Annotated in this window: 41 protein-coding genes and 2 pseudogenes; 25 read left to right on the top strand and 18 right to left on the bottom strand. The window is 73.3% G+C overall.

The window, feature by feature from the left end; translation table 11 throughout:
- Positions 1-29: 29 nt before the first annotated feature.
- Positions 30-3,476, bottom strand: a complete 3,447-nt coding sequence (locus tag ACGFNF_RS25415) for a BTAD domain-containing putative transcriptional regulator (RefSeq protein WP_393171174.1) — start codon at positions 3,474-3,476, stop codon at positions 30-32.
- A gap of 385 nt (positions 3,477-3,861) precedes the next feature.
- Here ACGFNF_RS25415 and ACGFNF_RS25410 point away from each other — a divergent pair, with 385 nt between their 5' ends.
- Complete coding sequence (locus tag ACGFNF_RS25410; RefSeq protein ID WP_132238236.1) at positions 3,862-4,530, top strand: DUF899 domain-containing protein; 669 nt, start codon at positions 3,862-3,864, stop codon at positions 4,528-4,530.
- 30 nt (positions 4,531-4,560) lie between these two features.
- Positions 4,561-6,162 carry an MFS transporter gene (locus tag ACGFNF_RS25405; protein WP_357579286.1) on the top strand — a complete coding sequence of 534 codons (1,602 nt, stop codon included), beginning with the start codon at positions 4,561-4,563 and terminating at the stop codon, positions 6,160-6,162.
- Positions 6,163-6,348: 186 nt separating this feature from the next.
- Here ACGFNF_RS25405 and ACGFNF_RS25400 read toward each other — a convergent pair whose 3' ends face one another.
- The 9 genes from ACGFNF_RS25400 to ACGFNF_RS25360 all read right to left on the bottom strand — a co-directional run bounded on the left by ACGFNF_RS25400 (position 6,349) and on the right by ACGFNF_RS25360 (position 15,810).
- Positions 6,349-7,335, bottom strand: coding sequence for an NAD-dependent epimerase/dehydratase family protein (locus ACGFNF_RS25400; RefSeq protein WP_393171171.1), 987 nt, complete (start codon positions 7,333-7,335; stop codon positions 6,349-6,351).
- Positions 7,332-8,678 (bottom strand): nucleotide sugar dehydrogenase, encoded by a 1,347-nt coding sequence (locus ACGFNF_RS25395; protein WP_357580890.1) that lies wholly within the window; start codon positions 8,676-8,678, stop codon positions 7,332-7,334. Before ACGFNF_RS25395 ends, ACGFNF_RS25400 begins: the two co-directional genes overlap by 4 nt.
- A gap of 50 nt (positions 8,679-8,728) precedes the next feature.
- Positions 8,729-10,033, bottom strand: coding sequence for a lipopolysaccharide biosynthesis protein RfbH (rfbH, locus tag ACGFNF_RS25390; RefSeq protein WP_357580891.1), 1,305 nt, complete (start codon positions 10,031-10,033; stop codon positions 8,729-8,731).
- 58 nt (positions 10,034-10,091) lie between these two features.
- Positions 10,092-11,153, bottom strand: a complete 1,062-nt coding sequence (locus ACGFNF_RS25385) for a glucose-1-phosphate thymidylyltransferase (RefSeq protein WP_357580892.1) — start codon at positions 11,151-11,153, stop codon at positions 10,092-10,094.
- Entirely contained in the window at positions 11,150-12,364 is a 1,215-nt protein-coding gene (locus ACGFNF_RS25380) for a DegT/DnrJ/EryC1/StrS family aminotransferase (RefSeq protein ID WP_357580893.1), read from the bottom strand. Before ACGFNF_RS25380 ends, ACGFNF_RS25385 begins: the two co-directional genes overlap by 4 nt.
- A 181-nt stretch (positions 12,365-12,545) precedes the next feature.
- On the bottom strand, positions 12,546-13,889 hold the full coding sequence (locus tag ACGFNF_RS25375) for a nucleotide disphospho-sugar-binding domain-containing protein (RefSeq protein ID WP_357580894.1): 1,344 nt from the start codon (positions 13,887-13,889) through the stop codon (positions 12,546-12,548).
- 56 nt (positions 13,890-13,945) lie between these two features.
- Positions 13,946-14,746 carry an SAM-dependent methyltransferase gene (locus tag ACGFNF_RS25370; RefSeq protein WP_393171167.1) on the bottom strand — a complete coding sequence of 267 codons (801 nt, stop codon included), beginning with the start codon at positions 14,744-14,746 and terminating at the stop codon, positions 13,946-13,948.
- 73 nt (positions 14,747-14,819) lie between these two features.
- Complete coding sequence (locus ACGFNF_RS25365) at positions 14,820-15,305, bottom strand: SgcJ/EcaC family oxidoreductase (RefSeq protein ID WP_327028756.1); 486 nt, start codon at positions 15,303-15,305, stop codon at positions 14,820-14,822.
- Positions 15,306-15,342: 37 nt separating this feature from the next.
- Positions 15,343-15,810 carry an SgcJ/EcaC family oxidoreductase gene (locus ACGFNF_RS25360; RefSeq protein ID WP_132238216.1) on the bottom strand — a complete coding sequence of 156 codons (468 nt, stop codon included), beginning with the start codon at positions 15,808-15,810 and terminating at the stop codon, positions 15,343-15,345.
- A 444-nt stretch (positions 15,811-16,254) separates the two neighbouring features.
- On the opposite strand from ACGFNF_RS25360, the gene ACGFNF_RS25355 reads away from it, so the two are divergent.
- The 3 genes from ACGFNF_RS25355 (at position 16,255) to ACGFNF_RS25345 (ending at position 19,721) form a co-directional block, all read left to right on the top strand.
- Positions 16,255-17,436, top strand: coding sequence for an acyl-CoA dehydrogenase family protein (locus tag ACGFNF_RS25355; RefSeq protein ID WP_132238214.1), 1,182 nt, complete (start codon positions 16,255-16,257; stop codon positions 17,434-17,436).
- A 106-nt stretch (positions 17,437-17,542) separates the two neighbouring features.
- Positions 17,543-19,135, top strand: coding sequence for a GMC family oxidoreductase N-terminal domain-containing protein (locus ACGFNF_RS25350; RefSeq protein WP_357581004.1), 1,593 nt, complete (start codon positions 17,543-17,545; stop codon positions 19,133-19,135).
- 130 nt (positions 19,136-19,265) lie between these two features.
- The gene (locus tag ACGFNF_RS25345) at positions 19,266-19,721 is read left to right on the top strand and encodes an SgcJ/EcaC family oxidoreductase (RefSeq protein ID WP_357581003.1); all 456 of its coding nucleotides are present in this window, start codon (positions 19,266-19,268) and stop codon (positions 19,719-19,721) included.
- A 424-nt stretch (positions 19,722-20,145) separates the two neighbouring features.
- On the opposite strand, the gene ACGFNF_RS25340 is transcribed toward ACGFNF_RS25345, so the two are convergent.
- The 6 genes from ACGFNF_RS25340 to ACGFNF_RS25315 form a co-directional block, all read right to left on the bottom strand.
- Positions 20,146-20,940 (bottom strand): TIGR03084 family metal-binding protein, encoded by a 795-nt coding sequence (locus tag ACGFNF_RS25340; RefSeq protein ID WP_357580442.1) that lies wholly within the window; start codon positions 20,938-20,940, stop codon positions 20,146-20,148.
- 162 nt (positions 20,941-21,102) lie between these two features.
- Entirely contained in the window at positions 21,103-22,851 is a 1,749-nt protein-coding gene (locus ACGFNF_RS25335) for an MFS transporter (RefSeq protein WP_357580441.1), read from the bottom strand.
- Positions 22,835-23,923: a hypothetical protein gene (locus ACGFNF_RS25330; protein ID WP_357580443.1), complete on the bottom strand. Its 1,089-nt coding sequence runs from the start codon at positions 23,921-23,923 to the stop codon at positions 22,835-22,837. Before ACGFNF_RS25330 ends, ACGFNF_RS25335 begins: the two co-directional genes overlap by 17 nt.
- 266 nt (positions 23,924-24,189) lie before the next feature.
- Positions 24,190-25,824, bottom strand: coding sequence for a GMC family oxidoreductase (locus ACGFNF_RS25325; RefSeq protein ID WP_357580440.1), 1,635 nt, complete (start codon positions 25,822-25,824; stop codon positions 24,190-24,192).
- On the bottom strand, positions 25,821-26,390 hold the full coding sequence (locus tag ACGFNF_RS25320; protein WP_357580439.1) for a DUF5987 family protein: 570 nt from the start codon (positions 26,388-26,390) through the stop codon (positions 25,821-25,823). Before ACGFNF_RS25320 ends, ACGFNF_RS25325 begins: the two co-directional genes overlap by 4 nt.
- 345 nt (positions 26,391-26,735) lie before the next feature.
- Positions 26,736-27,767 carry an ISAs1 family transposase gene (locus ACGFNF_RS25315; protein ID WP_393171161.1) on the bottom strand — a complete coding sequence of 344 codons (1,032 nt, stop codon included), beginning with the start codon at positions 27,765-27,767 and terminating at the stop codon, positions 26,736-26,738.
- 292 nt (positions 27,768-28,059) lie between these two features.
- On the opposite strand from ACGFNF_RS25315, the pseudogene ACGFNF_RS25310 reads away from it, so the two are divergent.
- From ACGFNF_RS25310 to ACGFNF_RS25260, 11 genes and pseudogenes are all read left to right on the top strand, one after another.
- Positions 28,060-28,302 (top strand): annotated as a pseudogene (locus ACGFNF_RS25310) (transposase); the annotation flags it as partial.
- Positions 28,301-28,456: pseudogene (locus ACGFNF_RS25305) on the top strand (IS256 family transposase); the annotation flags it as partial. The pseudogenes ACGFNF_RS25310 and ACGFNF_RS25305, both read left to right, overlap by 2 nt.
- A 322-nt stretch (positions 28,457-28,778) precedes the next feature.
- Positions 28,779-30,005, top strand: coding sequence for an MFS transporter (locus ACGFNF_RS25300; protein ID WP_357580437.1), 1,227 nt, complete (start codon positions 28,779-28,781; stop codon positions 30,003-30,005).
- Positions 30,006-30,339: 334 nt separating this feature from the next.
- The gene (locus tag ACGFNF_RS25295; protein ID WP_357580436.1) at positions 30,340-34,050 is read left to right on the top strand and encodes an amino acid adenylation domain-containing protein; all 3,711 of its coding nucleotides are present in this window, start codon (positions 30,340-30,342) and stop codon (positions 34,048-34,050) included.
- A gap of 27 nt (positions 34,051-34,077) precedes the next feature.
- A complete protein-coding gene (locus tag ACGFNF_RS25290; RefSeq protein ID WP_357580435.1) occupies positions 34,078-35,337 on the top strand; it encodes an ATP-grasp domain-containing protein in 1,260 nt (419 codons plus the stop codon).
- Positions 35,334-36,293: a hypothetical protein gene (locus ACGFNF_RS25285; RefSeq protein ID WP_357580434.1), complete on the top strand. Its 960-nt coding sequence runs from the start codon at positions 35,334-35,336 to the stop codon at positions 36,291-36,293. The genes ACGFNF_RS25290 and ACGFNF_RS25285 overlap by 4 nt, the downstream gene beginning before the upstream one ends.
- 11 nt (positions 36,294-36,304) lie before the next feature.
- Entirely contained in the window at positions 36,305-38,110 is a 1,806-nt protein-coding gene (gene asnB / locus ACGFNF_RS25280; protein WP_357580433.1) for an asparagine synthase (glutamine-hydrolyzing), read from the top strand.
- 61 nt (positions 38,111-38,171) lie between these two features.
- Positions 38,172-39,005, top strand: coding sequence for a hypothetical protein (locus ACGFNF_RS25275; RefSeq protein WP_357580432.1), 834 nt, complete (start codon positions 38,172-38,174; stop codon positions 39,003-39,005).
- Positions 39,006-39,015: 10 nt separating this feature from the next.
- Entirely contained in the window at positions 39,016-39,930 is a 915-nt protein-coding gene (gene ilvE, locus ACGFNF_RS25270; protein WP_357580431.1) for a branched-chain-amino-acid transaminase, read from the top strand.
- Positions 39,931-39,934: 4 nt separating this feature from the next.
- Positions 39,935-41,002: an AEC family transporter gene (locus ACGFNF_RS25265; RefSeq protein WP_357580430.1), complete on the top strand. Its 1,068-nt coding sequence runs from the start codon at positions 39,935-39,937 to the stop codon at positions 41,000-41,002.
- 88 nt (positions 41,003-41,090) lie between these two features.
- Entirely contained in the window at positions 41,091-42,053 is a 963-nt protein-coding gene (locus ACGFNF_RS25260) for a TauD/TfdA family dioxygenase (protein WP_357580429.1), read from the top strand.
- A 193-nt stretch (positions 42,054-42,246) separates the two neighbouring features.
- Here the strand turns inward: ACGFNF_RS25260 and ACGFNF_RS25255 are convergent, their stop codons facing one another.
- Together ACGFNF_RS25255 and ACGFNF_RS25250 are read right to left on the bottom strand one after the other, a co-directional pair.
- Positions 42,247-43,182: a hypothetical protein gene (locus ACGFNF_RS25255; RefSeq protein WP_357580707.1), complete on the bottom strand. Its 936-nt coding sequence runs from the start codon at positions 43,180-43,182 to the stop codon at positions 42,247-42,249.
- Between the two features lie 150 nt (positions 43,183-43,332).
- Complete coding sequence (locus ACGFNF_RS25250; protein ID WP_357580706.1) at positions 43,333-44,394, bottom strand: SDR family NAD(P)-dependent oxidoreductase; 1,062 nt, start codon at positions 44,392-44,394, stop codon at positions 43,333-43,335.
- Positions 44,395-44,588: 194 nt separating this feature from the next.
- Between ACGFNF_RS25250 and ACGFNF_RS25245 the strand changes: the two genes are divergently transcribed.
- The 9 genes from ACGFNF_RS25245 (at position 44,589) to ACGFNF_RS25205 (ending at position 57,483) form a co-directional block, all read left to right on the top strand.
- Positions 44,589-45,662, top strand: coding sequence for a carboxymuconolactone decarboxylase family protein (locus tag ACGFNF_RS25245; RefSeq protein WP_357580705.1), 1,074 nt, complete (start codon positions 44,589-44,591; stop codon positions 45,660-45,662).
- A gap of 113 nt (positions 45,663-45,775) precedes the next feature.
- Positions 45,776-46,354, top strand: a complete 579-nt coding sequence (locus tag ACGFNF_RS25240; RefSeq protein ID WP_225852009.1) for a hypothetical protein — start codon at positions 45,776-45,778, stop codon at positions 46,352-46,354.
- Positions 46,351-46,956: a copper resistance protein CopC gene (locus ACGFNF_RS25235; RefSeq protein WP_357580704.1), complete on the top strand. Its 606-nt coding sequence runs from the start codon at positions 46,351-46,353 to the stop codon at positions 46,954-46,956. The genes ACGFNF_RS25240 and ACGFNF_RS25235 overlap by 4 nt, the downstream gene beginning before the upstream one ends.
- 135 nt (positions 46,957-47,091) lie before the next feature.
- Positions 47,092-48,087, top strand: a complete 996-nt coding sequence (locus tag ACGFNF_RS25230) for a DUF1702 family protein (protein WP_357580703.1) — start codon at positions 47,092-47,094, stop codon at positions 48,085-48,087.
- A 184-nt stretch (positions 48,088-48,271) separates the two neighbouring features.
- A complete protein-coding gene (locus ACGFNF_RS25225) occupies positions 48,272-49,234 on the top strand; it encodes a DUF1702 family protein (protein WP_151453272.1) in 963 nt (320 codons plus the stop codon).
- A 73-nt stretch (positions 49,235-49,307) separates the two neighbouring features.
- On the top strand, positions 49,308-55,127 hold the full coding sequence (locus ACGFNF_RS25220) for a type I polyketide synthase (protein WP_357580702.1): 5,820 nt from the start codon (positions 49,308-49,310) through the stop codon (positions 55,125-55,127).
- 3 nt (positions 55,128-55,130) lie between these two features.
- Positions 55,131-55,571 carry a thioesterase family protein gene (locus ACGFNF_RS25215; RefSeq protein ID WP_132238187.1) on the top strand — a complete coding sequence of 147 codons (441 nt, stop codon included), beginning with the start codon at positions 55,131-55,133 and terminating at the stop codon, positions 55,569-55,571.
- A gap of 20 nt (positions 55,572-55,591) precedes the next feature.
- Positions 55,592-56,125, top strand: coding sequence for a flavin reductase family protein (locus ACGFNF_RS25210; RefSeq protein WP_151453270.1), 534 nt, complete (start codon positions 55,592-55,594; stop codon positions 56,123-56,125).
- A complete protein-coding gene (locus ACGFNF_RS25205; RefSeq protein WP_357580701.1) occupies positions 56,122-57,483 on the top strand; it encodes a cytochrome P450 in 1,362 nt (453 codons plus the stop codon). The genes ACGFNF_RS25210 and ACGFNF_RS25205 overlap by 4 nt, the downstream gene beginning before the upstream one ends.
- Positions 57,484-57,671: the final 188 nt, after the last annotated feature.

The following is a 57,671-nucleotide window of genomic DNA, read 5'->3' as shown; positions in this document are numbered from 1 at the left end:
GACCGCCGCCCGGGCTGAGCCCCGCCCGCTCAGGCGGGGCGGGGGAGGCCGGCCACCAGCGAGCGGTAGGCCTCGGCGGGGGTCAGCACGGTGCCCCGGTCGAACTCCTCCGTGAACGCGGTCGGGCCGAGCGCGTCGCGCGCGGCCTGAGTGATCCGGTCGACGTCGCCCCGTTCCCCGGCCGGCAGCGGCGCGCCCACCGAGGCCCGCGCCATGGCCGCCGCGCCGAGCAGCCGGGCGGCGTCGCCGTGCCGGCCGTCGAGCGTCGCCGTGCCGGCGAGCCCCTCCAGCGCGAGCGCCTGCGCCCGGGGATCGCCGATGGCGGTGGCGACCTCGAACGCCTCGGCGTGCAACTCGTGCGCGTCGCGGGCGGCGCCGCGCTGCTCCGCGACGAAGCCCAGCTCGGCCAGGAGCAGCGCCCGCACCACGTCGGCGTCCAGGCCCGGCTGGCGGGTCCACGCCAGGACGCCGCGCAGCAGCTCCTCGGCGGCGTCCAGCCGGCCCTCGCGGCGGGCCCCGAGCCCGAGGCCGATTTGCGCGTACAGCTCCCCGGGCTTGAAGTTCTGTTCGGCGGCCAGCCGCAGCGCCCGCTCGTGGAACTCCCGGGCCCGGTCGTAGTCGCCGCTGAGCAGCGCGATGCGGCCCAGGCCGGAGAGCCGGTCGGAGGCCTCCAGCCACAGCCCGAGTTCCTCGGCCATCCGCAGGCCCTCCCGGTGCAGCCTGGCCGCCTCCGGGTAGTCGCCGGTCGCCTCCGCCCGCGTGGTCAGCGCGAAGGACGCCTGGAGCTGGCCCCACCGGTCGCCCAACTCGCGGAAGAGCGCCACGCTGCGCGCGCTGTCCCGGCTGGCCGCCTCCAGGTCGCCCCGGGACTGCGCGTGCCCGGCCCGCAGGCTCAGCGCCGTCGCCACCCCCCACCGGTCGCCGAGCTTCTCGAACTGCGCCAGCGCGTCGTCGACCAGCTCCTGGCTGGTCGTGACGTCCCCCGTGTTGAGCAGCGCGAGGCCGAGGAAGCAGGTGGCCCGGGCCCGCCCCGCCGGGTCCTCGTCCGGCGGCCAGCCCGCCAACGCCGGGGCCACCAGCGGGGCGTGGTCGCCACCGGCCTCCAGCAGGGCGAGCCCGGCCCGCCAACAGGTGGCCGCCGCCCGTACGGAGGCCGGCACCGAACCGGGCACGGCGAGCGCCGCCTCGATCGACCGGCGCGCCTCGCGCAGCCGGCCGCGCAGGTACCGGTACCAGGCCAGCGCGGTCGCCAGCTCCAGCGCGCCGGCCGCGTCGTCGTCGGCCAGCGCGCCGTCGAGCGCGCGGCGCAGGTTGGCCGTCTCCTGGTCCAGCCGCGCCAGCCAGCGCCGCTGCGCCGACCCACGCAGTTCGTCGTCGGCCCGCCGCGCCAGCTCGAGGTAGTGGCGCCGGTGCCGGCGGCGCACCACCGCCACCTCGTCGGCCTCGCGCAGCCGCGCCAGGCAGTACTCGGCGACCGACTCGAGCAGCCGGTAGCGCGGCTCACCGGCGCCCTCGGTCATCACCACCAGCGAGCGGTCGACCAGCCGGACGAGCAGCCCGAGCACCTCGTCGGCGGGCAGGTCCGGGTCGGCGCAGACCGCCTCCGCGGCCTCCAGGGTGCAGCCGTCGGCGTGCGCGGCGATCCGCCGCAGCACCACCCGCTCCGGGTCGGAGAGCAGCTCCCAGCTCCAGTCGATCATCGCGCGCAGGGTCTGCTGGCGCGGCGGGGCGCCCCGGTGGCCGCCGGAGAGCAGCCGGAACCGGTCGTCCAGCCGGGTGACCAGCCCGTGCACGCCCAGCGCGCGTACCCGGGTGGCGGCCAGCTCCAGCGCGAGCGGCACCGCGTCGAGGCGGCGGCACAGCTCGGCGACGTCGCGGGCGTTGGCCGCGTCGAGGGCGAATCCGGGGGCGGCGGCGGTTGCCCGGGCGACGAAGAGCTGCACCGCGCTGGAACGGGCGAGCACCTCGGGCTCGGTGACCTCCGGGTCGGGCAGCTCCAACGGGGGGACCGGCCAGACCCGCTCACCCGCCACGCCGAGCGGGTCCTGGCTGGTGGCCAGCAGGCGTACGCCCGGGGCGTGGGGCAGCATCCGCTGGGCCAGCTCGGCGACCGGCTCCACGACGTGCTCGCAGTTGTCCAGGACCAGCAGCAGGGACCGGCCGCGCAGCACGTCGACGAGGCGGTCGGCGGGGGTGGCCGGGGCGCCCGTCGGCCCGCGGTCGGCCCCGGTGGCCTCGCGGATGCCGAGCACCGCCAACAGCGACCCGGCCAGCGCGGCGGGGTCGTCCGGGCGCAGCGAGGCCAGCTCGACCAGCCACACCCCGTCCGGGTACGCCTCGACGAGCTGGTGCGCCGCCTCGACCGCCAGCCGGGTCTTGCCCACTCCGCCCGGCCCGACGAGGGTGAGCAGCCGTTCGACGCGCAGCAGTTCGTGGACGTGCCGCACGGCCTCCGCGCGCCCGACCAGCGGGGTCAGCGGGGCGGGCATGTTGGTCCTCGGCATCACCCGTCCCGCACCCGCCGGGCGCGGCGGGGCCAGCGGATCGTCCGCGCCGCTCGGCTCGGCGCCGCTCGGATCCCCCGGGCCGCTCCTGCCGCTCCCGTCGCTCCCGCCGCTTCTGCCGCTCCCGCCGCTCGGGCCGCCCTGGTCGCTTGCACCGCTCGGGCCGCCCTGGTCGCTCCCGCCGCTCGGGCCGCTCCGGTCGCCCGAGCCGAGCTGGTCGGCGAGCAGCGCCGGGTCGTGCGCCAGGATCGCCCGGTGCAGCGCCACCAGCTCCGGGCCCGGGTCCAGGCCCAGCTCCTCGGCGAGCTGCCGGCGGAAGCGGGCGTAGCTCTCCAGCGCCTCGCCCTGTCGTCCGGCCCGGTAGAGGGCACGCAGCTGGAGGGCGCGGGCCCGTTCCCGAAACGGGTGCCGCGCCACCAGGTCGGCGAGCTCCCCGACCAGCAGTTGGTGCTCGCCCAGAAGCAGTCGGGCCTCGGCCCGCTCCTCGACGGCCACCAGGCGCTGCTCCTCGAGCCGGGCGGCCAGCGGGCGGGTGAACGGCTCGTCGGCGAAGTCGGCCAGCACCGGGCCACGCCACAGGGCCAGTGCCTCGTCCAGCAGCGCGACCCGGGCGGGTGGGGCGGCCGTGCCGGTGGCCCGCTCGACCAGCGCGCCGAACCGGTCGGCGTCGGTCTGCCCGGGTGCGGTGCGCAGCAGATATCCGGGCGGTCGGGACACCACCGCGTCCCTGCCGCCGGCCTCCGCGTCGTTCAACGCCCGCCGCAGCTGCCAGACCTTGGTCTGTAGTGCCCCGCTGGGATTGGCCGGCCGGCGTTCGCCCCACAGGTCCTCGACCAGCCGGTCGACGGGGACGGGGCGGCCCTGGTGCGCCAGCAGGTCGGCGAGCAGGACACGAACCTTCAGATCGGGCACGGTGACCGGTGCGCCGTCCGTCGTCCAGACCGCCAACGGACCGAGGAGCCCGAAACGCATGGCGTCACCGTAGCGCAGCGCACCGACGACGGGCGGTCACGGCACGGCGCGGCGGCGCGGCGACCGGGAGCGCACCGGGAGAAGACCGGGAGTGGACCGGGAGCCGTGGGCGGCAGAGTGGGACCGGCGACGGATCCGGCCCGGCGAGGCGAGGGAGGCACACCGGGTGTCGCGACGCGACGGCATGCGCGCCCCGGTCGGCCGGTCACGGTCGACCGCCGTGAGGCGGCCGGAAGGGCTGGCGACGCGGGCGCGGGAGCGTGCCCAGGGCGCCGGTCGGCGTCCGTGCCGACGGCCCGCGTCACCTCGGTACGCCGGAACGCCCGCGCCCGTCGCCACCGCTCCCGGACAGGGGAGCGTCCGTGACCACGAATGGAGAGACAGCATGAACCTGCCGACGATCGTGTCGCAGTCGGAATGGGACACCGCCCGGGAGCGGCTGCTCGCCAAGGAGAAGGAGGCGACCCGGGCCCGGGACGCGCTGGCCGCGGAGCGCCGCAGGCAGCCCATGACACGGATCCACAAGGAATACGTCTTCGAGGGCCCGGGCGGCAAGGCCAACCTGGCCGACATCTTCGACGGCCGGCGTCAGCTGATCGTCTACCACTTCATGCTCAGGCCGGGCGAGTCGCACTACTGCGAGGGGTGCTCGATGTTCGTCGACAACCTCGGCCACCCCGCCCACCTGAACGCCCGGGACACCACCCTGGCGCTCATCTCGCGGGCGCCGCTGGCGGAGATCACCCCGCTCAAGGAGCGGATGGGCTGGACGCTGCCCTGGTACTCGTCCCACGGCACCGACTTCAACACCGACCTCGGGCTCACCACGAAGGCGGGGGAGGCGTTCGGGCTGAGCGTCTTCCTGCGCGACGGCGACGAGGTGTACCGCACCTACTTCACCTCGGAGCGGGGCGTCGAGGCGCTCGGCAGCAACTGGTCGCTGCTCGACCTCACCCCGCTCGGCCGCCAGGAGACCTGGGAGGACACCCCGGACGGACGCCCGCAGGAGGAGCCGTACGGCTGGTGGCGGCTGCACGACGAGTACGACAACTAGGCGCCGCACCGACACGGAGGAAGGACCACGATGGATGTGAACGCGAGCGAGGCGGAACCGAGAGCGGGCCGGCGCGAGTGGATCGGCCTGGCCGTGCTCACGCTGCCCACCCTGCTGCTGTCGCTGGATCTCAACGTTCTCTACCTGGCGCTACCGCAGCTGAGCGCCGACCTGGCGCCGGACGCCGCCCAGCTGCTCTGGATCATGGACATCTACGGCTTCATGATCGCCGGATTCCTGGTGACCATGGGGACCCTCGGTGACCGGATCGGCCGCCGCCGGCTGCTCATGATCGGCGCGGCGGCCTTCGGCGTGGCGTCGGTGATCGCCGCCTACTCGAGCAGCGCCGAGATGTTGATCGCCACCCGGGCGCTGCTGGGCGTGGCCGGGGCGACCCTGATGCCCTCCACGCTGTCGCTGATCAGCAACATGTTCCGCAACCCGCAGCAGCGCACCATGGCCATCGGCCTCTGGATGAGCTGCTTCATGATCGGCGCGATCATCGGACCGCTGGTCGGCGGCGTGCTGCTCGAGTCGTTCTGGTGGGGCGGGGTCTTCCTGCTGGGCGTACCGGTGATGGTCGTGCTGCTGGTGGCCGCGCCGCTGCTGCTGCCCGAGTACCGCAACCCGGAGGCCGGGCGGCTCGACCTGTTCAGCGTGGTGCTGTCGCTGGCCACCATCCTGCCCTTCGTCTACGGTCTCAAGGAGCTGGCGAAGGACGGCTTCGGCGTCCGGCCGGTCCTGGCGATGGTCGCCGGTGTGGTGATGGGCGTGATCTTCGTGGCGCGGCAGCGCCGCCTCACCAGCCCGCTGCTCGAGGTGCGGCTGTTCGCCAACCGGACCTTCAGCGCGGCCCTGGGCATCATGCTGCTCGGTGGGTCGACCATCGGCGGCATCGCGCTGCTCTTCGCCCAGTACGCCCAGCTGGTCGAGGGCCTCTCCCCGCTGCGGGCCGGGCTCTGGATGCTGCCGTACGCGGTGTCCATGCTTGTCGGTTCGATGCTCGCGCCGATGATCGCGCAGAAGTTCGCCCCGGGCTACGTGGTCGCCGGCGGCATGGCGATCGCCGCGGTCGGCTTCGCGCTGCTGAGCCAGGTGGGCACCGCCGGTGGGCTCGGCCTCGCGGTGACCGGTCTGGTGATCGTCTATCTCGGCTTCGGTCCCGGTGCCGTGCTGGGCACGGACCTGATCATCGGGGCGGCGCCGCCCGAACGGGCCGGCTCGGCGTCGTCGATGTCGGAGACGAGCACCGAGCTGGGGGTGGCGCTCGGCGTCGCCGTACTGGGCAGCGTCGGCACCGCCGTCTACCGCAGCGAGATCGCCCCGGCCCTCTCCGCCGACCTGCCCGCGCAGGTCAGGGAGACGGCCGGCGATTCGCTGGCCGGCGCGAGCGCGGTGACCGGGCAGCTCTCGGAGCAGACCGGCAGCGCCCTGCTGGAGGCCGCCAGGGCGGCGTTCACCAGCGGGTTCAACATGGCCGGGTTGGTCAGCGCGGTGATCGCGGTGAGCCTGGCCGTGGCCTCGGCGCTGCTGCTGCGCCGAGTGCGCCCGGCGGCCGAGGAACCGGTCGTCGATGCCCCGGCGGTCCCGGCCGGTGGCACCGACGAGACGCCCGCGTCGGCCCGGCGCTGACGGGTCGGTCGCGGCGCGACCGTGCGGCCGGGGTGGAGCACTGCACCCCGGCCGCACGCCCCCCGGCGCGGGCGCGGGTCGCCTGGCGGGACCCGCGTCCCCCGTCGGCGGCGCCGGCGGACCGGGTGCACGCACGACGGCGCCGCCCGACCCCGGTGGGTCGGGCGGCGCCTCGGTGTCGGGACGTCAGTTCGCGCCGGTGTCGGGCAGGGCCAGCCACCACGGGTTCTCCCGGGCCCAGTGCACCGTCCGCTCCAGGCCGGTACGCAACGGCACCTCGCACTTCCAGCCCAGCACGGTGCGCGCCTTCGTGGTGTCCGGGATCCGCCGGGCCAGGTCCTCGTAGGCACTGCCCAGCGCCCGGCTGGTGTCCACGTCGGTCACCGCGGCGGTGCCGGTGAGCGTGCCGATCAGCTCCGCCACCTCGCCGATGGTGTTCTCCACCATGCTGCCGATGTTGAACGACTCGCCGAGCGCCGCCGGGCTGGTGGCGGCGGCGAGCGTACCGGCGACGGCGTCGTCGACGAAGGTGAAGCAGCGGGTCTGCCGCCCCTGGTCGTAGACCACCACCGGGCGCCCGTTCAACGCCCGGTGCACGGAGCGGCTGACCAGGTACGCCGGGCGCTGCCGGGGACCGTAGACGTTGAAGTAGCGGACGATGGTGGCCGCCAGCCCGTGCTGCCGGGCGAAGGCGTACGTCAGGTGCTCGGTGAGGGCCTTGCTCGACGAGTACGTCCAGCGGTCGGCGGACGTCGCGCCGAGCACCCGGTCGTCCTCCTCCGCCCACGGCACCGCCGGGTTCTTGCCGAAGACCTCGCTGGTGCTGGCCAGCACCACGCGGGCGCCGGCCCGGCAGGCCAGGTCCAGCACGTTGCGGGTACCGGTGAAGTTGATGTCGACGACGTCCAGCGGGCGGGACAGGTACTGGTCGACGCCCACCACGGCGGCCAGGTGGTAGACGACGTCGACGCCGGAGGTGATGGCCTCGGCCAACCCCTCCGGGTCGCGCACGTCGCCCTCCACCAGCCGGGCGTGCGCCGCGGCCGGCGAGCGTCCCACCGGCGGCGCCGGGCCGTCGAAGACGGTGACGTCGTCGCCGCGCTCCAGCAGCCGGTCCACCAGGTGACCGCCGATGAAGCCGTGCCCGCCGGTCACCACCACCCGCGCGCTCACCGGCCGATCCCCCGGTAGTGGTACCCGGCGGCCCGCAGCCCGGCGATCCTGTCCTTCGGGAAGTACGCGCGCCCGTCGAGCACCAGGCACGGCCGGGCCACCGGCAGCGCGGCGTAGTCGATCTCGGTGAACCGCCGGTGGTGGGCCAGGACGGCCAGGCAGTCCGCGCCCCGCACCGCCTCGTCGAGGTCGGCGACCGGCCGCAGCCCGAAGAGCTTCTCCGCCTCGTCCGGGTCGACCAGGGGATCGTGCAGGCGGACCTCGCAGCCGGCCTCGCGCAGGGCCGCGACGGCCGGCAGCGTCGGGGTGGCCCGCAGGTCGCCGGTGTCGTTCTTGAACGCCAGCCCCAGCACGGTCACCGTCGCCGTCTCCGCCGGCCTGCCGAGAGCGGCGAGCTCGTCCATGACCAGGCGCGCCGTGTAACCCGGCATCCCCGCGTTCACCTGTCGGCCGGCCGGCGCGGTGAGGATCTCCAGTCCCCGCTCCCGCGCCGAGTGCCAGACCATCCAGGGGTCCTTGGTCAGGCAGGAGCCGCCCACCCCGACGCTGGGCAGCAGGATGTTGATGTTGCTCTTGCCCTTCGGGATGCTGTTGGCGGCGGCGATCACGTCCAGCACGTCGACGTCGAACAGCGCGCTGAACTTGGCCAGCTCGTTGGCGAGCGCGATGTTGAGGTCGATCCACCAGTTGTCGGCGAGCTTGACGATCTCCGCCGCCTCCAGCGAGTCCACCGGGATCACGTCCACCCCCAGCGCCCGCTGCCAGAAATCGCCGGCCGCCCGGGTGCTGTCGGCGTCCAGGCCGCCGGCGACGATCGGGAACGTCCGCAGCTCCCGCAGCGCGGTGCCCTCGGCGAGCCGCTCCGGGGTGAAGGCGATCCCGAAGTCCTTCCCGCCGCTCAGCCCGCCGCGCTCCAGCAGCGGCAGGACGAAGTCCCGGGTGGTGCCCGGCGGGACCGTGCTCTTGATCACGACCAGTTGGCCGGGTCGCAGGTGGCGGGCCAGCTCGACGCAGGCGCCGCGGAGCTGCTCGTCGGCGAGCGAGCCGTCGCGGCGCACCGGCGTGCCAACGGTGACGAGGACGACGTCGGTCTCCGCCAGCGCCGCGTAGTCGGTGGACACCCGCAGCCGGCCGCCCTCGATGCCGGCGCGGACCAGCTCCGGCAGGCCGGGCTCCTCGAACCGGCAGTGCCCGGCGCGCAGCTCGTCGACCAGGTGCGGGTCGACGTCCACACCCACCACGTCCAGGCCCCGTTCGGCCAGGACCGCGGCGATGCAGGACCCGACGTAGCCGAGCCCGACGACCGCCACCCGAGGATCTCGTCGGTCGGACAGAACGCCCATCTGTGCTCCAATCAGGGAAGCTGACGGGTCCCAGGCCGGGATCCCGCCGGTCAGCCGTAGGTCTTGACGAACTCCCGGATGGACGAGACGACGTAGTCGATCATCTCGTCGGTGAGCCCGGGGAAGACCCCGACGTGGAAGGTCTGGCTGGTCACGATGTCGCTGTTGGTCAGCTCGCCGACCACCCGGTACTGCTGGTCGGCGTACGCGGGGTGGCGGGTCAGGTTGCCCGCGAACAGCCGCCGCGTGCCGATCTTGCGGTCCTCCAGGAAGCCCACCAGCTCAGGCACGTCGAACGGCGCCCCCGGCTCCACGGTGATCACGAAGCCGTACCAGCTCGGGTCGCTGCGCGGCGTGGCTTCGGGCAGCAGCAGGTGCGGCACCCCGTCCAGGCCCTCGCGCAGGCGCCGCCAGTTGTGCCGCCGGGCGGCGCAGAACTCGTCGACCCGGGCCAGCTGGGCCAACCCCAGGGCGGCCTGCAGGTCGGTGGTCTTCAGGTTGTACCCGACGTGCGAGTAGATGTACTTGTGGTCGTAGCCCTCCGGGAGGGTGCCCAGCTGGTGCTCGAACCGCTTCATGCAGGTGTTGCTCTTGCCCGGGTCGCACCAGCAGTCCCGGCCCCAGTCGCGCAGCGACTCCACGATCCGGGCCAGGGCCAGGTTGTTGGTGACCACGCAGCCGCCCTCGCCCATCGTCATGTGGTGGGCCGGGTAGAAGCTCGCCGAGGCCAGGTCGCCGAAGCTGCCGGTGGGCCGCCCGTCGTAGAAGGAACCGACCGCGTCGCAGTTGTCCTCGATGAGGAACAGGTCGTGCTCCTTGGCGAGCTGCGCCATCTCGGCGACCGCGAACGGGTTGCCCACCGCGTGGGCCAGGATGATGGCCCGGGTCTTCGGGCCGATCGCGGCGGCCACCCGCTCGACGGTGGCGTTGTAGGTGCCCAGCTCGATGTCGACGAAGACCGGCACCAGCCCGTTCTGCAGGATCGGGTTGACCGTGGTGGGGAACCCGGCAGCCACCGTGATCACCTCGTCGCCCCGGCGCAGCCGCCGGTCGCCGAGCTGGGCGGAGGTGAGCGCCGAGACCGCCAGCAGGTTGGCCGAGGAGCCGGAGTTGCACAGGTGCGCCTTGCGGACCCGCAGCTTGCGGGCGAAGGCCGACTCGAACCGGCGGGCGTTCTGCCCGGACGCGATGCGCAGGTCCAGCGCGGCCTCGACCAGCGCCACCCGCTCCTCGGCGCCCAGCACCGCACCCGAGGGCCAGATCTCGGTCTCGCCCGGGACGAACGGCCGCTCCTCCTGGACCTCCTGGTGGTACTTGCGGACGCTGTCCAGCAGCAGTGCCTTGGGGTCGCTCATCCCATCTTCCTCTCGGATCGTGCCCGGCAGCGGGCGTCGGTCGGCGGCCGTACGGGCGTCATGCGGCGAACTCGATCCGGCTGTGGTCGCCGACCACCAGCCGGCTCCCGGCCGCCGGGTTGAGGCTGACCGTGGCGGAGCGGCCGATCAGGCAGCCGCGCAGCCCACGGACGGCGGTGATCGAGGCGTCCGCCAGCACGATCGAGTCGGCCACCTCGGCGTCGACGAGCCGGCAGCCGGGCCCGATCGCGGTGTGCGGGCCGATCCGGCAGCCCTCGACCACGGCGCCCGCGCCGATGACCACCGGCCCCTCGACGCGGCTGGCGACGATGCGGGCGCCCGGCTCCACGACCACGGCGCCGGTCAGCTCGCTGGCCGGATCGACGCTGCCGGCGACCGCGCGCGGCTGGGCGTCGAGCAGGTGCCGGTTGCAGGCCAGCAGGTCCGCCACCTGGCCGGTGTCGCGCCAGTACCCGTCGTACTCGCTGGCGCGCACCTCGGCGCCGTTGGTGACCAGCCACTGCACCGCGTCGGTGATCTCCAGCTCGCCGCGCGCGCTGGGCGTGATGGCGTCGACGCCGGCGTGGATGGCCGGGGTGAAGAAGTAGACGCCGACCAGGGCGAGGTCCCCGCGCGGCTGCCGGGGCTTCTCCACCAGGCGGCGTACCGTGCCGTCGGGGTCGAGCTCGACGATGCCGAAGGCACGCGGATCGTCCACCTTGTGCACGAGCACCTGGGCCGCCGGTCGGTGGCGGCGGAACTGGTCGGCGTACCGGGCCACGCCGTCGGGCAGCATGACGTCGCCGAGGTACATGACGAAGTCGTCGTCGCCGAGGAACGGCCGGGCCAGCCGGACGCAGTCGGCCAGCCCGCGGGGCCGGTCCTGACGCAGGTAGGTCAGCCGCACCCCGAGGCGGGAGCCGTCGGAGAGGACCTCGTTGATCTGGTCGGCCCAGGCGCCCACGATCACGCCGATCTCGGTCACACCGGCGTCGCGGACGTTTTCCAGCACGTGCTCCAGGACCGGCTTGTTCGCCACCGGGACGAGCTGCTTGGGCATCGAGTGGCTCAGCGGGCGCAGCCGGGTGCCGGCGCCCCCGGAGAGCACCAGGGCCTTCATCGCGTACCCCCGGCGCCCCGCCGCCCGGGTGGGCCGGCCACCGGGCGCGCCGTCCGGTCAGTCACGGGTGCGCCCTGCCGCTGCTCGACGGACTTGCGCAGGCCGTCGACGACCGTTCGTACGTCTGCATCGTCCAGTCCCTGGTGGAGCGGTAGGAGGAGGGTGGTCCGCGCCGCCTCGTCGGCGCCGGGCAGGTGCCAACCGGCGCCGTACGCGGGCACCTTGTGCAGCGGCGCGTAGCGGAACGTGGTGTAGATGCCGATGTCGAGCAGGTCGGCGGCCACCTGGTCGCGGATCTCCGGGTCGAGCTGCACCCAGTAGAAGTAGTGCGAGCTGCGCTGCCCGGCGGGCAACGGCGGGGGGAGCCGGACGCCCTCGACGTCGGCGAGCAGGCGGTCGTACTCCGCGGCGATCTCCCGCCGGCGCGCGACGAACCCGGGCAGGCGGCGGAGCTGGACCAGGCCGATCGCCGCGGTGAGGTCGTTGCCGACCACCCGGCGGCCGAACTCGCGCACGTCCAGCTCCCACCAGCGGTGCGGCACCCCCTTGCCGGCGGCGGAGAAGCCGCTGGCGTGCTCCAGGCCGTGGTACGCCAGGCGGTGGGCCCGCCGGGCCAGTTCCGCGTCGCGTACGTGCAGCATCCCGCCGTCGCCGGTGACCAGGATCTTCATCGCGTCGAAGCTCCACATGGCGATGTCGCCGAAGCTGCCGCAGGGACGCCCGTCGACGGTCGACGCGACGGCGCACGCCGCGTCCTCCACCAGGGCGACCCCGCGCCGGCGGCACAGCTCGGCGATCTCGGCCACCTCGCCGGGAACGCCGCCGTAGTGCAGCAGGATGACCGCCTTCGTGGTGGGGGTCAGGGCCCGTTCCACGTCGGCGACGGAGGGGTTGAGCGTGCGCGGGTCGACGTCGCAGAAGACCGGCCGGGCGCCGGCCGAGGCGATGGCGTTGGCGGCGCCGACGAAGCTGATCGAGGGCAGCACCACCTCGTCACCGGGCCCGAGCGCCAGCAGCTCCACGGCGAGGAAGAGCCCGGCCGTGGCCGAGTTGATGAAGATGGTCCGCTCGGGCACCAGCCCGGCGTGCGCGGCGAACTCCTGCTCGAACTCCCTGGTACGCGGCCCGTGCCCCAGCCAGCTGCTGTCGAAGACGGCGCGCACGGCGTCGAGCTCCTCGGCGCCGAGGGTCGGCTGGAAGACGTTGATCATCGCTTCTCCTGTCGTCGAGGGCGCCCGTGCACCGGCGGCGACGCGGGGCCGGCGGCGGGCAGCCGGCAGCGGGGCGGCGCGGGGCGCCACCCGGGTGGGCCGCGGGCGGGCGGTGCGGGAGCGGACGGTGCCGGCGGGCGCGCGCAGGGGCCCGCCCGCCGGCGGTGACGGCGGTGCCGGGTCAGGCCCGGTACCGCCGGGTGAGCTTCTCCAGCACCGGGACGGTCTCGGTCGGGCTGGGCGTGGCGAGCAGGTCGTCGTAGAGGGAGTCGGCCCCCTGCCGGAACGCCGGCTCGTCCAGCACGCGGACGAGCTGCTTGCGCATCGCGTCCACGGAGAGGTTCTTGATGTCGAGGACCAGTCCCGCGCCGCGTTCGGCGACGCAGCGGGCGGTCACCGACGACTCGATGTGCTTCGTGGCCATCGACCACTCCAGGCCGTCGGCCTCAATGGTGATCATGCCGTTGTCGTCGTCGGAGTCGGTGATCAGCTGCGGCACCCGCAGCGCCACCGCGCTGGCGAAGGTGCCCATGCCGCCGTGGTGCACCATCGCCGAACAGGACGGCAGCAGCTGGGTCAGGGGCAGGTAGTCCACCGCGCGGACGTTCTTCGGCAGGGCGGGCATGCCGGCCAGCTGATCGGCGTTGAGCGTCGCCACCACCTCGACGTCCAGGTCGGAGACCATCTCCAGCAGGCCGGGCACGTGGTCCCAGCCGCCCTTGAAGTACATCCGCTGGGACAGCCCGAGGGAGAGCGCGACGCGCGGCCGCTCCGGCCGGTGGTGCAGCCACCGGGGGAGCACCGTCTGCCCCGAGTAGGGCACCCAGCGCGTCGGCACGGTCCGGACGCTGGTGGGCAGGCGTACGCCGGGGGGAGTGGGGTCGACGGTCCACTGGCCCAGCAGCAGCTCGTCGTCGATCTCCAGCCCGTACCGCTCGGCGGCCGGCCGCATGGTCTCGACCAGCGGGTTCTCCTCCGGGCCCGGGCCCGGTCGGGCGGCGGCCTCGGCGAAGCGGTCCATGGTCGAGGCGAAGTAGTCCAGCCCCCAGAGCAGCCGCGCCTGCGCCGCACCGGCGACGCGCGCCGCCACCGCGCCGGCCGGGAAGCACGGGTCCCAGAGGACCAGGTCGGGCTGCCAGTCGCGGGCGAAGGCGACCAGGTCGTCGAGGACCGGGTGCGGGTCGCGGGCGGTGGACCCGACCGGGTGGAAGTCCCACATGGACGGCAGCATGAACTGGTAGAAGACGTCCCAGACCTCCTTGTCCGCCGGGGTCAGCTCCAGCGCCTCGGTGATCCGGTCGAGCCGCTGCTTGACGCTGCGCGGCTGCGGCCGACCGGGACCCATCGGCATGATCTCCGGGTCGCCGACCGCGACCGGGGTCAGCCCGACCGCCAGCGTGCTCTCCGCCAGGACGGGGTGGGACGCGACGCGGACCTCGTGGCCGGCGCTCTGCAACGCCCACGCGAGCGGAACCAGCGGGTACAGGTGGGCCGGGTTGGGCCACAGGGCGAACACGACGCGCATGTCTCTCCTCGGTTGTGCGGTCCTGGTGGGTGCGGTGCGGCGGTCGGCGGAACGGGTCAGAGCTTGCGGGCCACCCCGGCGTACATCCGGTCGGTGGAGGTGGCGTCGGGGTCGTCCTGCCGCCAGCGGCCGGTCGGCACGAGCCCGGGCGCGACGAGTTCGAAGCCCTCGAAGAGGTCGGCGATCTGCGCGGCGGTCCGGTAGACCATCGGCGCGGTGGCGTTGCGGTAGCTGTCCTCCATCATCCGGCGCTCCTCGTCCGGCCCGCCCTCCACGCAGAGGTGGGACAGGGCCATGTAGGAGCCGGGCGCCATCCGGTCGCGGAACGCCCGGATGATGCCCTTCGGGTCCTCGCTGTCCCGGACGAAGTGGAAGACCGCGATGAACAGCACCCCGACGGGCTGGGAGAAGTCGATCAGGGACTTGGTGTCCGGGTGGTCGAGGATCGAGCCGGGGTCGCGCAGGTCGGCGGTGAAGATCCCGGTGTTGGCCCGCTCGTCCTCGGTGAGCAGGCGCTTGCCGTGCTCGGCGACCGCCGGGTCGTTGTCCACGTAGATCACCCGGGGCTGGGCGACGGCCCGCCGCGCCACGTGGTGGGTGTTCTCCTGGCTCGGCAGGCCCGCCCCGACGTCGATGAACTGCCGGATCCCGCAATCCTCGGCGAGGTGCCGGACGGCGCGGCCCAGGAACCGGCGGTTCTCCCACACCACGTCGCGGGTGAGCGTCTGTCCGACCCGCCCGATCACGGCCTCCGCCGCGGCCCGGTCCACCGGGTAGTTGTTCGTGCCGTGGAGGAAGTAGTCGTACATCCGCGCCGGCGACGGCCGCTCCACGGACTGGGCAGGTTCTGTCGACATCGGTCTCTCTCCTCGTACGTCGCTGGTTGGGAGTGCGGGTGGGGGCCGGCCCCGTCGGGGCCGGCCCCCGGGGTCAGCCGGTGACGGGGCTGCTCTGGTGCGAGAGCAGCAGCGGGCGGCCGTCGTCCTGGCGGACGATGATCCAGGTGGCCCGGATGTGCCGCTCGGGGGCGACCTCGCTCTCGCCGGCGAGGATGATGCCGCCGCCGGTGACCACCATGGCGACGTCCGGGTGCAGGAAGTTCACCGACACCGGGTAGCCCTTGACGTAGGCGCCCCGGTACGGGCCCGCGAACCCCTTGGTCATGAAGGCGCGGATCTCGTCGCGGCTGGTCAGCTGCTCGTCGCCCATGAGCAGGCTGCCGTTCTCCGCGAAGAGGTCGGCGAAGAAGTCCGGGTCGTTGGCCTTCCACGCGGCCTGGATCAGCTGCGGTACGGCCAGGACGGCCTTCTCGTCGTCGCTGACGAATTCCCGGTAGTAGGAGTGGTCCTCCGCGACGCGGGCGGCCTCGAGGATCTCCGTCGCGTCGCCCCACCGCGACGCTGCCTTGGTGGTCATGGGTGCTCCTTGCCGATCGTCACGGGGGGATGGACGGTCACCAGCGCAGCGTCGCGCCGGCGCCGCGCGGGCTGTTCTGGTAGCCGGCGAGCTTCCACTCGCCGTCGCGCTTGACGACGATCCACGTGGAGCGGACGGCGAGCTCCGGGGCGATCTCGGTCTCGCCGGGGGCGAGGATGCCGCCGTGGGTGCGCAGCAGGGCGACCTCGTCGTTGACGAACCGCACGTCGACGGGGTTGCCGGTGACGCCGGTGCCCTTGAACGGGCCGGCGTACGCGGCGGCCATGAACGAGTAGATCTCGTCGCGGCCCTTCTTGTAGACGTCGCCGGGGAGAATGAGGATGCCGTCCTCGGTGAAGCTGTCGGCGACGCCGGCGGCGTCGTTGCGGCTCCAGGCGGCGACCAGCCGCAGCGGAACGCCGAGGGCCTCCTTCTCCTTCTCACTGGTGAAGGGGCCGTAGTAGGCGTCGAGGTCGGGTCGGTTGGCCTGGGTGGTCGTGGTCATGGGGGTGCTCCTTCGTCGGTTCGGGCGGCGGGATGCGCCGACGCCGGGTACCGGTCGTGATCGCTACCCCGAATCGTTGCCGGGGGCCGTCACCGACTGCATCTCTCTGATTGCGCTGCCGGGGCAGGCCGGGGTGGGCCGTCGCGCCGGCCTGGGGCACGCCGTCGCGCCGGGCGGTCGGGGCGGGGGCGGGGGCGGGCGGGCGGCGAATCCCGCGACACCGCACTTGCGGAGATGCGTCGACCTCCGGCGGGAGCAGACGATGCCAGGGCCACCCCAGGCGGGGCGCGCCCCGAGCGACCGCGCCGCCCGCCGCCGGTGACGGCTGGCCGGACCGGACGCGACCGGGGCGGATGCCCCCGCTGGCCCGGTCCCGTGCCGTGCGTCCGGCGGTCACGCGGCGGTGGTGTAACCGCCGAACCGACGATTATCGAGGAGGTCAGGGTGGACGTCACCCAGACGGTGCCCGGCACGGAACTGGTGCGTCGCGCGACGGAGCTGGTGCCCCTGTTGCAGAAGCACGCGAGCTGGTCCGAGGAGAACCGCCGCATGCACGACGAGGTGGTCGAGGCGATGGCCGACGCCGGCCTGTTCCGGATGCGGATCCCGAAGCGGTACGGGGGGTACGAGTCGGACACCCGGACGCTGACCGACGTGACGGCCCAGCTGGCCCGGGGTGACGGCTCCGTCGCCTGGACCGCCTCGGTGTGGTGCATTCCGGGCTGGATGGTCGGGATGTTCCCCGACGAGGTGCAGGACGAGGTCTTCGGCACGCCCGACGTGCGGGTCTGCGGCACGCTGAGCCCGACCGGCAACGCGCAGCCCCGGCCGGGGGGTGTGCTGCTCAACGGCCAGTGGGGCTTCATCAGCGGTGCCCTGCACAGCCAGTGGCAGGAGATCATCGCGATGGGGGCGGCGCCGGACGGCACCCCGATGCCCCTCATGATGCTGGTGCCCATGTCGGACCTGGAGGTCGTCGACGACTGGCACACCGCGGGGATGCGGGGCTCGGGCAGCGTCACCACCGTCGCCCGGGACGTCTTCGTGCCGCAGGAGCGGGTGCTGCCGCTGCCGGCCGTGCTCCAGGGCCAGTACGCCTCGAAGCTCAACGCCGAGTCGCCGATGTACCGGGCGCCCCTGCTCGGCGTCGCCGCCGCGTCCTCGGTCGGCACCGTGATCGGGCTGGCCCGGGCCGCCCGGGAGGTGTTCTTCGAGCGGCTGCCCGGCCGGAAGATCACCTACACCGACTACGGCAGCCAGGCCGAGGCGCCGGTGACCCACCTCCAGGTGGCCGAGGCGACGCTGAAGGCCGACCAGGCCGAGTTCCACGGCTACCGGGTCGCGGACCTGACCGACAGCAAGGGCCGCTCGGGCGAGCCGTGGACGCTCGAGGAGCGGGTCCGCTCCCGCGCCGACGTGGGCGCGGTCTGCCAGCTGGGCCGCGAGGCGGTGGAGGTGCTGGCCCTGGCCAGCGGCGGTTCCTCGGTCTACAGCTCGGTGCCGATCCAGCGGATCGCCCGGGACGTGCACACGGTCAACCTGCACGCCCTGATGACCCCGCAGACCAACTTCGAGCTCTACGGCCGGGTGCTCTGCGGCCTGGAGCCGAACAGCTTCTACATCTGACACCGGGCCCGGGCGGCGGCACCCGGCGACGCCGGGTGCCGCCCCGGATCCGTACCAGCTGCGCTGATGTCACGCCTGCGGGCGGGCACGCGACGAGGAGGGGTGGATGTACGACTATGTAATCGTCGGGGCGGGATCGGCGGGCTGCGTGCTGGCCGCGCGACTGAGCGAGGATCCCGACGTCCGGGTCTGCCTCGTCGAGGCCGGCCCGGCGGACACGGCGCAGAACGTGCACGTACCGGTGGCGTTCGGCCAGCTGTTCCGCACCCAGCTCGACTGGGACTACGACACGCACGACGAGCCGCACCTGGACCGCCGCCGGATCTACCTGCCCCGCGGCCGGGTGCTGGGCGGCACCAGCTCGATCAACACGATGATCTACGTCCGGGGCCACCGGTCGGACTTCGACGGGTGGAACCAGCCCGGCTGGAGCTTCGACGAGCTGCTGCCGTACTTCCGGCGCTCGGAGGACAACGAGCGGGGCGAGTCGGCCTACCACGGCGTCGGCGGCCCGCTGCGGGTCTCCGACGGGCGGGCCCGCAACCCGATGGCCGCCGCGTTCGTCGAGGCGGGACGGCAGGCCGGTCACGGCGCCAACGACGACTTCAACGGCGCCGAGCAGGACGGCTTCGGGCTGTTCCAGCTCACCCAGCGCGACGGCCGGCGGGCCAGCACCGCCACCGCCTTCCTGCACCCCGTGGCCGACCGGCCCAACCTGACCGTCGAGGTGAACCTCCAGGTGCACCGGGTGCTTGTCGAGAACGGCCGGGCGGTGGGCGTGGTGGGCCAGCGGCTCGGCGAGGACATCGAGATCCGGGCCGAGCGGGAGGTGGTGCTCTGCGGCGGGGCGTACAACAGCCCGCAGCTGCTCATGCTCTCCGGCATCGGGCCGGCGCCGCTGCTCGGCGCGCTCGGGGTGCCGGTCGTGCTGGACCAGCCGCAGGTCGGGCAGAACCTCCAGGACCACCTCCTGGTGCCGCTGATCTATGCCCACTCGCACCCGATCAGCCTGCTCGCCGCCGGCACGCCGGAGAACCTGGAGCTGTTCATGTCCGAGGGGCGCGGGCCGATGACCGCGAACGGCCCGGAGGCCGGCGGGTTCGTCCGGACCAGCGACGCCCTGGCCGCGCCCGACGTGGAGTTCCTGGCCGCGCCGGTGATGTTCGCCGACAACGGCCTCGGGACGCCCACCGACCACGCGCTGTCCTACGGCCCGTCCATGTTGGCGCCCCGCAGCCGGGGTTCGGTGCAGCTCGCCCTGGCCGACCCCACCGCCAAGCCGAAGATCGTGCACAACTACCTCGCCGAGGAGTCCGACCTGGACGACGCGGTGGCGGCCCTGCGGATCGGGCTGGACATCGCCCGGCAGCCGGCCCTCACGCCGTACGTGGAGCGGCCGTACCGGCCGCCGGCGTCGGAGTCCGACGCCGACCTGCGCGACTACGTCCGCCAGTACGCGCACTCCATCTACCACCCGGCCGGCACCTGCGCGATGGGCGCCGTGGTCGACGCGGAGCTGCGCGTCCTCGGCGTCGACGGGCTGCGGGTCGCGGACGCGTCCGTGATGCCCCGCCTGGTCAGCGGCAACCCGAACGCCGCGACCATCGCCATCGGCGAGAAGGCCGCGGACCTGATCAAGGGGGTGGCCGCGGCCACCGAGCCCGCGCTGGCCGCCGGTGCGGCGGGCCCGACGCGGTAGCGCGTCGGGCGGGGCCGCGGCCGGCGACGCGACCGGCCGTGGCCCGAGGCGGCGACCACCAGCGGTACGCGCCGACGCGACCGGAGCGCCGGCGACCACTCACATCCGACACCCGGCAGAGGAGCACACCATGACCAACAAGGCAGCGTCGCTCGTCGAGCAGTCCAAGCAGTGGGCGAAGCACTACGGGGCGTACAGCAACGGGGAGGAGGGCCACGCCTTCACCGCGCCGCTGCGCGTGCGGGCCAACTGGGACGCCAACGACGCCGACGCCATCGCCGAGATGTTCACCGACAACGGCAGCATGCTGATGGGCGACGACCAGCTGAAGAGCCGGGACGAGATCCGCGCCTGGCTGACCGACGCGTTCGCAGGCCCGTACAAGGGGGCCCGGATGACCTTCGAGCCCGTCGAGATCAGCATGCTGCACCGGGACTCGGCCCTGGTCGTCGCCGAGGGCGGCATCCTGCTGGCCGGCGAGACCGAGGTCGCCCCCGAGCGGAGCAGCCGCATCGTCTTCGTCACCGTCCGCGTCGACGACGACTGGCGGGTCCTGTCCTACCAGTCGAGCCCGGTCAAGGGCTGACCCGGCCCACCCCGTCGACCCGGGCCCGGGCGCGGGAGGCGACGACCGGCTTCGGCCGGTCGTCGCGTCCCGCGCCCGGGCCCGGGTCGCGTCGTACCCCGCGTCCGCCGCCGGCCCGCCGGCGGCGGTTCGTCGTACGTCCCGCGGCCCGGCCGCCCTCGGTCGCCTCCCGGGACGAGGCCCGCCGGGTCCGATGGTTGGTGTGCTCGCGGCGCCCCGGCCCCCGGCCCCGGCCCTGCCCCGGCCCCGGCCCTTGCCCCGGTCCTGGTCCGCCGTCGTGCCGCGTCGGGCCCTGGTGCCGACCCCGGTCCGCCGCAGGCGCTACGCGATGGTGGGGCCGGGCACACGGAAGCGACCACGGCGCTCGGCCGTGGTCGCGGGGTGTCCCGTGCGCCCCGGCGGCCCGGCCGGGGCGCACGGGACGTCAGGAGGCGGCGAACTGTCCCGGCCGCCGCCCCGGGCCGGCCGGGCCCCGGTACGCCTGGGCGATGTCCAGCCAGTGGTGGGCCTCGGCGCCGACGGCCTTCAGCGACAGGTCGTCACGGTGCCGGCGCCGGGTCACCAGGAGGCAGAAGTCCTCGGCGGTGCCGTTGACGATCTGCTCGGCGTCCGGCGGCCCGAAGTGCCAGACCGCGCCCGACGGGGCGGTGATGACGAAGCGGAACGTGCTGCTCGGCACCTCCAGCCCCCGTGCCAGGTAGCCGAAGTCCCAGGTGCGGACCGCGAACTCGACGAGCGGCCGGAGCCGGTCGGTGCGGCGGCGGCGTACGCCGAGGGCGTCGGCGATGTCCTGGCCGTGCCCGAACAGCTCCATCATTCCCGCCGCGGCGAGCACCGGCGCCGGGAGCGGCCGGACGAGCCAGGGCACCGGCTGTCCCACCGGGACGGCGGCGAGGGCCTTTTCGGCGAGGGTCCGCTCCTCGCGCCACCGGGCCAGCAGCGCCGGCGGCGCCTCGGCCAGGTACGGGGCCATCGCCGCGTTCACGTTCGCGTCGAAGTCGCCGCTCATGCGCGACATGAGGGCCTGGAAGCCGTCCGGGTCGGCGGCGGCCAGGCCGGCCATCCGGAAGGTGGCGGTCAGGTGGGCGATCTGGTGCGCGACCGTCCAGCCCTCGGCGGGGGTGGCGGTCCGCCACCCGGCGTCGTCCAGCTCGGCGACCATGCGGTCGACGTCGTCGCCCTCGGCCTCCAGGGCGGCGAACACGTCCTGTTCTGCCACGCGCTCATCCTCTCGATGCGGTGCCGCCCCACCCGGACGGACGATGCGGACCCCGGGCGTCGTCGCGGGGGGTGACCTCGACCGGTGCGGTGGCGCACGTCGCCGGCGCCGTACGGCCGGCGGTTGACGGGGGAGCCGGCCGATCGGGTCGGTGCCGGCGCATCAATCATCGGCGGGTGGCGTGGCGGGTGTCTTCTCCCACTGTGCGGAGCGCGACCGGCGGCCACGTTCCGATCCGACCGTCTCCGTGGCCCCGTGACCCGGGCCGCCGTCGAGCGGCGGATCCGCCTCGTCGTCGGCCGGGCGCCCGCGCAGCCGGAGCGCGAACAGCCCGCCGAGCAGCAGGACGCCCACCACCACCCACAGGGCCGGCCGGACGGCGGGCAGGAACGCGTCGGCGAACGCGCCGGCGGCCACGTCGCGGTACCGGTCGGCGAGCTCCGGCGGGGTACCGGGCGGCACGACGAACCCGCCGGCCTGGCCGGCACCGAGCTTGACGCCCTCCCCGGCGGCCGCGCCGAAGCCGTGCAGGAAGTCCGTCCGGGCCTCGGGAGGCAGCTGCGCCGCCCCCGCGCGGGCGGCCTCGGGCAGGGTGTCGGCGAGCCGGTGTTGCAGGACGGCGCCGACGACGGCCGCGCCGAGCGCGCCGCCGACCTGTCGTGCGGTGTTGAGCACGCCCGCGGCGGCGCCGGCGAGTTGCGCGGGGACGTGGCGCATCGCCTCGGTGGTGGTCGGCGCGATGGACGCCCCCATGCCGATGCCGACGGCGACCAGCGGCAGGACGAAGGTGCCGGCCGTGGAGTGCGGCGTGACCAGCAGCGCCATGCCCAGCACGCCGAGCGCGTACACGGTGAGCCCGCCCGCGAGCAGGCGCCGGCCGCCGAGCCGGTCGGTGAGCCGCCCGGCGACCGGCGCGACGGCGCTGAGCACCACCGTCCAGGGCAGCGCGGCGAGGCCCGACTCCAGCGGACTCATGCCGAGCAGCGCCTGCGTCTCGATCACGAAGACCAGCAGGAAGCCGTACAGCCCGAAGGAGCTGACGAGCGTGATCAGGGTCGCCGGGCCGAAGTTGCCGAGGCGGAACAGCCCGGGCGGGACGAGCGGCTCCCGCTGCCGCTGTTGGCGCAGCGTGAAGACCAACCCGCACAGCGCCGCGGCGGCCAGGATCGCCGGGATGCTGACGGGCCCGCGTACCGTGCCCCAGTCGTGCCGTTCGCCCTCGATGAGGGCGTACATGAGGCCCACCAGCGCGGCGGTGGCCAGGAGCACGCCGACCACGTCGAGGTGGCGCGGCCGGCGGGTGCGCAGGTCGGGGACGAGCCACCAGGCGAGGGCGACGCCCGCCACGCTGAGCGGTACGTTCAGGTAGAAGATCCACTCCCAGCCGAGCCGGGTGATCACGAGACCGCCGAGGGTGGGGCCGCTGACGGCGGCCACGCCCGCGACGGCGGTGAAGATCCCGAAGGCGGCGCCCCGCCGCGCGGCCGGGAAGATGCCGGAGATGAGGACCAGCGCCTGCGGCAGCAGCGCCGCGGCGCCCACGCCCTGCACCACCCGCGCGGCGATGAGCTGCCCCGGGGACTGGGCCGCCCCGCAGAGCACCGAGGCCACCGCGAACACCGCCATGCCGGCCATGAAGACGGTACGCGGGCCGAACAGGTCGCCGAGGCGCCCGGCGACGATCAGCAGCGACGCCAGCGCCAGCAGGTAGCCGTTCAGCACCCAGAGCATGCTGTCGATCCCGGTGTCCAGGGACCGCATCATGTCCGGCACGGCGGTGTTGACGATGCTCGTGTCGAGCAGGATGAGGAAGTTGCCGAGGCACAGCACCAGCAGGGCCGCCCACGGGTTGACCGGTCGCGGCGTCGTCACCGCCTCGGCGCCCCGCTCCGGGTCACGGTTGCTCCGCACGCGACGCCTCCTGCTCGGCGTCGGCGTCGGTCACGCCGAGCGGGGCGGGCCGCAGGCCGTCCCCGTACAGGGTCGCGCCGATCCGGCGGGCCGTGGTGAGGCTCGCCCAGGCCGTGACCGTGACCAGCGCGGCGTCGTCGGCGCCGCCGTCGCGGCAGGCGGCGACGTCGGCGTCGGTCACCCGGTACGGCGTGAGCGCGGTCAGCAGCGCCAGCCGGGCGACGGGTCGCTCGGCCGGCGCCAGTTCGGCGACGGCGGCGTCGAACCACCGGCCGCCGCCCGGCTCCGGGGGCGGCGGGCCGGCCAGGCAGGCCAGGATCCGCCGCCGGACGTGCTCCGGCAGGGCGGCCTGCCCGGCGTGGTGGACCGCCTGGCCGGCCCGGGCGAAGGCGGCGGCCACGTGCGGCTGGCCGACGGCCCAGGCCAGGTCGGCCTCCGGCGGCGCGGGCGGCAGCAGCTCCAGGGAACGGCCGGGCGGCCGTCCGGCGCGCGCCAGCGCCCCCATGATGCGGGCGGCGGTCCGCCGGACCCCGGCGCGGATCCCGGCCGGCGCCGGCGGCAACGGGGAGTCCTGGAGGAAGACGCTCACCATCCGGTTCAGGTAGTGGAAGGCCACCGCCACGCCGATCAGTTCCGGCCCGTGCGCGGCGGGGAACGGCGGGGGACGGCGGCGCGCCGCGCTGGCGTCCCCGCTGTGCCGGGCCCACTCGGCCAGGGCCCGCAGCCGGGGGTCGCCGATCCCGCCGACCCCGGTGCCCGGCCACCCGCCCGGGTCGCCCAGCAGCCCGGCGGCCGTGGCGCCGTGCACCTCCACGCAGTACGGGCACCGGTTGCTCTCGGAGACGGCGGCGGCGACCACCTCCTTCGCCTCACGACCCACCAGCCCTTCGGCGAGCAGCGTCTCGCGCAGCATCAGCCAGCAGGCCCGCAGCACGTCGGGGGCGGGGGAGTGCAGCAGCACCGGGGGCGCGAGGACGCCGAAGTCGTCGGCCATCTGCCGGTAGACCCGCGCGACGGGCCCGTCGGCGGCCTCCGGGGCGACCGGCGTCACGTGCCGGACGTGGGTCAGCATGGTGCGGCTCGTCACCCGAGCCAGTCGCCTGCCCATCGGTTTCCTTCCTGGTCGGGCGGGCCGGGGCCGGGGGCGGGGCGCGCCCCCGGCCCGTCGTGGTCATAGGGCGTGTGTCGAAGTCCCTGGCCGGCCTGCGGCGGGCCCAGGCAGCGCCCGGCGGCGTTGGAGATCGGTCCGGACACGACACCGGTATCCGGACCGATCTCCGCCTTGCCGGACGCCGCCTGGACTCCGCCTCGGCTCGACCGAGGACTTCGACACACGCCCTAGCTGGGCACGACCTGGGGCACCGCGGTGACCGTGCCGTCGGGCAGCGAGCCGTGGTAGGTGACGTCGATGCCCCGCTGCTGCGCCGCGCGGACGATGCCGGGCACGGCGCGTTCGGCCAGCGCGGCGATGGTGAGGGCCGGGTTGACGGTGAGCGCGCCCGGCACCGCCGAGCCGTCGGTGACGAAGATGCCGGGGTGCTGCCGCAGCTCGTGCCGGTCGTCGAGGGCCGACGTCGCCGGGTCGTCGCCGATCCGGCAGGACGACAGCGGGTGCACCGTGTACGCGCCGACCACGTCGTTGGTCCACGGCATCACCCGGGCCAGCCCGTCGCGCTCCAGGATGTCCCGGGCGTCCGCGTCGGCGGCGGCCCAGCCCCGCAGCGTGTTGGCGGTGGGCCGGTAGCGCAACGGGCCCCGGCCGAGCATCTGCTGGGAGATGCGGTCGGCGTTCCCGGTCGCCGGCGGCGGCCCGAAGACGCCCTCGTTGTCGTCCTCCGACATCGTGAAGAGCGTCAGCCACGACTGCCAGCGGCGCAGCATCTCCTTTTTCTCCAGGCCGAACCAGCTCGGGCCCTGCGCGTCGGGCACCTGGGCGAGGATCGTGCCCAGCCCCAGCGGGAAGAAGAGCTGCTCCAGCGAGTACCGCTCGTACTCGGGCAGGTCGGGGTCGAGCCGGTCCCAGGTCGCCACCGTCGGCCCGCGGCCGATCTGGTTGGCGTCGTAGCCCTTTCCGTTGGGGCGGCTGAGCCCGAGCACCTCCCGGACCCGGTCGTCGTCGAAGACGGCCGTGTTGAGCCGCTCGCCGTTGCCGGAGAAGTACCTGCCGACGGCGGGGGGCATCGTGCCCAGGGTGGGCTCCGAGCGTTGCAGGATCACCGGGGTGGCCCCGGCCCCGGCCGCCACGATGACGATCTTGGCGTCGATCGTCCCGCTGTCGTGCAGGATCCGGTAGTCCTCCGCGTCGACGATGCGGTAGTGCACCCGGTACCCGCCGTCCTCGGTGCGGGTGAGGTGCTGCACCTCGTGCAACGGCCGGATCTCGGCGCCGTGCGCCAGGGCGGCCGGCAGGTAGTTGAGCAGCAGGGAGCGCTTCGCGTCGAAGCGGCACCCGGCCATCATCCAGTTGCAGTTGGTGCACTTGTCGACGTCCACGGCCGACGGCACCGGGTTGGCGGTGCGTCCGGCGTGCGCGCAGGCCGCCGCGAAGAGGCCGCCGGCGTACGGCACCTTGTCCCAGCTCTGCATCGTCACCGGCAGCGACTCGCAGACCCGGTCGTACCAGGGGTCGAGCGTGGCGCGGGTGATGGCCGCCGGCCACATCCGGCGGCCGATGCTGCCCTGCCGCTCGAAGACGAACTGCGGCGCGCGCGGCATGGTGGCGAAGTAGACGACGCTGCCGCCGCCGACGCAGTTGCCGCCGAGCACGCTCATCCCGTCGCCGACGGTGAAGTCGAAGATCCGGGTGTACGACGAGCCGAGCTTGAAGTCGTGGTCGAACTCCTCGCTGGACAGCCACGGTCCGCGCTCCAGGACCACCACCCGCGCCCCGCCCGCGGCCAGGTGGTACGCCGGGATCGCGCCGCCGAAGCCGCTGCCGATCACCACGACGTCGGTGCTTGCGCTACTGGTCATGCCGGGCTCCCTGTGGGGGTGGTGTGTGGGTGCAGTCGCGACAGCGGGCGTCCGTACGAGTACTCGGGGAAACGCCACAGCCCGTCGTCGTCGGGCTTGGTGATGCCGATCGCCAGCAGCCCCGGGTGCCCGGCGGCGAGCGCGTCGAGCGTGTTCATGTGTGCGGCGCTGTCGTAGGCCATGTTGCTGAACAGGGCGAGCCCCACCCACATCTCCTTCTCCGGGTTGTCCGGGGCGAGCAGGTGGCTCAGCAGCGCGGTGCGGTGGTCGAACGCGAGCGCGACGAAGGGCGGCACCGCTGGGTCGAGGGTCAGGCCGTTCGCCTCGGCGTACCCGGTCGCGTGCGCGTTGAGGGCCTCACTGAGCGTCCCCAGCATCAGCGACAACCCGCCGGCCGGGTCCTCCATCAGGGCCAGCGCCCCGCACTCGACGGCGCCGCCGTCGGTCGAGACGCCGGCGATCGCCCGGTCGTCGGCGGACCGCTTCGCCCCGGGGATGATGGTGTCGGCGAACGCTTCCAGCGTCAGCACGCGTGCCTGCTGCTCCTCGGGTGTTTCCGGTTGCACGGCGGCTACCTCCTTCTGGGGCGGGCGCGTCGGTTACCGGTCCCGCCGGGACGTTTTTCGGGCAGCCTTGACCACCGCCCGCTAGGGCGACGGAAGCAAGGGATGAATTGGTGGTCGCCCGGAATGCTTTCCGTGCGGCGTGGACGGTGCGCGAAGTTCTGCATCATCGTGGCTACCGACGCAGGTGGGACGCATCTTCTGTTTTGCTGAGGCCGATGTCCCGACGGCCGGGACGATTGGCGCGGAAATTGCGGACGGCGGCGGGCGTGCCATTTCCGCGCCACGTTCCACGCGGACGGCGCTGGCCGCTCCGGGCGGCGGACCCCCAGGGCCCCGGCAAAGTCCTCAGGTGATGCCGAGCAGGGCGAGTGGTCGGTTGCTGTCGCGGGCGTGGTGTCGGTTGGCGGCGGCGATGTTGGTGACGCCGGTCAGGCGTAGTGCGCCGATGGCGGCGTTGCGGAGGGTGGCCATGACCTGGGGTCCGGTGCCGGTGCGGATCTGGGATCGGTCTTCGTCGTAGGTGACGTCGCGGACCCAGTGGACTGTGTTCTCGATCGACCAGTGACCGCGGATCCAGGCGGCGAGTTGCGCCGGTTTGGCTTGGTGAACGAGCAGGTCGGTGATCGCGTAGACGGTCTCGGTCGTGAAGCGTTTCGGCTGGTCGAGTCGGCGTCGGCGGCGTCGGATCTGGATGGCTTGGGCGGCGTTCGGAAAGTCGATCCCGGTGGAGACGGACAGGATTTTCAGGGTGCGGATCTCTCGGCGGCCGTGGCCGCGGCAGGTGCCGCGGTCTGCGTCGGGGACTGCCCGCCAGGGCAGGGCGGCCAGCTGGGTGCGCAGGTTGGGCTGGTTGCCCTTCACGGTAAGAATCCAGTGGGCGCCACGTTCGGCGAGGTAGGCGACGTGGTCGCGTTGACAGGGCAGGGCGTCGGCGGTCACCATGACCTCGCCGAGGTCGCCGAGGTCGCCGAGCTGGTCGAGCAGGGGTGCGAAGCGGGTGATCTCGTTGGTCTTGCCGTCGACGTCGGTGCTGGCCAGCACGACGCCCGTGGCCTGGTCGGCGGCGGCGAGGACGTGCCGGGCGACAGTGTCGCCGGTCCGGGAGCCGCGTAGCGTCTTGCCGTCCACGGCGATCACCCGGCGTGTTCCCGCCGACGGCGCGGGCAGCTGCGTGGCGAGCCAGGCTCCGATCACCATGGCCAGCCGGTCGGCGTCCAGGGCCTGCAACAGCCTGCGGATCATGGCCTCTGACGGCCGCCGGTCCACGTCGATCCCGAGCACAGCCGCGGTATCAGCAGGTAGATCAGCGACCCACTCAGCGATCGCCGCGTACGAGCGGTAACCGGCGACGACCGCGCACACCGCCGCCGCGACCACGGTTATCCAGAGCATGCCGGACCCCACGCCGGGCACGCGGATCGGGCAGGCAACCCAACGCCGCGAGTAGGCCGGCAGCCGAGGCCACGGCAGATGACCCGGGCGGTGCGGTCGACAACGATGAGATCAGCGATGATGGCAGCGCGGGCATGGCTCACTTCAGATAGATCAACAGGCCTCGAGAACCTTGATGATCTTCTGGAACGGCCATGCCCGCCCCGCTACCCACACCTAGGGCGCGTCCACACCAACCACCTCAAGCCGGACACCCCTCACGACTTTGCCGGGCCCTGGGGTCGATCACCAGCAGTTGCAGCAGTTCCTGACCTCGTCCACCTGGGACGTCGCCGGCGTGCGACGGCGGCTGGCGACGGCCGCGGTCGACGTGGTGGCGCCTCAGGTGTGGGTGGTCGATGACACCGGGTTTCCCAAGGACGGCAAAGCCTCGGCGTGCGTGGCCCGGCAGTATTCCGGCACCCTCGGCAAGGTCGCCAACTGCCAGATCGCCGTCAGTGTCCACGCGGCGACCGAAACGACTCGTCGGCGCCGTCCTGGCCGAGCAAACCGACGAATGGACCGAAGGCCGCCGCTACATGGGCCTGGACCTACTCGACAAAGCCCGCATGGTCACGATCAACACCGATCAACACGACACCAACCAGACAGAACCCGCCCCGATCGCCGCCTAACATCAGACCGGATCCCGCGATGGCCGTCTCCTACACCACTCGCGCGGACATGACCCGCATCCAACCTGGGTTCAAGCTATCAATGTGAGATAAGCCACTGTCGTCCTGTATGGACTTTCCCGTATGCCGAGACTTCCATTGGTCGGGATCCGCGCGGCGGTCCGTTCGAAGCGACCGTCACGTCGCGGCATGTCCGCTAGCAATGACGCTATGCAGGAGGCACGGGGGCTATGAGAACAACGGTGACCGAGCGACAACCAAGCCCGCCAGACGGCCGTAACGTCGTCGCGCCCAACCTTCGGCGCGGTGAAGCTGCGGTCCTGTGGTGCTGAGCCGCCTGCTCCCACCTGCCGGTTCCAGCCGCACCCTCACCGTCATCACCCTGGTACACACCCTCGGGCAGGGGCTGTGGATGGCCATCAGCGCCATCTTCGCCACCTCCGTGGTGGGCCTGTCGGTCGGTGAGTTCAGCAGCGGCCTGGTCGTGGCTGCCCTCGTCGCGCTGGCGCTGAGCACCCCCACCGGGCACCTCGCCGACCGCATCGGCCCACGCGTGGTGCAGATCTGGTCGTTCGTCCTGCTCGGACCGCTGACTGCGGCACTGCTGTTCGTCCACGACGTAGCCGCCTACATCGCCGTCCTGTCTCTGCAGGCTGTCGCCTACAGCGCCAGCCGCAGCGCCCGGATGGCGATGATCGCCGGCCTGATCCCGCCGGCCGATCGGGTGCGCGTACGGGCTTACCTGCGGGCCACCAGCAACGTCAGCGTCTCCGTCGGCGCGCTCATCGCCGGCGTGCTGCTGACCGTCGACACCCCGACGGCGTACCGCAGCGCGGTGCTGGTCAACGCCGTCGCCTACACCGTCGCCGGGCTGCTCACGGTCCTGCTGCCGGCGGTGGCACCCCAGCCGCCCAGGCCCGGCCCGAAGCTGGAGGTGCTGCGTGACCGCCCGTACCTCAGCTTCGTGGTGCTGGACGGCCTGCTGAGCATGCACTACCTGCTGCTCGACGTGGTCCTGCCGCTGTGGGTGGTGCGCCACACGCAGGCGCCGCGCTGGATGGTCGCCGCGATCCTGTTGATCAACACCGTCGGTGTGGTGCTGTTCCAGGTACGGGCGGCGCGCGGCACCGACGAACCGGTCGCTGCGGCGCGAGCGGTGCGCTTCGGTGCGCTGTTCCTCGCCGTCGCCTGCGTCGTCTTCGCCTCCAGCGCACACGTCTCGGCGCTGTTCGCCTCCCTGCTGCTGGTGGTCGGCGCGTTGGCACACGTCATGGGGGAGATCCGGCAGGCTGCCGGCAGTTGGGGGATCTCCTTCGGCCTCGCCCCCGAGCACGCCCAGGGGCAGTACCAGGGCACCTATGCGATGGGCACCGACCTCGGGAAGATGATCGCCCCGGCGGTGCTGGCCTGGCTGGCGATCCAGCACGGGACGGCCGGGTGGCTGGCCATCGCGGTCGGCTTCGCGGCGATCGGCTCGGCCGTGCCGTTCGTGGTGGCGTGGGCGAACCGGCACCGGCCGGCGCCGCAGCTCGCATCAGTGACCAGTTGAGGACCCGGACGGTTCACGGATCGCCCGCACCGTGAGGTCGGCTCCCCGGCGCGGAGCCTGAGCCCTCCACCCGCACCTGCCCCCGGCCGGTGCCGGCCACCACGATCGACGAGACAGAAGTCCGCACACGTGTGCCCTCGGCACCTGCATGCGCAGTGACACGCCGCGAACAGGGGAGACCATGACAGGCGAACAACCGCGAGCCACCACCACACCGCAGCCCGGGGCCGGGCCGACGGAGGCGCTGCAGCTTCCCGTAACCCGAACGGATGCCGCCGGCAGAGTCTGCGAAGGACCGTCGTGGACCGTTGACTCCGCCACCGCGATCGCGCAGGTGCCCCCCGGCACCGGGGCAGACGTACTGTTCGCCGCCTTCGCGCTGCTGGTCCACGGGTACAGCGGGCAGGACGACATCCAGCTCGGCCGGGTCGCCGGGTCCGCCCCGGACGGTACGCCCGACCGCCGACGGGTCCGCTCGACGCTCGCCGCCGACACCTCGTTCGCCTCCCTGGTGTCGCAGTTCGCCGCCCCCGCCGGCCCGCCCCCGCCGGCCACCGAGGGGTTGCGCGTCACGTTCGTCTACACGAGAGTTGCCGGCCCGGGGGCGGGTGAGGCACCGGATCCGGCCGGGGACGCCCTGCGCCTGCAGGTGGTGGGCAGCGGCGCCGAAACGCGGTTCACCCTGCACCACGACACCGGCCTGTTCACCCGGGAGTTCGCCGACCGGATGGCGGCCAACTACCGCACACTGCTCGCCGACGCCTGCCGGCGGCCCACCGTGCCGATCCACGAGCTGGCCATGGTCTCCTTGCCGGAGGCCCACCACCTGCTGCACGAGCTCAACGACACCGCGCGGCCGTTCCCGCACGACGCGACCGTGCACGGGCTGGTCGAGGCGCAGGTGCAGCGCACCCCGGAGGCACCTGCCGTCGAGTGGCAGGGCGCAGTCCTGAGCTACCGGGACCTCAACGCAGCCGCCAACCGACTGGCCCGGGCGCTGCGCGCTGCCGGAGTCGCCCCGGGCGGGCGGGTCGGCGTGTGCGTCGGCCGCTCCGCGCACACCGTCAGCCTGCTGCTGGCCGTACACAAGCTGGGCTGCGCCTACGTCCCGCTGGACCCGGCGTACCCGGCGGAGCGGCTGGCCGCGATCGCGGCCACCGCCGACATGGCCGCGGTCGTGTTCGACGCCCCCGAGACGCCCGGCTGGCTCACCGCCCTCGCCGCCCTGCCGCTGGCCGCCGAAGATTTGGTCAAGCAGGCCGCCGAGCAGCCTGCCGACAACCTCGACCTCGTCATCGCCTCGACCGACCCGACCCACCTGATCTACACGTCCGGCTCGACCGGGCTGCCCAAGGGCGTGGTGGTCAGCCACCGCAACGTCGCCGCCCTGCTCGCCTGGGCGTGGCGCACCTACTCGGCCGACGACGTGTCCCGGGTGCTCTTCGGCACCTCACTCAACTTCGACCTGTCCGTGTTCGAGATGTGGTGCCCGCTCACCCTCGGCGGCTGCGTCGTGGTGGTCGACAACGTCCTCGCCCTGACCGAGCCGAACGCGCTGCGCCCGTCGTTGATCAACACCGTGCCGAGCGCGCTGAACGTACTGCTGCAGCGCCACGCCGTACCACGCAGCACGGTCGTGCTCAACGTCGCCGGCGAGCCGCTCGCCCGGGAGCTGGTCAACGCCGCCTTCGCCGACACGCGCGTACGGCGGCTGTACAACCTGTACGGGCCGAGCGAGGACACCACGTACTCGACCTGGAAGTGCTTCACCGGCCCCACCGAGGACCCCCCGACGATCGGGGTACCGGTCGACAACACCGTCGCGTACCTGCTCGACGCAGCCGGACGGCTGGTACCCCTGGGCGTACCCGGTGAACTGTACCTGGGCGGCGCCGGAGTGGCCGGCGGATACATCAACGACCCGCAGCGTACGGCGGCCGTGTTCGTCGAGGCGCCGACCGGGCTGGGCCTGCCCGCCGGTACCCGGCTCTACCGCACCGGCGACCTGGCCCGTTGGACGGCCGACGGGGAACTCGACTTCCTCGGCCGCCGCGACAACCAGGTGAAGGTACGCGGCTACCGCATCGAGCTCGGCGAGATCGAGGCGGCCCTGCGTGAGGTGGTCGGTCTGCGCGACGTCGCCGCGCTGGCCGTGCGTCACCACGGCGACGCCCGCCTGGTCTGCTGGCTCGGCGTCGACGAGGCCGACGGCGTGAGCGTGGAGCAGGTCGCCGCGCACCTGCGGGCCACGCTGCCCTACTACATGCAGCCGGCCCGCATCGTCCTCGACGCGCAGCTTCCGCTGTTGCCCAACGGCAAGGTCGACCGCCGGGCCCTCGCCGCTCGGGAGATCGACTGGAGCGCCGTCGCCGGCGCGGCCCCGGGCACCGACGACGGGACGTCGGGGGAGCCCGGCCCGGCCGACGCCGCAACCGCGCAGTTCGACGAGCACGGCCAAACCGTCGCCGGGGTCTGGACCGACCTGCTCGGCCTGGCCGAGGTACGTCCGGACCTGGACTTCTTCTCCGTCGGCGGGCACTCGCTCCTGGCCAACCTGTTGGCCGCACGCCTGGCCGAGCGCTCCGGCACGGTGGTGCGGGTCTCCGACATCTACGAGAACCGCACGCTCGCCGAGCAGATCACAATGATTCGGCGCAGCCGCGCCCAGGCGCCCGCCACGGCCGGCGCCGACGACGTGGACCAGCGCCTGGCCGCCCTGGCCGAGACCCTGCACCGCTCCGCGACCGGGCACGGCGTGCCGGGGGCGGCGATCGCCGCGTACGTGGACGGTCGGCTGGAGTTCGCCTACCACGGTTTCGACGACGTCGAGGCCGGCCGGCCGCGTACCGCCGAGTCCCGGCAGCGGATGACCTGCATCACCAAGGTACTCGTCGCCTACGTCGCGCTGATGCTGGTCGACCGGGGACTGGTCGGGCTCGACGAGTCGCTGGCCGAACGGCTGCCGTTGGCGTTCCGGCGCAACGGCGTGGATGGCACCGTCGAGGTGACGCTCCGTCAGCTGCTGTCCCACACCAGCGGCGTCGACGACTCCTTCGAGGTCTGGAACGACGTGGATGCCCCGGATCTGGTCAGCTACGTCGGCAACTTCCGGCACTACGGCCAGCTCTTCGAGCCCGGACTGGTCTACGCCTACTCGGCGTGCGGCACCGCGATCGTGGCCCTGCTCATCGAGGAACTGCTCGGCAAGCCGTGGCGCTGGGCCGTGAACGAGCTGCTGCTCACCCCGCTCGGTATCCGGGAGATCCCGCCCGACAACGAGCCCGGCGACCACTACGGCGACACCGTGGCCACCGGTTACCTGTGGAGCCCGGCGCAGCAGCGGTTCCTGCGCCACACCCCGCCCCGGCAGACCATTGCCGACGACTCGACCTCGTCGTTCCAGGTCTGCTTCACCATCGGAGAGCTCGCCACCATCGCCGTGTTCGCGCTGCAGGACGGCGTCGCCCCGGACGGTACCCGGCTGCTCTCGGCGCAGCTGGCCGAGCAGATGCGTACCCCGCAGGTCGACATCCCCGGCCACCACTTCATGCACGCGTGGGGGCTGGGCTGGCTGATGTTCGGGCCGACCGCGTTCGGCTTCAACTCCAACGGCAGCGGCCAGCACAACTTCATCCAGATCTTCCCCGAGCGCCGGACCTTCCTGCTGCTGCTGGCCAACGCGTACCCGGTCTTCGGCCTGTACGAGGATCTGCTGCAGACCTTCGCCGGGCAGCAGCTGATCCGCACCGGCCGCCCGTTCGACCTCGACCTCGACGACTGCGTCGGCCGCTACGTCTCCGACGGCTACCAGCTGCACGTCTTCCGCGGCCCGGAGCACCTGCGCTACGAGTACCACGAACGGAGCCGCGACGGGCGGTGGTGCCAGACCGACGAGGGTGACCTGGTCTCCTCCGGGGCCGGCGGCTTCACCTCCATGTCCCCGAAGAACATCCTGGCCGGATCGATCTCCTTCATCCCCACCCCCGGCACCCGGGTGCCGGGGTTCGTCCGGCTGGGCCAGCGCCTGACCCGGCGCGCCGGCTGACCCCGCGCAACGAACGGAAAGAAGCCCATGTCCAAGCACGTTGTCTTCGTGACCTGGAAGACCGGTAACGCGCCCGCGTTCGAGGCGGCGCACCGGCTCGGGCACGAGGTGACCCTCATCCGCTCGCTGGAGATGGAGCGGACCCAGAACATCGACCTCGAGTCCACGCCCTACGGCCGGTTCATCGACACGGTGCACGTCCTCGACGACGCCACCGACGTCGACACCCTGCGCGCCTGCGTACTCGCCGTTCACCGCCGCCGCCCGATCGACGGGTTCGTGGCCACGGTGGACGCCTTGGTGGTGCCGGTGGCCCGGATCGCCGAGGAACTAGGCGTGCCGTTCACCAGCGCGCACGGCGCCGAGACGGCGAAGCTGAAGTCGCGCTGCCGGGAGGTGCTCGCCGCGGCCGGCGTCGACCCGACCCGGCACGCCGTCGTCGCCAACCTGCGCGAGGCGCTGGCCTTCACCGCCGAGGTCGGCTACCCGGTGGTGGTCAAGCCGGCGCGCGGCTCGGCCAGCGAAGGCGCCCACGTCGTGGCCGACGAGGCCGTGCTGCGCGAGGTCTTCGGGCAGCTCGGCGACGACGACCGGACGTACGCGGCCGGCATCCTGGTCGAGCAGTACCTCACCGGCCGGTTCGTCTCCGCCGAGATCGGCCTGTCGCACGGACGGTTCCTGCGCCTGGCGATCAGCGAACGCAAGACCTGGGCGCGCCATGAGCCGCTGGAGGTCGGCGTCACCATCCCGGCGGTGATCACGCCGGCCGAGTACGAGACGGTGATGGCGTTCGCCGAACGCGTCGTCGACGCCGTCGACCTGCGGCTGGGCGTCTTCCACGTGGAGGTCATGCTCGGCCCGGACGGCCAGGCCCGGCTGATCGAGCTCAACCCCCGCCTCATGGGCTCCTGCCTGCCCAACCTGTTCCGGATGGCCGGCGGTGGCGACATCTTCGAGCTGCTGGTGCGCATCCACCTCGACGAGCCGGTCGACCCCGCCGAGATCAGCTTCACCCACTACGCGACCGTGCGCTGGTTCGGCGCCGCCGACCCGCGGCCCCGCCCGGCACAACCGCCGGACCTGAGCTGGGCGAGCGGGTACGGCGACGTGCTGCGCTCCTTCACCGTCCGCTACCCCGACATCCCGGTACTGCCCGCCTGTCGAGGCAACCTCGGAAATTTCGGCGAGGTGCAGGTCGTGCACGCCGACCACGACGAATCCGTCCGTATCGCGGAGGAGATCGTCGGTCGGGTCGCCGACCAACTCGGCATGGAACTGACGAGGTGACCTACGCGATGACGACCTTCTTCACCGACACCCGTGCCCAGCTGAGCAGGCTCGGCCTGCCCGACGGCGACGACACCGCCGCATCCGAGTCCCGACGCACCTTCTCCGACGGCTGCCACTTCCGTATCGAGGTGCCGACCGTCAACTCCGCCCACGCGGCCGAGGTGCTGCTGGCCGGCGCCCGATGCCGCGGCTTCACCATCAACCGGATCACCGAGACCCGCGGCATGTACCGGCACACCTCCGCCGAACTGCGCGAGTACGTGGCGCTCGGGCACGAGTACGGCGCCGAGATCCTCATGTCGGTGGGGCCCCGCGCCAGCTACGACATCGGCGGCGGTGTGCAGACCCCGGAGGGCGTACGCATCGGTTACCGGCTGCGCGGCCAGGAGCAGGTGGTCCGCGCCGTCGAGGACGTCAAACGCGGCGTGGAACTGGGCGTGCGCGGCTTCGTCGTGTACGACGAGGGCCTGCTGTGGGTGCTCAACCGGCTGCGCGCCGCCGGTGACCTGCCGGCCGACATCCACCTGAAGGTCTCGGCCCACTGTGGACACGGCAACCCCGCCTCCGCGCAGCTGCTGGAGATGCTCGGCGCCGACAGCTTCAACCCGGTGCGTGACCTGACCGTCGCGATGATCGCGGCGATCCGTCGGGCGGTGTCCATCCCGCTGGACTGCCACGTGGACAACCCGAAGATGTCCGGCGGGTTCGTGCGCACCTACGAGGCGCCACAGTTCGTCCAGGTCGCCGCGCCGGTCTACCTCAAGACCGGCAACAGCGCGCTGGAGGGGCACGGGGTCAGCCCGACGCCGACGCAGCTCGACGACATCCTGCGCCAGGTCGAGATTGTGACCGAGTTCGTCGCCCGCCACCATCCGCAGGCCCGCCAGTCGCCGGCCGGCGGCCCCGCCCACCGGGCCGGGCCCACCGCCGACCTGCTCGCCACCACACGCTAAGGGACCCAGACATGTGCCGTATCTACGGCTACTTCGGCGGGGAACCCGTCGACCGCGACGTGCTCGACCGGGTGGCGCTCGGCCTGCTGCACGGCGGCCCGGACGAGCAGACGCGCCACGTCGACGACCTCGGGGCGCTCGGCACCGACCGGCTGGCCGTCCAGGGCATCGCCGACGGGCACCAGCCGTTCCACCGCCCCGGCCTGACCTGCGTGTTCAACGGCGAGATCTACAACCACCGGGCGCTGCGCGCCGAGCTGACCGCCGCCGGGTACACCTTCGACGGCGACTGCGACGGCAACGTCCTGCTGCCGCTCTACGAACGCTATGGTGACGCCTTCGTCGAGCGGCTCGAGGGCATGTTCGCCATTGCCGTGGTCGACCGACGCGCCGAGCCGTGCCTGAGGCTGTACGTCGACCACGCCGGCATGAAGTCGCTGTACTGGTACCTGTCCGCCGACCGGCGCCGGCTCTGCTTCGCCTCGGAGCTGCAGGCGCTCTCGCGCATGCCGGACTTCCCGCGCCGGCTCGACCCGCTGGCCGTCGACCGCTACCTGGGTGGCCGCGCCGTGTGGGGCCCCGGCACCGTCTACGCCGACGTGCGGACCCTGGTACCCGGCGGCATGGTGCGCTTCGACCTGTCCGGGCGGCTCACGCAGGCGCGCACGCCGCCCGCGCCCGCGCCCGAGCCGGCCTGGCCCGGCGGCGTCCCCGACCTGGACACCGCCGCTGAGCTGCTCGACGCGATGCTGCGCGACGAGCTCACCCGAATGCTCGACGCGGACGTGCCGGTCTGCGTGATCACCAGCGGCGGCCTGGACTCCAGCTACCTCACCGCGCTGGCCGCCGGCCTGCAGCCCGACCTGGCCTCGTTCAACATCGCCTACCACGGCGACTGGCCAGCCGACGAGCGGCACTTCGCCGAGGAGGTGGCCCGCCACTGCGGTACCCGCCACCACCAGGTCCTGCTCGACCCGGCGGACTTCCCGGGCATCATCGACCGGTTCATCCGCCACCTCGACCAGCCCAACAACGCCGCGCACAGCCTCAGCACGTACGCGCTGTTCGAGGCGGTCCACGACGCAGGCTTCAAGGTCGCGCTGACCGGCGACGGCGCCGACGAGCTGTTCGGCGGGTATGCCCGCTACGTCAAAGCGGCCCGGGACGGCTCGCTCACCTGGCACCGGGCCTACCAGGAGACGATGACCTCGATCGGGACGCCCACCCTGACCGGGCTGTATAGTCCGGCGTTCCGCGACGAGGTGGCGCGCGGCGGCGGCTTCTTCGCCGACCGCAGCGGCGACGACCTGGCTGCCCGGGTCGCGCACGGCCCCCACGACAAGCTGGAGACGCTGCTGCGCTACGACCAGTTCGAGCGCTTCCCCTACTACATCCTGCGCCGCGTCGACCACCTGAGCATGGCCCACTCGGTGGAGGCCCGGATCCCGTTCCTACAGCCGGCGGTGATGCGCTTCGCCCACGCCCTGCCCACCTCGCTGAAGGTGGTCGGCGACCAGGTGAAGGCCCCGGTGGCGCAGGCCGCCCGGCGCTGGGTGCCGGCCAGCGTGATCAACCGCCCCAAGCAGCCGTTCACCCTGCCCATCGCCGCGATGATCCGGCCCGGCGAGGCCCTCTACGACCTCATCGGCGACGTGCTGCTCGGCCCGGACCCACGCTGCGGCGGCCTGCTGCGTCGGGAGGCCGTCGCCGACCTGCTGCGGATGCAGACCGAGAACCCGGGGGCACACAGCGCCGACTGCCTGTGGTCGCTGCTGATGCTCGAACTGTGGCTGTCCAGCCGCAATCTCACCCTGTGACGCCCCACCACCGACCAGGCGGCGTGCCGGGGCCCGCCGACCACCAACCGAGGAGACACCAGTGGAACAACCCGTGGAGCAGAGTGTGAAGATCACCTCGATCCTGGCCAACGTCACCAAGGACGACATCCGCCGCGACCCGTTCCCGCACATCGTCGTCGAGAACGCCCTGCCGGAAGACCTCTACCAGGCGCTGTCGACCACCATGCCCACCGCCGAGCACATCGCGGAGCACATCGGCAAGCCGATCACCTCCAACGAGCGCTACAACTACATGTCGCAGCACATGTTCACCGACGACTCGGTCTCGCAGGTGTGGAAGGACTTCGCCCGCTACCACTGCTCGGCGGAGTTCTACCACCAGGTACTCGACCTGTTCTACCAGGACATCATCGCGGCGAACCCGGACGCGGAGAAGCGCATCGGCGCCTCGCTGCACGAGCTGCGGGTCGGGCGCCGCAATGCCGACACCTTCGAAACCCACGACATCCTGATGGACTGCACCGCGGTGATCAACTCGGCCGTGACCGGCCGCCCGTCGGCCTACCGGGGTCCGCACGTGGACAAGCCCTACAAGCTCTTCGGCGGCCTGTTCTACATGCGCCTGCCCGAGGACGACGCCGATGGCGGCGACCTGCTCCTCTACCGCTACCGCAGCGAGGACCACAAGTTCCACACCAGCCGCTCCGAGTACGGCGACAACCGATTCGACATCGACCCCAGCTTCGTCGAGGAGGTCGCCACCATCCCCTACCGCAGCAACACGCTGCTCATGTTCCCGATCAACCGGCTGGCCCTGCACGGCGTCTCCGTGCGCAGCGTCACCAACCACCAGCGCCGCTTCACCGCCCTCGTCGGTGACCTGCAGCACCACCTGTTCGACCTGGCGCTCTGAGGGGACCGGCATGCAACCGTTCGACCAACGCGAGGGCCACATCTGGCTCGACGGTCGGCTCGTCGACTGGGCCGACGCCAGGCTGCACGTGCTCACCCACGGGCTGCACTATGCCAGCAGCATCTTCGAGGGGGTACGCGTCTACGGCGGCACGCCGTTCATGCTGCGCGAGCACATCTCGCGGCTGGGGGGCTCGGCCCGCATCCTCGACTTCGAACTGCCCCACGACGAGCAGACCCTGTACCAGGCGACGCTGGACGTGGTCGCCAAGGCCGGCATCACCGACGGGTACATCCGGATGAACGCCTGGCGCGGCTCCGAGGTCATCCAGACCGCGGCGCTGAAGACGTCGGTGCACACCTCCGTCGCAGCCTGGGAACTGCCGGCCGGGTACTACGCTGCCGAGGACGCCCTGGAGACCGGCATCTCGCTGTGCACCGGCGAGTACCGCCGCCCCGCACCCGACACCGCACCGGTGAAGAGCAAGGCCGCCGGCAACTACATGATCGGTACGATCAGCAAGAACCGGGCACTGCGCGCCGGCTTCGACGACGCGCTGCTGCTCGACCACGCGGGCTTCATCGCCGAGATCACCGGGGCGCACATCTTCTTCACCCGCGACGGTGTCCTCCACACGCCGACCACCCGGTGCGTCATCGACGGCATCACCCGTGAGTGCGTGCTACACCTGGCCAGGCACGCCGGCATCTCCATCGTCGAGGCCGATCTGGCACCGGAGTTCGTGGCGCAGGCCGACGGTGCGTTCGTCTGCGGTACCGCCTGTGAGATCCTACCGGTGGCCCGAATCGACGGGCAGGGCTACGACCTGTCCGGCAACGCGGTGATCCGGACGCTGATCGACGGCTACCGCGAGATGACGGCCGGGCGCAGCCCGGTCACCGTGCCGAACAGGTGGGGGCGTTAGGCGCATGGGGGCACTGCTCGCATTCGAGAAGCTGGTGCCGGTGGCGCTGGCCTTCGGCTGCGGCGTGTTCTTCGCCCGGCGCCGGATCGGGGGCGCGGACGCGTCCAAGGGGTTCGCCGACTTCGCGTTCCTGTTCGCGGTGCCGTGCTACCTGTTCGTCAACATCTACCGCAGCGACCTGGCGGCGCTGTTCAACTGGCGGGCCATCCTCGGCTACGCATTGACCGCGATGGTGGGCATGGCTGTGGTCGGGCTGGCCACCTGGCTCACCGTGTCCCGCGAGCCGCGCGACATCGCGCTGCGGATCATGGCCGGCATCCAGGTGAACACCGCGTACTTCGCGGTGCCGGTGTTCATCATGCTGTTCGGCGACGCTGCACCGATCTTCCCGGTGCTGCTGTTCCAGGTGTGCGTGCTGACCCTGGTCGTCATCTCGATCATGGAACTGGGCGGGCCACCGGTGGGCCCGGCGCCGGTATCGGCCTCCGTGCCGGTACCGGCGCAGGCGACCACCGCGGATCGAGCGGTCACCGCGGTGGCCGTACCGGATCCGACGGTCGCCGCCCCCGCGCCCGCGCCGCGCCGGGGGGCCGCAGGCAAGCTGCTGCGGGCAGTGTGGGCCTCGCTCAACACCCCGGTGGTACTCGCCTGCAACCTCGGCATCGTCGCCAACCTGATCGGGGTCGGGGTGCCCGCCCCGCTGATGGACGGGTTCGCATTCGTCGGGGACGCCGCCTCCCCGGTGGCGCTGTTCGCCCTCGGGCTGCACCTCGGCGGCACGGGCCTGAGCATCCGAGGGACCACCTGGGAGGAGATCTGGCTGATCGCCGTCAAGTGCGTCGCGTTCCCGCTGGCCATGTGGCTCGCCTGCGGGTACCTGTTCGACGTGCGTGGCGACTGGCTGAAATACCTCGTCCTCATCGCGGCGATGCCGGCGCCGCAGAACCTGTTCATCTTCGCGCAGCGTTACGGGGTCGGCGTGGACATGTCGGCGTCCCTGGTGGTGAAGAGCTCGGTGGCGGCCCTGCTGCTGCTGCCGCTGTGGATCCACTGGGCGCACGTCGTCGGCTGACCGTCTCCGTACCCCTTGAGTCCGGACCGCCCGCACTTCGACGAAGGTCCGTCCACCACCGTCACTTCCAGCGGTAGAGAGGTAGTTCATGACGCAGGTACTGTCACCCACGGGGGTCGTCATCCGCCAGGTCGCCGGAAGGATCGGTGCCGAGATCTCCGGGGTGGACCTGCGGGAGGAGCTCGACGACGCGACGGTCGCCGCCATCTGGCAGGCCGTGCTCACCCACCGGGTGGTCTTCTTCCGCAACCAGGACATCAGTCACGCTCAGCACGTCGCGTTCGGTCGCCGCTTCGGGGCGCTGACCCGCCGTGCGGGCAAGAAGCACGGGGTGCACCCGGAGGGCTTCCCGGAGATCCTGACCGTCGACCCGAAGGCGGACGTCGCCCGGTACGGCAAGAACTTCGAGGAGTACTACCACCGCAAGTGGGTCTCCCCCCTCGCCGGCTGGCACAGCGACCTCACCCAGACGGTGAACCCACCGACCGCCTCCATCCTGCGCGCCGAGAAGACGCCGGAGTTCGGCGGGGACACCCAGTGGACCAACATGGTCGCCGCGTACCAGGGACTGGCCGAGCCGCTGCGCGACCTGGCCGACTCGCTACGAGCCGAGCACGCGTTCTTCACCGGCGTGCAGCTGCTCTACACCGACGAGCGTGACCGCGACATCCTGCGCATGTACTGCGAAGACCCGCAGGCCGCGATCCACCCGGTGGTCCGGGTGCACCCGGAGACCGGGGAGAAGGCGCTGTTCGTCAGCCCCGGCTCCACCACCCGCATCATGGGCTTCACCCAGACCGAGAGCCGGCACCTCCTCGATCTGTTCTTCCAGCACATGACCAGCGCCGAGTACACGGTGCGCTTCCGCTGGCAGCCGGGTGACATCGCGTTCTGGGACAACCGCACCACCTGCCACTTCGCCCCGACCGACTTCGCCCACCTCGACGTCGAGCGGGTCATGCACCGGGTGACCCTCCTCGGCGAGCCGGCGGTCGGCCCCGACGGCAGCACCTCCGAGCTGGCCGGTGGGGAGCCGCTGCAGCCCTGGTAGACCGGTGGGACGCCGCGGTGTGCCGGCCCTGGCGCGGCCCGGGGCCGGCACACCACGGCAACAGGCCGATGTGGTGGGCGTGCGGACGGCTGGCGGAGCATTGTCGCCGGCCCGCCCACCGGCGTGGGCGAGGAGCACACGAACGCCGCCAGGTTGCCGGGTGACCGCCGCACCGGGCCCGGCGCCCGGCCCGTCAGACCGTGGGCAGCCTGGCGGCGATCAACTGGTGGGTCAGCAGTTCCGTGGTCACCAGCAACGACCGGGCCCGGAGCGGGTCGGCGGCGACGAGATCGGCGAAGACCTGCTCCGTCGCGTCGCGCGCCGTGACGCCGTCGGCCAGCGCGGCGGCGAACTCCGCCAACCGCGACACGGGTGCCCGGACGTCGGTTTCGGTGGCGAGTTCCCAGAAGCCGTCGGGCAGGTCCCGGCTGCCGTGCCAGTATCCGGCGACGACCTGGTCCCGGGCATCGTGCAGCGCGGCGGCCGTGCCGGTGGGGGACGGCGGGAGGTCCAGCACCGGCGGTGCGGACAGGTCGACCGCGGTGACGGCGGGTCCGTTGCCGGTGCGGGCCCGGTGGGCGTCTTCGTGGAAGGTAACGTCACGGATCCAGTGCAGCCGGTTCTCGATGTGCCATTCCAGGCGGGCCCATTGCTGCAGGTCAGCAGGCTGGGCGTGGGCGGCGGGCAGTGACGCCACCAGATAGACCGTCTCCCGGGTGCGCTTGCCGGCGATCATGCGGGTACGGGTGATCCGGACGGCCTGCTCGGCGTGGGGAAACGCGATGCCGCCGGGGGTCTGGAGGGTCAACGCCTTGACGGTGCGGGTCTCGGCGGCGCGCTCGTCGACCAACCGCGCGACCTCGGCAAGGCCCTTCGGCCCCAGCGCCGGAGCCCACTCGCGCAGCACCACGTCCGGCCAGCCCGGGCCGTCACACACCAGCTTCACCAGCCACGCCGCCAACCCTGCCGGCCGAGGCGGAGCGGCCCGACACGCCCGGGCGTAGACCTCCATCAGGTACGCCAGGTCGTTGCCGAGCACGCCAGAGGAGCTGTCCATGTACATCAGGGCGCTCGTCATCCGATCGACCGCCTTGCCCAGCGCCGGCACCGCGACCGACGCCTCACCCACGTCGATCAACGGACGGTGGGGCCGGGCCCACGTGCGGGCGGGCCCCGGTGCCCCGGCGGCGCGGCGCGTTCCGGCGGCGTGGTCCGCGCGGGCGGGCGGCCCGCGCGGGGCGCAGTCCGGACGGGTCGGGGGCCGGGTCGGGGGCGGGGGTCAGGCCGGTTCGGTGGCGCGGCGCGGCGCGGCGGTCGCCGGGAGCGCGGCGCGCCCGGCCTGCCGGCGGCTCAGCCGCCCGGTCCGGTGCAGCCAGCGCACCGTGTCGGCCAGGGTCTCGTCCAGTGACCGGCTCGCCGGCCCGAGCAGCTCCTCGGTGGGGGTGCCGTCCATCGGGCGGGCCGTGGCGCACAGGTAGATGGCGCCGTGCTCGGCGGGCAGGTGCACGGGCGAGAGCCGCTGCGCCGCGCTGACCAGGTGGCCCATCGGCAGCAGGGCCGGGGCCGGCAACCGGAGGGTGGGCAGGGCCCGCCCGGTGACCCGGCGCAGCGCCTCGACGAACTCCCGGGTCGTGACGTAGCGGCCGGGGGCCGGGAAGCGGCGGGGGCCGCGCCCCGGTTCGAGGACCGCCGCGTGCAGCCGGGCCACGTCCCGCACGTCGCCGACGGGGAAGCCGCCGGTCGGCCACAGCGGCATCAACCCGCGCAGCACGTTGCGTACCCGGGTCGTCTGGTCGCCCAGGTGCGGATCGTCGGGCCCGAGCGAGGCCAGCGGATAGGTGATGACCACCGGCGCCCCGTCGTCCTGGTGGCGGCGCGCCAGGTGCTCGGCGGCGGCCTTGCTGCTCAGGTACGCCTCGCGGGGCGCGCCCACCGGGGAGTCGACGGTCAGCGGCGACCCCGTGGCCGGCAGCAGCGCGCCGAAGGTGGAGACGTGCACGATCGGGTCGAGGCCCGCCGCCCGCGCCGCCCCGAGCACCACCTCGGTGCCGCGGAGGTTGACCGCCCGCATCCGCGGCCGGTCCCGCGAGTCGAAGCTGTACACGCCGGCGGCGTGCAGCGCGGCGGCGCAGCCGTCGGCGGCCCGGGCCACGTCGGCGGGGTCGGTGACGTCGCCGGTGACCAGCTCCACGCGCCCGGCGTCGGCGCCCAGCGCCGCCAGCACGCGCCGGGCGCGGGCCTGGTCGCGCACGAGCAGCCGGACCCGGTGCCCGGCGTCGAGGACGGCCGCCGTCGAGTGGGAGCCGATGAATCCGGTGCCACCGGTTACCAGGACCAGCATCGCGACTCCCGCGGGTGGGGGACTGGGTCGTCGCCCATCATGGGCGGCGCCGCCGGGCCCTCCTTCTCCCAGGGTGCTCAACCGGCGTCGATGGCGTTGCCTGCGCCCCCGGACTCCCAATACTGGCATTGCCGCAGTCGTGGGAGCCGTCGTCGTGACCGTCCGGCGGGGCGGCGCAGAGCAGGAGGCAGATCATGATCGCTCGTCGGGTGGCCTCGTCGGTGGTCCAGCGCCAGGTCAACTACGTCACGCCGGTGCCGCAGGGGTCCGCAGAGGGCCTGGTGGACGCCGTCTACCGGCAGGTCGCGCAGGAGATGCAACTGGTGGTGCCGCCGGCGCAGCTGCACTCCCCGTCGCCGGAGGTGCTGGCGGCGTACTGGATGGTGATGCGGGAGCCGCTGCTGCCGACGGAGAACGTGGACCGGGCGACCAAGGAGGCGGTGGCCGCCGCGGTGTCCGTGGCGAACATCTGCCCGTACTGCGTGGACATGCACAGCGTCGGGCTCTACGAGCTCTCCACGGAGCACGACGCGGAGGCGATCGTGGCCGACCGGCTCACCGAGATCGCCGACCGGCGCATCCGCGTGGCGGCGGAGTGGGGCCGTACGGCACACCAGCCGCAGACCTCGCGGCCGGTCCTGCCGTTTCCGGAGCGGGACCGCCCGGAGCTGGTCGGCGTGGTGGTGGGTTTCCACTACATCGCCCGCGTGGTCAACGTGTTCCTCTCCAACTTCCTGCTCCCGCCGGGGCTGTCGCCGCGGGCGCGCCGGCGCCTGAAGCGGGGCATCGGCTGGGTGCTGCAGGGGACGCTGCGCGACGCCCGGGAGCCGGGCCGCTCGGTGGAGCTGCTGCCGCCGGCGCCGCTGCCGGCGGAGGCCGCCTGGGCGGCGGGCAGCCCGCACGTGGCCGGGGCGATGGCCCGCGCCTACGCGGCGTTCGAGGCGGCCGGCGAGCGGGCGGTCCCGCCGGCGGTCCGGGAGCTGGTCGCGGAACGCCTCGACGCCTGGCGGGGCGAGGAGACCGGCCTGAGTCGACAGTGGTGCGAGCGGCTGATCGCGCCGCTGCCCGAGGCGGAGCGGGCCGCCGGCCGCCTGGCCCTGCTGACCGTGTTCGCCTCCTACCAGGTCGACGAGGAGGTGGTCACGGAGTTCCGCCGCCACCAGCCGGGCGACGCGGCGCTGGTCGACGCGGTGGCCTGGGCCAGCTTCGCGGCGGCCCGCCGGGTCGGCACCTGGTACGCCCCCGCCGGCTCGCACGAGCCGGTCTGACGGATTCCTGACTTGAACTGCGCAACATTGAAGACGTGACGGCGTGTCGGAGCCGACACGCTGGGTGATGGGCGTGGTGTCTCTCGCGCCCGTGACCCTTCCAAGGAGGAAACGTGACCAGCTACCAGGCGACCCTGCCCGGAGCGTCCGGGCGTTGGGCGACACTCAACGGCGCGCACCATCGGGCGGCCCTGAACGCCTTTCTCGTGATCGTGCTGGCGCACTGGGCCGAGCACCTGGTGCAGGCGTACCAGATCTGGGGCCTGGGCTGGTCGCGGCCCGAGGCCCGCGGGGTGCTCGGCATGCCCTTCCCGTGGCTGGTCAGCTCGGAGTGGCTGCACTACGGCTACGCCATCGTGATGCTCGTCGGGCTGTGGATGCTGCGTCCCGGCTTCGTCGGGCGCAGCCGGAGCTGGTGGACCGCCGCCCTGGCGATCCAGTTCTGGCACCACATCGAGCACCTGCTGCTGCTGTTGCAGGCGCAGACCGGCCGGCACCTGTTCGACAGCCCCGTGCCCACCAGCCTGCTCCAGGTCGTGATCCCCCGCGTCGAGCTGCACCTGTTCTACAACACGGTCGTCTTCGTGCCGATGGTGATCGCGATGTACCTGCACCTGCGGCCCTCCCCGGCGGAGGCGGAGCTGATGTCGTGCAGCTGCCGGCAGCCCGAGGTCGCGGCCCAGCCGTCATGACCACCGTGGACGGCACCCGTCCGCCGGCACCGTCCACGTCCGTCGGGGCGGTGCAGCGGGCGGCCATCGCCGTCGCGGTCGGCATCGTGCTGTCGATCGTGGCGCTGCTGGCCTTCGGCACTCCGGCCGAGAGCCGGAGGTTCATGCTGAACCCGGGCGACGGGTCGGTCGTCGGCGTCGCGCCCGCCGAGGTGACGCTCACGCTCGGCGGCGCCGAGTCGGCCGAGAACGTGCACCTGGCCGTCACCGGACCGACCGGGGCGGTCGCCTCGATCGGGAAGGCGGCCGTCCGCGACGGCCGCCTGGCCGTGCGGGTACGCGACGCCGGGCCGGGCGCCTACCGCGTGGCCTACCGGGCCCTGTTGCCCGACGGCCGGCAGGTCGCCGGCCTGGCCGGCTTCACGGTTACCCCCGGCGCCGTCCCGGCCGGGCCCGTCGCCGCGCCGATCGGGGACGAGGCCGCGAACGCCGGCCACGACCACGCCCGGATCGACGGCATCAACGGCGTGCTCCTCCTGCTCGACCTGGGCCTCGTCGCGGTGGCCCTGCTGCTGATGTTCCTCCGTCCGCAGCGGGGAAGGGGGCCCGTCACCGGCCCGTGACCCGCCCACCGGGCGGCCCCGCCCGTGGCGGCGGATGAGCGCACAGCAGAAGACGCGGCCCCGGCCGACGCGGCGTGACGATGAAGTCACCCGCCGGCCGGGGCCGGCGTCGTCGTAACGACAGGGGGATCTGCCATGCCGACGGTACTGGGCTCCATGCGTCGACTGCTGATGGCGCCGACGCTCGCGGAGGTGACCTTCGCGCGTCGGGGCTTCCCCGGCCCCGCCACGGAGGTCACCCGCCGGCTGGAGGCGGTTCCGCAGTCCGTCGTCTGCGGATTCGAGTGGGGCATCGACACCCGCGACCCGTGGGAGCTGGAGCGCCGGCTCGCGCTCGTCGACCGGGAACTGCTCGGCTTCGCCTACGAGGGCGCCACGATGGCCTGCACCATCCTCGACGTGATGGGGCCCCGGCGCGGCACCCGCACCCGGGACCTGCTGCGGGGCCCCGGCGCGCCGCACCTCTTCCTCGCCTACATCGGCATCGGGTTCGCGATGGCCCGCCTGCCGCGACCCCTCTGGCGGCACGTCGTGCCGGACCTCACCGGCTCCCCGTACCACCCGACGATGACCTGGCTGGCCGTGGACGGCTACGGGTTCGACCGCGCCTACTTCGACCTCGACCGGTGGGTGACCCGGCAGGAGCGGCTGGCGGCGTACCCGTGGCAGGGCCACGGGGACTACTTCCTCCGGGCCACGGACCAGGGCCTCGGCCGCGCGCTGTGGTTCATCCACGGCGCCCGCACCGCCGACGTGGCCGGGGCCGTGCGGGCCTTCGCCGCCGACCGGCACGGCGACCTGTGGAGCGGGGTGGGGCTCGCCGCCACCTTCGCCGGCGGCGCCGACGCCGAGGCGCTCACCGCGCTGCGCGCCGACGCCGGCCCGTGCGCGCCGGACCTGGCCCAGGGAGCGGTCTTCGCCGCCAAGGCCCGCAGCCACGCCGGGCACGTGCCGGCGCACAGCGAGGCGGCGATGCACGCGCTCGGCGGTCGGTCCGTGGCCGCCGCCGCGGCGCTCGCCGACGACGTGGCGGTCCGCGCGGAGCCGGCCGGGCCGCTGCCCGCGTACGAGGTGTGGCGGCGCAACGTCCGCGCGCACTTCGAGCCGGCCGGCGTCAACCACGGCCGCTGAGAACCGCCCGCGTCGCCCCCGGACGGTCGCCGTGCCGTCGCGTGCCGGCGGTGCACGTGAATGTTCCGCCTAGTTGCGACGAGTGCGCAAGGTTGAAGAAATCAATCCTTCCCGCGCTTGCCATCATCGAATTGGATGTCCATCCCCGGTAAACGGAAACACCGACCCTTTGGGGGAACGTGCCATGCAGAGCCTGCGTGATCTGCGGCGCAGAATCCTGACGCCAAATATCTCCGAGACGAAAATGGACGTGCGCGGATTCCACGTGAAGAACGAGGAATCGAAGGCGCTGCTCGAAACCGTCGGCGCCTCATTCCTCGCCGGTTACGGATACGCCGCCGAGGCGCCGACGACCGAGGCGGCCGAACGCCGCCTGGAAACGGTGCCGACGCGTTTTCGTGGTTTCGCGTACGAGGGCGCCGCGATGGGCTTCGCCGTCCGGGACGCGCTGCGGCCGGGCCGCCCCCGGCACGTGGCGGGCCTGCTCGCCGGCCGGGGCGACGCGCACGTCTACATGGCGTACGTCGGCGTGGGCTGGGCGATGGCCCGGCTGCCCCGGATCCGCTGGGGCCAGCTGTACGCCCCGGACCCGCTGCTGCGGTGGCTGGTCCTCGACGGCTACGGCTTCCACCAGGCGTACTTCCACACCGACCGGTACGTGTACGGGCAGTACCGCCACCCGCGGTTCCCGTGGCCGGCCGAGGGCCCGCGCGAGTACGCCGACCGGGTCATCGACCAGGGCATCGGGCGGGCCACCTGGTTCGTGGGCGGCACCGACGTGGACCGGGTGACGGAGATCTTCGCCGCGTTCCCCGCGCACCGGCGGGCCGACCTGTACGCCGGGGCGGGCCTCGCCGCCACGTACGCCGGGGGAGCCACCGAGGCGGACCTGCACCGGTTCCGCGACCGGGCCGGCGACTACCGGGTGGACCTCGCCCAGGGCAGCGCCTTCGCGGCCGGGGCCCGGGTACGCGCCGGCCTGGTCGTCCCGCACAACGAGGTCGCCACGCAGGTGTTCTGCGGCATGTCCACCGCCGAGGCGTCGAAGGTGACCGACGTGACCCTGCCCAGCGGGCAGGACGGCGGCACGCCCGCCTACGAGCGGTGGCGCCAGGCCATCGCCGCCGAGTTCGAGGGGCGGTGCTGACCGTGGCGCCCCACCCCGCGGCCCGTTCCGCGCCCCGGCGGTCCACCACCGCACGCAACGAAGGAGAGACCTCGTGACAAGGATCGCTGTCGTGGGGATGGCGTGCCGCTACCCGGACGCCACGTCGCCCCGTGAACTGTGGGAGAACGCCCTCGCCGGGCGGCGGGCCTTCCGCCGGCTGCCCGAGGTGCGGATGAGTCTTGACGACTACTGGGATCCGGACCCGGCCACGCCCGACCGCTTCTACGCCCGCAACGCGGCGGTCATCGAGGGCTACGAGTTCGACCGCATCGCCTACAAGATCGCCGGGAGCACCTACCGCTCGACCGACCTCACCCACTGGCTCGCCCTCGACATGGCGGCCATGGCGCTGGCCGACGCCGGGTTCCCGATGGGGGAGGGCCTGCCCCGCGAGCGGACCGGCGTGGTCGTCGGCAACACGCTGACCGGCGAGTTCTCCCGGGCCAACCAGCTGCGGCTGCGCTGGCCCTACGTGCGCCGCATGGTCGCCGCCGCGCTCAAGGAGCAGGACTGGGACGACGACCAGCTCACCACGTTCCTCGACGACTTCGAGGCGACCTTCAAGGGCCCGTTCCCGGAGGTCGACGAGGACACCCTCGCGGGCGGCCTGTCGAACACCATCGCCGGGCGCATCTGCAACCACTTCGACTTCAAGGGCGGCGGCTACACCGTCGACGGCGCCTGCTCCTCGTCGCTGCTCTCCGTCGCCACCGCGTGCAAGACCCTCTCCGACGGCGAGGTCGACGTGGCGGTCGCCGGCGGGGTCGACCTCTCCATCGACCCCTTCGAGATCATCGGCTTCGCCAAGACCGGCGCGCTGGCGCGCGGCGAGATGCGGGTCTACGACCGCGGCTCGAACGGCTTCTGGCCCGGCGAGGGCTGCGGCATGGTGGTCCTGATGCGCGAGGCCGAGGCCCGCCAGGCGGGGCACCGCATCTACGCCACCATCGCGGGCTGGGGCATCTCCTCCGACGGCAAGGGCGGCATCACCCGGCCCGAGGTCGCCGGCTACCAGCTCGCCCTGCGCCGGGCGTACGACCGGGCCGGGTTCGGCATCGAGACCGTCGGGCTCTTCGAGGGCCACGGCACCGGCACGCAGGTGGGTGACGCCACCGAACTCCAGGCCCTGTCCCTGGCCCGGCGCACCGCCGACGAGAACGCCTCCCAGGCCGCGATCAGCTCGATCAAGGGCATGATCGGGCACACCAAGGCGGCGGCCGGCATCGCCGGCCTGATCAAGGCCGCGATGGCGGTCCACCACGAGGTGCTGCCGCCCACCATCGGCTGCGTCGACCCGCACGAGATCCTCACCGCCGAGCAGTCCGCGCTGCGGGCCCTGCGCAAGGCCGAGGCGTGGCCGCGCGACGTGCCGGTGCGCGCCGGCATCACGGCGATGGGCTTCGGCGGCATCAACACCCACATCGTGCTGGAGAACGGGCAGCCGCGTCGCTCGGCCCGGCTCGACAGCCGCTTCCGCAACCTCGCCGCCTCGATGCAGGACGTGGAGCTGCTGCTCGTCGACGGGGGCAGCCCGCAGGAGTTGCGCGAGCGGTTGCAGCGTCTCGTCGAGTTCGTGCCCACGGTGTCGTACGCCCAGCTGGGCGACCTCGCCGCCACCCTGCACCGGGAACTGCGCGACCTGCCGTACCGGGCGGGCGTGGTGGTCTCCTCGCCGGAGGACGGCGAGCGGCAGCTGCGCCGGGTCTGCGACGCCCTCGACGCCGGCGAGGTACGCCTGTTCTCCTCCGACGGCCGCTGCTTCCTGGGCCACGTGAGCGGCCCGGGCCGCATCGGCTTCCTCTTCCCCGGGCAGGGGTCCGGCAAGGGCACCTCGGGTGGCGCGCTGCGCCGCCGCTTCGCCGACGTGGAGGAGGTGTACCAGCGGGCGGCGCTGCCGAGCAGCGGCGACATGGTCGCCACCGCGGTGGCCCAGCCGCGGATCGTCACCGGCTCGCTCGCCGGCCTGCGGGCGCTGTCGCTGCTCAACCTCGACGCGACGGTCGCCGTCGGGCACAGCCTCGGCGAGATCGCCGCCCTGCACTGGGCCGGCGTGCTCGACGAGGAGGCCCTGCTCCGGGTCGCCGGCGTGCGCGGCCGGACGATGGGGGAGCACAGCGCCTCCGGCACGATGGCCAACATCGGCGCCCCGCCCGAGCGGGTGGCCGGGCTGATCGCCGGCCTGTCCGTGGTGATCGCCGCGTACAACGGGCCGGAGCAGACCGTGATCGCCGGCTCGGAGGCCGCGGTGGAGGACGCCTGCGAGCGGGCCCGCTCCGCCGGCCTGCGGACCATGCGGCTGTCCGTGTCGCACGCGTTCCACTCCCCGCTGGTCGAGCCGGCCGCGGACGCCTTCCTCGACGCGCTGGCGGGGGAGCGGTTCGGATCCGTCACCCGGCGGATCGTCTCCACCGTCACCGGCGAACCGCTCGCCCACGACACTGACGTCTCCGCCCTCCTGCACCGCCAGATCACCGACCCGGTGCTGTTCAGCCAGGCCGTGGCCCTCGCCGCCAAGGAGGTCGACCTCTTCGTCGAGGTGGGCCCGGGGCAGGTGCTCTCCGGCCTCGCGGCGGCCAGCACCGACCTGCCGGCGGTGGCGCTCAACACCGACGACGAGTCGCTGGCGGGCCTGCTGCGGGTCGCGGCGGCCGCGTACGTCGTCGGCGCCGGCGGCGTGGAGGGCACCCTCTTCCACGACCGGCTGGTCCGGCCGCTCGAGGTGGGCCAGAACTTCCGCTTCTTCGCCAGCCCCTGCGAGTCCGCCCCGGTGGTGAGCCTGCCGCCTGGCACCGGCGTCCGGACGGCCGGTCCGTCCCGGGTGGACGAGGCCTCGCCGGCACCGGAGCAGCCGGCCGGCGAGTCGAGCCTGCAACTGCTGCGCCGGCTGGCCGCCGAGCGGGCCGAGCTGCCGCTGGAGATGGTGCACGACGGCAGCCAGCTCCTCGACGACCTCCACCTCAGCTCGATCACCGTCGGCCAGCTGGTCAACCAGGCCGCCCAGCAGCTCGGCGTGCCGGCCGCGCAGACCCCCACCAACTTCGCGACGGCCACCGTCGGGCAGCTCGCCGAGGCCCTGGAGCAGCTCGCCCGGACCGGTCGGGACACCGACGCAGCCGGCCCGAGCATCGTGCACGGCGTCGCCGACTGGTGCCGGGCCTGGTCGGTGGACCTCGACGAGGCGCCGGCCCCGGTCGCCGCCCGGGCCGAGGCCGACGGAGCCTGGCAGCTGTTCGCCCCCGCCGGCCACCCGCTCGCCGAGCCGCTGCGCGCGGCCCTGCAGACCGCCGGCCTCGGCGCGGGCGTGCTGGTGTGCCTACCGGAACCGTGTGCGGAGGCCGATCTCGAACTGGCCCTGCGCGGCGCGCAGGCGGCGACCGCCGCCCCCGGCACCCGCTTCGTCCTCGTCCAGCAGGGACCGGGCGCGGCCGGGCTGGCCAAGACGCTACGGCTGGAGGCGCCGCAGCTGCGCACCACCATCGTGCACACCCCGCCGGTGCCGGAGGCCGTGGCCCGGGTGACGGCGGAGGTCGCCGCCACCGACGGGTTCGCCGAGGTCCGCTACGACGCCGCCGGGCGGCGCCGGGTGCCGACCCTGCGCGGGCTGCCGGTGCGGCCCGCCGAGACGCGGCAGCCGCTGGGCGCCGAGGACCTGCTGCTGGTCACCGGCGGCGGCAAGGGCATCACCGCGGAGTGCGCCCTGGCGATGGCCGTCGACAGCGGCGCCGGCCTCGCCGTGCTGGGCCGCTCCGATCCCGCCCAGGACGACGAGCTGGCCGCGAACCTCAAGCGGATGGCGGACGCCGGCGTACGGGTGCGCTACGCCCGGGCCGACGTCTCCGACCCGGAGCAGGTGCGCCAGGCCGTCGACGGGCTCGTCGCCGAGCTGGGACCGGTCACGGCGGTGCTGCACGGCGCGGGCCGCAACGAGCCGGCGGCGTTGACCGGACTCACCATGGACGCGTTCCGCCGCACGTTCGCGCCGAAGGTCGACGGCCTGCGCGCCGTGCTCGACGCGGTCGACGCCGACCGGCTGCGCCTGCTGGTGACGTTCGGCAGCATCATCGGCCGGGCGGGCCTGCGCGGCGAGGCGCACTACGCCACGGCCAACGACTGGCTGGCCGAGCTGACCGTCGACTTCGGCCGGCGCCACCCGAACTGCCGCAGCCTCTGCCTGGAGTGGTCGGTCTGGTCCGGCGTCGGCATGGGTGAGCGGCTGTCCGTGGTCGAGGCGCTGACCCGCGACGGCATCACCCCGGTCACCCCCGACCAGGGCGTGCAGATGCTCCGGCGCCTGCTCGCCGACCCGCACGCACCGTCGGTGGTGGTGGTCAGCGGGCGTACGGAGGGCATCGACACGGTCCGGATGGACAGTCCGGAGCTGCCGCTGCTGCGGTTCGTGGACCGCCCGCTCGTGCGCTACCACGGCGTCGAGCTGGTCGCCGAGGCCGAGCTCAAGCCGGTCACCGACCTCTACCTGGACCACCACCGGCTGGACGGCAACCTGCTGTTCCCGGCGGTGTTCGGCATGGAGGCGATGGCCCAGGTCGCCGCCGCGGTGACCGGACGGACCGACACACCGGTGGTCGAGCGGGCCGAGTTCCTGCGGCCCATCGTGGTGCCGCCGGAGGGCAGCACCACCATCCGGATCGCCACCCTCGTGGTCGACGACGACGTCGTGGACGCGGTCATCTACAGCGCGGAGACGGAGTTCAGCGCGGCGCACTTCCGGGCGCGGCTGCACTTCACCGGCACGCGACCGCCGGCGGGCCCGCCCGAGCAGGTGCCCGCCGGGCTGCCGACGGTGCCGCTGGAGCCCGCCACCGACCTGTACGGCGACATCCTGTTCCAGGGTGGACGGTTCCAGCGGCTGCGCCGCTACCACCGGTCGGCCGCCCGGCACGTCGACGCCGACGTCGTCACGGCTCCGCAGACACGCTGGTTCGCCGACTACCTGCCGGACGCCCTGCTCCTCGGCGACCCCGGCGTGCGGGACGCCCTCATGCACGGCAACCAGGTCTGCGTTCCCGACGCGACGCTGCTGCCGGCCGGGATCGAGCGGCTGCACCCGGCGGGGACCCGCCTGACCGGGGCGGAGGAGCTCCGCTACTGCGCCGAGGAGCGCAGCCGCGACGGTGACACCTACGTCTACGACATCGCGCTGCGCTCCGCCGACGGTGCGGTCGTGGAGCGGTGGGAGGGCCTGCGGCTGCGGGCGGTACGCAAGAAGGACGGCCGTGGCCCGTGGGTGGCGCCGTTGCTCGGCTCGTACCTGGAGCGGGCGGTCGGCGACCTGGTCGGCGGCGACGTCGCCGTCGCGGTGGAGCCGACCTCGACGGAGCAGGGCGGGCGCGGCGAGCCGTCCGGGCAGGGCACGCCGGACGAGACCCGTCGGCGGCGGGCCCGGACCGCGGTGGCCGCCGGCCGGGCCACGGGCGGGCCGGTCGAGGTCGCGTACCGGCCGGACGGCCGCCCCGAGCTGGCCGACGGGCGGTCCCTCTCCGCCGCGCACGCCGAGGACCTGACGCTGTGCGTGGTCGGGACCGGGCCGCTGGCCTGCGACGTCGAGGCGGTACGCGCCCGGGAGGAGTCGGTCTGGCAGGGCCTGCTCGGCGCGCACGTCGACCTCGCCCGGCTCTGCGCCACCGACGGCGGGGAGTCCCTGGACGCGGCGGCCACGCGGGTGTGGGCGGCGATCGAGTGCCTGCGCAAGGCGGGGCTCTCGCACCGGGCGCCGCTGGCCGCGGTGCCCTCGGAGCGGGCCGGCTGGCTGGTCTTCGCCTCCGGCGACCTGCGGATCGCCACGCTCGTCACGACCGTGCGGGACCTGCCCCAGCCGATGGCGTTCGCGATCCTCACGGAAGGACGGCCCTAGGCGATGGACAAGTACTTCGAGTACCTGCACACGGTGGGCTTCGAGGAGACCAACCTCGTCGGCAACGTGTACTACGTCAACTATCTGCGCTGGCAGGGGCGCTGCCGGGAGATGTTCCTGAAGGAACGGGCACCGGACGTGCTGGCGGACGTACGCGACGACCTGAAGCTGTTCACCCTCCGGGTCGACTGCGAGTTCTTCGCCGAGATCACCGCGTTCGACGAGCTGTCCATCCGGATGCGCCTGGTGGAGCTGGCGCAGACCCAGCTGGAGTTCAGCTTCGACTACGTCAAGCTCGACCGGGACGGCGGCGAGACGCTGGTGGCCCGGGGCCGGCAGCGCATCGCCTGCATGCGCGGCCCGAACACCCGCACCGCGCCGGCGAGGGTGCCGGAGGCACTGGTGACGGCGCTCGCGCCGTACACCTCGGCGCGGCGCACCTGACGGCGCGAGGAGGAGACGTCGTGGACGTACAGCGAACACTCACCGTCGGGACGCCCGACGTGACGGCACTGCGGCGGGCGTACGGCGCGTTCGCGACCGGCGTCACGGTGGTGACCGTCGGCGGTGCCACCCCGCACGGGATGACCGCCAACTCGTTCACCTCGGTGTCGCTCGACCCGCCGTTGGTGCTGGTGTGCGTCGACCGGAACGCGGTGATGCACGCCTGTCTCTCCGAGACCCGGGAGTTCGGGGTCTCGGTGCTGACCGACGATCAGGAGAAGGTGGCCCGGTACTTCGCCGACGGGCGGCGACCGCTCGGCGGCGAGCAGTTCGACCAGGTGGACTGGCGGCCCGGCGCGACGACGGGAGCGCCGCTGATCAGCGGCGCCCTCGCCCACTTCGAGTGCGAGGTGTGGCGTTCCTACGACGGCGGTGACCACACCATCTTCCTCGGCCGGCTGCTCTCCCTGGAGCGCCGGTCGGACGGGGAGGCCCTGCTCTTCCTCTCCGGACGGTTCCGTCAGGTCGAGCGCGAGCGGAGTGAGGCGGCATGACGACGATCGAGGGAGCGGCCCGGCGCACGCCGCCGGGCCCGCCCCGCTCCGCCGGCCTGCAGATGCTGGTCCTGATGGGCCGGGACCGGCTGCGCATGATGACCCTGGCCGCGGAGCGGTACGGCGACGCCGCCCGGCTTCCGGTCGGCCCCAAGCAGCTCTACTTCTTCAACCACCCCGACCACGCCAAGCACGTGCTGTCCGACAACAGCGCCAACTACCAGAAGGGCATCGGCCTGGTGCACGCCCGCCGGGCGCTCGGTGACGGCCTGCTCACCAGCGAGGGTGAGCTGTGGCGCAAGCAGCGCAAGGTGATCCAGCCGGCGTTCCAGAAGGGACGGCTCGCCCAGTACGCGGGGGTGATCGGCGAGGAGGCCGCGCTGCTGGTCGAGCGGCTGGCGGCGCGGGCCGGCGGCCCTCCGGTGGACGTGCTGGAGGAGATGACCACGCTCACCCTCGGGGTGCTCGGGCGGACCCTGCTCGACGCCGAGCTGAGCGGCTTCCACGGCGTCGGCGGGTCGTTCGCCGCCGTGCAGGACCAGGCGATGTTCGAGCTGGAGACGCTCAGCGCGGTGCCGCCGTGGATCCCGCTGCCCCGGCAGTTGCGCTTCCGGCGCGCCCGCCGCCACCTCCAGCAGGTCGTCGACGAACTCGTCGCCGGCCGGGGCCGGGACGTGGACGGTCGCGACGACGTGCTCTCCCGCCTGATCATCTCGACCCGGCTGGAGAAGGACCCGCGGGTGGCCCGGCAGCGGCTGCGCGACGAGCTGGTCACGCTGCTGCTGGCCGGGCACGAGACGACCGCCAGCACGCTGGGCTGGAGCCTGCACCTGCTCGACCGGCATCCGGAGATCCGGCAGCGGGTCCGCGAGGAGGCCGTGACGGTGCTGGGCGACCGGCTGCCCGGGTACGAGGACCTGCACCGGCTGCGCTTCACGGCGATGGTGGTGGAGGAGGCCATCCGGCTCTATCCGCCGGTCTGGCTCCTGCCCCGCAAGGCCCAGCAGGCCGACGAGATCGGCGGGTACCACGTGCCGGCGGGGGCGGACATCCTCATCTCCCCGTACACCCTGCACCGGCATCCCCGGTTCTGGGACGAGCCGGACCGGTTCGACCCGGACCGCTTCGACCCGTCGCGCAGCACGGAGCGCCCCCGGTACGCGTACATCCCGTTCGGCGCCGGCCCACGGTTCTGCGTGGGCAACAACCTGGGCATGATGGAGGCCACCCTCGTCCTGGCCATGCTGCTGCGCGACGTGCGCCTGGCGGGGGTGCCGGGCCGTCCGGTGGTGCCCGAGCCGATGCTGTCGCTGCGGGTGCGCGGCGGGCTGCCGATGACGGTGCACAAGGTCGACTGATCCCCGCGCAGCGGTCCCGCGGGCGCCACGGCGTCCGCGGGACCGCTGCGTGTCCGCCCGGGCGTCCGCACCGCCCCGGGCGGGGGGCCGCGCCGCCCCCGGGTGTCGCGAGCGCCGGCCTGTCGCCGGGGGCGGCCGCCTCCGGGGGGGGTCCCGGACCGGGGCGTGGCAAGGGGGGGGGGCGGCTA

The organism is Micromonospora sp. NPDC048868 (assembly GCF_043198195.1).
Lineage (GTDB): Bacteria > Actinomycetota > Actinomycetes > Mycobacteriales > Micromonosporaceae > Micromonospora > Micromonospora reichwaldensis.
This window is presented reverse-complemented; position numbering and strand designations above follow the sequence as displayed.

Bases quoted from the DNA above. Each gene is read 5' to 3' on its own strand.
- ACGFNF_RS25265 (WP_357580430.1), top strand. From the start codon at position 39,935: ATGGGGGCACTGCTCGCATTCGAGAAGCTGGTGCCGGTGGCGCTGGCC.
- ACGFNF_RS25350 (WP_357581004.1), top strand. From the start codon at position 17,543: ATGTACGACTATGTAATCGTCGGGGCGGGATCGGCGGGCTGCGTGCTG.
- ACGFNF_RS25330 (WP_357580443.1), bottom strand. From the start codon at position 23,923: ATGCTGACCCACGTCCGGCACGTGACGCCGGTCGCCCCGGAGGCCGCC.
- ACGFNF_RS25380 (WP_357580893.1), bottom strand. From the start codon at position 12,364: ATGATCAACGTCTTCCAGCCGACCCTCGGCGCCGAGGAGCTCGACGCC.
- ACGFNF_RS25375 (WP_357580894.1), bottom strand. From the start codon at position 13,889: ATGCGCGTCGTGTTCGCCCTGTGGCCCAACCCGGCCCACCTGTACCCG.
- ACGFNF_RS25245 (WP_357580705.1), top strand. From the start codon at position 44,589: ATGATCGCTCGTCGGGTGGCCTCGTCGGTGGTCCAGCGCCAGGTCAAC.
- ilvE (WP_357580431.1), top strand. From the start codon at position 39,016: ATGCAACCGTTCGACCAACGCGAGGGCCACATCTGGCTCGACGGTCGG.
- asnB (WP_357580433.1), top strand. From the start codon at position 36,305: ATGTGCCGTATCTACGGCTACTTCGGCGGGGAACCCGTCGACCGCGAC.
- ACGFNF_RS25385 (WP_357580892.1), bottom strand. From the start codon at position 11,153: ATGAAGGCCCTGGTGCTCTCCGGGGGCGCCGGCACCCGGCTGCGCCCG.
- ACGFNF_RS25250 (WP_357580706.1), bottom strand. From the start codon at position 44,394: ATGCTGGTCCTGGTAACCGGTGGCACCGGATTCATCGGCTCCCACTCG.
- ACGFNF_RS25360 (WP_132238216.1), bottom strand. From the start codon at position 15,810: ATGACCACGACCACCCAGGCCAACCGACCCGACCTCGACGCCTACTAC.
- ACGFNF_RS25230 (WP_357580703.1), top strand. From the start codon at position 47,092: ATGCCGACGGTACTGGGCTCCATGCGTCGACTGCTGATGGCGCCGACG.
- rfbH (WP_357580891.1), bottom strand. From the start codon at position 10,033: ATGAGCGACCCCAAGGCACTGCTGCTGGACAGCGTCCGCAAGTACCAC.
- ACGFNF_RS25325 (WP_357580440.1), bottom strand. From the start codon at position 25,824: ATGACCAGTAGCGCAAGCACCGACGTCGTGGTGATCGGCAGCGGCTTC.
- ACGFNF_RS25410 (WP_132238236.1), top strand. From the start codon at position 3,862: ATGAACCTGCCGACGATCGTGTCGCAGTCGGAATGGGACACCGCCCGG.
- ACGFNF_RS25290 (WP_357580435.1), top strand. From the start codon at position 34,078: ATGTCCAAGCACGTTGTCTTCGTGACCTGGAAGACCGGTAACGCGCCC.
- ACGFNF_RS25345 (WP_357581003.1), top strand. From the start codon at position 19,266: ATGACCAACAAGGCAGCGTCGCTCGTCGAGCAGTCCAAGCAGTGGGCG.
- ACGFNF_RS25260 (WP_357580429.1), top strand. From the start codon at position 41,091: ATGACGCAGGTACTGTCACCCACGGGGGTCGTCATCCGCCAGGTCGCC.
- ACGFNF_RS25205 (WP_357580701.1), top strand. From the start codon at position 56,122: ATGACGACGATCGAGGGAGCGGCCCGGCGCACGCCGCCGGGCCCGCCC.
- ACGFNF_RS25415 (WP_393171174.1), bottom strand. From the start codon at position 3,476: ATGCGTTTCGGGCTCCTCGGTCCGTTGGCGGTCTGGACGACGGACGGC.
- ACGFNF_RS25215 (WP_132238187.1), top strand. From the start codon at position 55,131: ATGGACAAGTACTTCGAGTACCTGCACACGGTGGGCTTCGAGGAGACC.
- ACGFNF_RS25235 (WP_357580704.1), top strand. From the start codon at position 46,351: ATGACCACCGTGGACGGCACCCGTCCGCCGGCACCGTCCACGTCCGTC.
- ACGFNF_RS25395 (WP_357580890.1), bottom strand. From the start codon at position 8,678: ATGGGCGTTCTGTCCGACCGACGAGATCCTCGGGTGGCGGTCGTCGGG.
- ACGFNF_RS25225 (WP_151453272.1), top strand. From the start codon at position 48,272: ATGCAGAGCCTGCGTGATCTGCGGCGCAGAATCCTGACGCCAAATATC.
- ACGFNF_RS25370 (WP_393171167.1), bottom strand. From the start codon at position 14,746: ATGTCGACAGAACCTGCCCAGTCCGTGGAGCGGCCGTCGCCGGCGCGG.
- ACGFNF_RS25365 (WP_327028756.1), bottom strand. From the start codon at position 15,305: ATGACCACCAAGGCAGCGTCGCGGTGGGGCGACGCGACGGAGATCCTC.
- ACGFNF_RS25405 (WP_357579286.1), top strand. From the start codon at position 4,561: ATGGATGTGAACGCGAGCGAGGCGGAACCGAGAGCGGGCCGGCGCGAG.